Raw genomic sequence first — 50,482 nt, 5'->3', positions numbered from 1 at the left:
GGGGGGGGAGGGGAGGGGGGGGGGGGGGAGAGAAGGGGGGGGAGGGGTGGGCCAACCCCGGAGGGCTTGGCGTGTGGCTTGGGTGTGGGGGGGGGGGGGGGGGGGGGGGGGTCCTGCCCCCCCCCCCCCCCCCCCCCCCGAGGCGTTACTGGCAGGCTTCGCAGTCGGGGTCGTCGATCCGGCAGGCGGCGCCCTCGGTGGCGACGAAGTCGACGTCGGTCTTCGGCATCTCCTTCGGCTCCGCCGGGACGGCCGCGGCGGGCGACGGCGACGGCGCGGGGGAGGCGGCCGGAACCGTGGCGGACGGCGACGGCGACGGGGAAGGCGCGGCGGCCGGGGCGGCGGCCGGGGCGGCCGGGGCCGGGGTGGCGGAGACGGCGTTCAGCTTGCCGTCGGTGCCGCGCAGGGTGCTCTTCTCCACGTGCGTCGCGGACTGCGCCCGCAGGTAGTACGTGGTCTTGAGGCCCTTGTGCCAGGCGTAGCGGTACAGCTCGTCGAGCTTGCGCCCGCTCGGAGCCGCGATGTACAGGTTCAGCGACTGCGCCTGGTCGATCCACTTCTGCCGCACCGAACCGGCGTCCACGATCCACTTGGACTCGATCTCGAAGGCGGTCGCGTACAGCGCCTTGAGGTCGTCCGGCACGCGGTCGATCTGGCCGAGGCTGCCGTCGAAGTACTTGAGGTCGCTGACCATGACCTCGTCCCACAGGCCGCGCGCCTTGAGGCTCTTGACCAGGTGCGGGTTGACGACGGTGAAGTCGCCGGACATGTTCGACTTGACGTACAGGTTCTGGAACAGCGGCTCGATCGACTGGCCGACGCCGGAGATGTTGGAGATCGTCGCGGTCGGCGCGATCGCCATCACGTTCGAGTTGCGCATGCCGACGGTCTTGACGCGCTCGCGCAGCGGGGCCCAGTCCAGCGTCGTGGAGGTGTCGACGTCGAGGCCGTCGCCCTGGCGGGCGTCGATGAGCAGCTGCATCGAGTCGATCGGCAGGATTCCCTTGCTCCACAAGGAACCTTCGAACGTCTGGTACTGGCCGCGCTCCTCGGCGAGGTCGGTCGACGCCGAGATCGCGTAGTAGGAGAGGTGCTCCATCGAGACGTCGGCGAACTTCACCGCTTCTTCGGACGCGAACGGCACGCCGAGCTCGAACAGCGCGTCCTGGAAGCCCATGATGCCGAGGCCGACCGGGCGGTGGCGCAGGTTGGAACGGCGCGCTTCCGGGATCGTGTAGAAGTTGATGTCGATCACGTTGTCGAGCATCCGGACCGCGGTGCGCACGGTCTTCTCGAGCCGCTTGGTGTCCAAACCGGACGGGGTGACGTGCTTGAGCAGGTTCACCGAGCCGAGGTTGCAGACCGCGACCTCTTCGGTGTTGGTGTTCAGCGTGATCTCGGTGCACAGGTTGGACGAGTGCACGACGCCGACGTGCTGCTGCGGCGAACGCAGGTTGCACGGGTCCTTGAAGGTGATCCACGGGTGGCCGGTCTCGAACAGCATGGTCAGCATCCGCCGCCACAGCTCGACCGCGCGGACCTTGCGGAACACCTTGATCTCGCCGCGCGCGGCGGCCGCCTCGTACTCGCGGTAGCGCTGCGCGAACGCGTTGCCGTAGAGGTCGTGCAGGTCCGGCGTCTCGTTCGGGGAGAACAGCGTCCACTCGGCGTTCGCCTCGACGCGGCGCAGGAACTCGTCCGGGACCCAGTTGGCGGTGTTCATGTCGTGCGTGCGCCGCCGGTCGTCGCCGGTGTTCTTGCGCAGGTCGAGGAATTCCTCGATGTCGACGTGCCAGGTCTCCAGGTACGCGCACGCCGCGCCCTTGCGCTTGCCGCCCTGGTTGACCGCGACCGCGGTGTCGTTGGCGATCTTCAGGAACGGCACGACGCCCTGGGACTGGCCGTTGGTGCCCTTGATGTGCGCGCCGAGGCCGCGGACCGGGGTCCAGTCGTTGCCGAGGCCGCCGGAGTACTTGGCCAGCAGCGCGTTGTTCTTGTACGCCTGGAAGATCGAGTCCAGGTCGTCGTCCACCGTGGTCAGGAAGCAGGACGACAGCTGCGCGCGGTTGGTGCCGCTGTTGAACAGCGTCGGGGTGGACGCCATGAAGTGGAACGTCGACAGCAGCTCGTAGAACTCGATGGCGCGGGCTTCGCGGTTGTCCTCGCGGATCGCCAGGCCCATCGCGACGCGCATGAAGAACGCCTGCGGCAGCTCGAACCGCACGCCGTTGTGGTGCTGGAAGTACCGGTCGTACAGGGTCTGCAGGCCGAGGAAGCCGAAGTCGAGGTCGCGCTCGGGGCGGATCGCGGCGGTGATCTTGTCCAGGTCGAACGTGGTCAGCTCGGCGTCGACCAGTTCGAGTTCGACGGCGCGGCGCAGGTAGGCGCGGAAGTACGGCGCGTACTCGGTCGCCATCTCGTCCTGGCTGGCCTGGCGCGGGGCGCCGGCGAGGTAGCTCAGCGCTTCGCCGCGCAGTTTGTCCAGCAGCAGCCGGGCGGAGACGTAGGAGTAGTTCGGCTCCTGCTCGACGAGCACGCGCGCGGCCATGATCTGCGCGAGCGCCAGTTCGTCGGCGGTGATGCCGTCGTAGAGGTTGCGCTTGGCCTCGGCCAGCACCGGCTCGGCGGAGACGTCCTCGAGCCCGGCGACGGCCTCGCCGACGACGTGCGAAACGCGCGCCCAGTCGAGCGGGCGCAGCGTCCCGTCGGCGCCCTTGACGCTCAGCGCGACCTCGGCCGACGCCGGAGCGGCGGCCTCGCGGGCCTTCGCGCGCTCGTCGCGGTAAAGCACGTAGGCGCGGGCGACCTTGTGGTGCTCGCCGCGCATCAGGGCGAGTTCGACCTGGTCCTGGATCTGCTCGATGTGCAGCGGGGTCTCCGGGCCGGTGTGGCGCAGCAGCGCCGCCTCCACCTGCTCGGTCAGCTCCGCGACCACGTGGTGCACGCGGGAGGACGCGGCGGCGTCGCCGCCCTCGACCGCGAGGAAGGCCTTGGTCAGCGCCACCGAGATCTTGCCCGCGTCGAAGGGCGAGACGCTTCCGTCCCGCCGGATGACGCGGACCGCGCTCGGGGCCCCCTCCGCCGACGACGGCGGCCGCTGACCGGTTTCCACTGACATGCGTGTCTCCAACAGTTCCTCGAAATGGGCGCGTTGCAGCGGCACACGGCCGGTCAAGGCCATGCGCTGCGGTTTCGGCGAAACAGCCCGGCCGCCCTCTTCAAGCGGTCTCCCCGTCGCTGGGGGCTGCCGGTTCCCAGAGACTACATGTTGGGGTGAAGGCCCGCACGGGACCCAAGGTATGGCGTGTCGGTCTCACCCTGCCGGGTTATCCGATCACCCAGGGCAAGATCCGAAACGGAGTCTCGTCGCGGCCAGTGCCCCGCTGGCCACGGGCCGTTTCCCGGCCAGGAAGCCCAGCGGCCCGGCCGGGTTGACCGACCAGTCCGCGGCCGCCGCGCGGGGCTTCGCACGCCACTCGACCGGGGTACGCAGCGGGCTGCCGCCGCGGTCCTGGGCGATCTCGAAGCGTACCGGGAGGGTGATCGGGAGCCCGGCGCGCGGGGTGAAGGCGGCGGTGGCGATCCAGTCGTCGGAGGTCGCCGCGGTGAAGGTGCGCCCGCCGGTGAAGGTGAAGGAGGCGAGTTCCTTCGGGATGCCCCACAGCTCGCGCCCGCCCGCGCGCGAGACCTCGCTGTCGACCCAGATGTCGGTGATCGACGCGGCGAGCCCGCGGCCGCGCACGGCGACGCAGGAGAGAAGCTCGTGGTAGCTCAGCTGACCGGACGGCAGGTAGTCGATCCAGGCGGTGAAGACAGCGGCCTGGCGGTTGAGGACGAGGGGTTCCGCGGGCAACGCGGGCAGCTCGTCGACGGGGACTCGCCACATCGAGATACACGCGTCGGCGGCGAGGTGCCACGGTTCGGGCGGGTATTCGGTCATTCGCTGATCCACGGCAGGTACGGCGGGAGATCGCGGTCGATGCGCAAGGGGAACTCCGGCGGGCGTTTCTGGAAGAAGGAGGCGATGCCTTCGACGGCGTCGGGGTTCGAGCCCAGCTGGGAGATGAGCTTCGAGTCCACCTGATGGACGTCGAACGGCGAGGGGGCCGAGGCCATCCGGTAGAGCAGCTGCCGGGTGACCGCCACCGCGACGGGTGCGGTGGTCTCGGCGATTTCCCGGGCTTTCGTTTGGGCCTGGCTCAGGACGTTGCCGGGGTCGTGGATCTGGTGCACGAGCCCGGCCCGGAGCGCTTCGTCGGGCCCGAAGAGCCGCCCGCTGACCATCCAGTCGACGGCCGCGCCCATTCCGACGAGCCGGGGGAGGAACCACGCGGACGCGCCTTCGGGGTAGATCCCGCGGCGGGTGAAGACGAAGCCGAACTTGGAGTCGGTGGAGGCGAACCGGTAGTCGCAGGACAGCGTGATGGTGATGCCCGCACCGACCGACGCCCCGCGCAACGCGGCGAGCACCGGTTTGTTCATGGTGAAGATCCGCTTCGACACCCGGCCCGCCGGTTCCTGCCAGTCGTCCGGCGGACGGTCGCCGAAGTCGAAGCCACCGGAGGACAGGTCGGCCCCGACGGAGAAGTCCTTGCCGGTGGTTCCGAGCACGACGGCGCGGACGTCCTCGTCGCGGTCGGCCCGGTCGAGGGCGTGGGCGAGTTCGTCGGCCATCCGGATCGTGTAGCCGTTGCGGGCCTCGGGGCGGTCGAGCAGGACGGTCGCGACCTTGGCGGCGACCTCGTAGGCGATCTCCGCGTAGGAGTCCATGGGAGGACGGTAGGACCTTGTTTTCGTTGCGTCAATAACGCTTGGCCGGGCGCGGGCTGGGCATGCTCGGGTCATGCTGAAGCTGGGCACGGTGGTGCTGGGAGTCGAGGACATGGAACGCGCGGTCTCGTTCTGGAGCGACGCGCTGGGGTACGCGCGGCGGGACGACGCCAAGGATTTCGTGGTGCTGCTGCCTCCTGACGGCGCGGGGCCGGGGGTGGCGTTCCAGCGGAGTTCGGTGCCGGTGCAGGAGGTGCCCCGGGTGCACCTGGACTTGTACGCCGGGGACGCCGCGGACCAGGAGGCGGAGGTCGCGCGGCTGGTGGGGCTGGGGGCGCGGCGGGTGGACTGGCCGCACTATCCCGACGACCCGGATTTCGTGGTGCTGGCCGATCCGGAAGGCAACCGGTTCTGCGTGATCGACACCTCGCGAGGCTGATCCGCTGTCCGTGAGGGGAACCCTGATCCCCTCACGGACTGGGGGCCGAGGACAAAACAATCAGGCGCGCTTGATTTTTCTGCCGCCAGGGGCCACGCTGGGTCCGCACGAGGTGGTGCGGCGGACGCAGGGAGGCGCAGGAATGGCTGATCTCGCGGGGATCCTCCGGGATCTCGCGGCCGAATCGCAGGCGGTCGACGACCTGGTCGCCGGGTTGCCCGCGGACGGGTGGGCGACCCCGACGCCCGCGCCCGGCTGGAGCATCGCGCATCAGATCGCGCATCTGGCGTGGACCGACGGCAAAGCGCTGATCGCCGCGAGCCGGCCGGAGGACTGGCAGTCCGAGGTCGAAAACCTGTTGAGCATCGGCGAAAACTACGTCGACCAGGGTGCCGAAGACGGAGCCAAGCTGCCTCCGGACGAGGTGCTGGCGCAGTGGCGTGCCGGAAGGGCCGCACTCGCCGAGGCGCTCGCCGCGGTGCCGGACGGGCAGAAGCTGCCGTGGTACGGACCGCCGATGAGCGCGGCTTCCATGGCGACCGCGCGGATGATGGAGACGTGGGCGCACGGCCAGGACATCGCCGACGCGCTCGGCGTCACGCGCGAGCCCACCGAACGGCTCTGGCACATCAGCCGGTTCGGCACGCGCACGCGCGATTTCGCGTACAAACTTCATTCGCTCGCGCCGCCGACTGAGGAATTCCGGGTCGAGCTGACGGCTCCGGACGGCAGCACGTGGGCATTCGGGCCCGACGACGCGGAGCAGCGACTGACCGGCAGCGCGCTCGACTTCTGCCTGGTAGTAACGCAACGACGGCATCCGGCGGACACTGACCTCGTCGCGACCGGCGCGGATGTCGAGGAATGGCTGGGCATCGCGCAGGCGTTCGCCGGGCCGCCCGGGGCGGGGCGCGAACCGGGGCAGTTCGCGTGAGCGCGCCGTTGCGCGTCGGGAACGCGTCCGGGTTTTACGGCGACCGGTTCTCCGCGGTGCGGGAAATGCTGACCGGCGGCCCGCTCGACGTCCTCACCGGGGACTATCTTGCCGAGCTGACCATGCTCATCCTCGGCCGCGACCGGATGAAGGACCCGTCCCGCGGCTATGCCAAGACGTTCCTCCGGCAGTTGGAGGAAAATCTCGGGCTGGCGAAGGACAAGGGCGTCCGGATCGTCGCGAACGCGGGCGGGCTCAACCCGGCCGGGCTGGCCGACGCGGTGCGCGAACTAGCCGGGAAACTCGGTGTCGACGTGAAGGTCGCGCACGTCGAGGGCGACGACCTGATCGCGCGAGCGGATGAGTTCGGCTTCGAGAAACCGTTGACGGCCAACGCTTATCTCGGCGCGTGGGGAATCGCGGAGTGCCTCAAGGCCGGTGCCGACGTCGTGGTGACCGGACGGGTCACGGACGCGTCGGTGATCGTCGGACCGGCGGCGGCGCATTTCGGCTGGGCCCGCGACGACTACGACGCGCTCGCCGGGGCGGTCGCGGCGGGTCACGTCATTGAATGCGGTGCGCAGGCGACGGGCGGCAACTACTCGTTCTTCCGGGAGCAGCCGATCGGCGTGCCGGGCTTTCCGCTCGCGGAAATCCACGCGGACGGGTCCAGCGTGATCACGAAGCATCCGGGCACCGGCGGTGTGGTCAATGTCGGAACTGTCACCGCGCAACTGCTGTACGAGATCACCGGTGCGCGGTATGCAAATCCCGATGTGACGGCACGGTTTGACACGCTCTCGCTGTCGGACGACGGGCCGGACCGCGTGCGGATCAGCGGGGTTCGCGGGGAAGCGCCGCCGCCGACGTTGAAGGTGTGCCTCAACCGGCTCGGCGGGTTCCGGAACGAGACCACGTTCGTCCTCACCGGACTGGATATCGAGGAAAAAGCCGCGCTGGTACGGGAACAGCTGGAAGGCGCGTTGGCGAAACGCCCGCCGGCCGAGGTGCGGTGGACGCTCGCTCGCACCGACCACGCGGACGCCGACACCGAGGAACGCGCGAGCGCGCTGCTGCACGTCGCGGTGAAGGACAACGACCCGAAAATCGCCGGGCGCGCGTTCAGCGGGGCGGCGATCGAGCTTGCACTCGCGAGCTATCCGGGTTTCCACGTGACCGCACCGCCTTCGGACGCGGCTCCGTTCGGGGTCTACTCGGCGGCCTATGTGGACGCTGCCGCGGTTCCGCACGTCGCGGTGCTGCCCGACGGGTCCAAGGTGGACATCGCGCCTGCTTCCGAGACGCTCGAGTTGTCCGAAGTGGACGAACCCGCGCTACCGGAACCGTTGCAGGCGGACAAGGTGCGGCGGGTACCGCTCGGCTTGGTGGCCGGTGCGCGCAGCGGCGACAAGGGCGGCAACGCGAATCTCGGTGTCTGGGTGCGATCCGAGGAAGCTTGGCGCTGGCTCGTGCACCGGCTGACGGTCGGAGAATTCCGCCGGTTGTTGCCGGAAACCGAAAACCTGCCGGTCACCCGGCATCTGCTGCCGAACCTGTGGGCGATGAACTTCGTGGTCGAGGGCATTCTCGGCGACGGTGTCGCTTCGCAGGCCAGGTTCGATCCTCAGGCGAAGGCGCTCGGCGAATGGCTGCGGGCGCGCGAACTCGACGTCCCGGAGGCGCTGCTGTGACCGTGGATCCGTTCCGCACGCCGGAACGCACCGAACTGCGCGCGACGGTGCGCCGGTTCGTGGAGAAGGACGTGCTGCCGCACCTGGACGACTGGGAGCGGGCTGGGGAACTGCCGCGCGAGCTGCATCGCAAGGCGGGACAACTGGGTCTGCTCGGGGTCGCGTTCCCCGAATCCGCGGGCGGTGGCGACGGCAACTACCTCGACGCGCTCGTGGTCGCCGAGGAAATGCACTACGCGGGCGGGTCCGGCGGGCTGTTCGCGTCGCTGTTCACCTGCGGGATCTCGGTGCCGCACATCGTCGAGGCCGGCGACCCGGTGCAGATCGAACGCTGGGTGCGGCCAACCCTCGAAGGCGAGAAAATCGGCTCGCTGGCGGTCACCGAGCCAGACGGCGGTTCCGACGTCGCCGGGATTCGCACCACGGCGGTGCGCGAGGGCGACGAGTATGTGATCAACGGGGCCAAGACTTTCATCACCTCCGGCTGTCGCGCGGACTTCGTGACCACTGTGGTCCGAACCGGGGAGGCAGGCGCGCATGGGCTTTCGCTGATCGTGGTCGAGCGCGGGACGCCCGGATTCACGGTGTCGCGCAAGCTGGAGAAGATGGGCTGGGCGGCTTCGGACACCGCCGAGCTGTCTTATGTGGACGTACGGGTGCCCGCGGAGAACTTGGTCGGCGCGGAGAACAGCGGGTTCGCTCAGGTGGCCACGCAGTTCGTCACCGAGCGGCTTTCGCTGGCGGTGCAAGCGTATGCGCACGCGCAGCGGGCACTGGACCTGACACTGGACTGGTGCCGGATGCGCGAGACGTTCGGGCGTCCGCTGATCTCGCGGCAGCTGGTGCAGCACAAGCTCACCGAGATGGCCTGCAAGGTCGACGTCGCCCGGACGTACGCCCGGCAGGTCGCGATCCGGCACGTTTCCGGCGAGGAAGTGATCGCCGAGGCGTGTTTCGCGAAGAACACCGCGGTGCAGACCGCCGAATGGGTCGTGAACGAGGCGGTGCAGCTGCACGGCGGGCTCGGCTACATGCGCGAGTCCGAAGTGGAGCGGCACTACCGCGACGTCCGCATTCTCGGCATCGGCGGCGGCACCACCGAAATCCTGACCGGACTGGCCGCGAAGCGATTGGGATACACCGCATGACCACTATCAGGTCCACAGTGGACACCCGGGCCGGCGAGTTCGCCGCGAACCGGGAGGCGATGCTGGAGAAGCTCGCGGAAATCGACGCCGAACAGGCCAAAGCGGTGGCCGGCGGCGGCGAAAAGTACGTCGAACGCCACCGCAAGCGGGGCAAGCTGCTGGCGCGGGAGCGGATCGAACTCCTGCTGGACGAGGATTCGCCGTTCCTGGAGCTGTCGCCGCTGGCCGCGTGGGGCTCGGACTATAAGGTCGGCGCGAGCGTGATCACCGGGATCGGCGTCGTCGAAGGCGTCGAATGCCTGATCTCGGCCAGTGACCCGACGGTCAAGGGCGGCGCGAGCAACCCGTGGACGACGAAGAAGTCGTTTCGGGCGGCGGACATCGCGGCGCAGAACCGGCTGCCGGTGATCAACCTGGTCGAGTCCGGCGGGGCGGATCTGCCGACGCAGAAGGAAATCTTCATTCCCGGCGGCCGGGTCTTCCGCGATCTGACCCGGTCGTCGGCGGCGAAGGTGCCGACCGTCGCGCTGGTGTTCGGCAACTCCACGGCGGGTGGCGCGTATCTGCCCGGAATGTCCGATTACGTGGTGATGGTGAAGGAACGCGCGAAGGTGTTCCTCGGCGGACCGCCGCTGGTCAAGATGGCGACCGGCGAGGAATCCGACGACGAATCCCTCGGCGGCGCGGAAATGCACGCCCGCACGTCCGGGCTCGCCGACTACCTCGCGGTGGACGAACAGGACGCGATCCGGCTCGGCCGCAGCATCATCAAACGGCTCAATTGGACCAAACAGGGTCCGGCCCCCAAGCCGGACTACGCCGAGCCGCTGTTCGACGCCGAAGACCTGCTCGGCATCGTGCCGACCGACTTGAAGGTCCCGTTCGATCCGCGCGAGGTGATCGCGCGCGTCGTGGACGGTTCGGACTTCGACGAGTTCAAGCCGCTGTACGGGCCGAGCCTGGTCACCGGATGGGCGAGCATCCACGGCTATCCGGTGGGCATCCTGGCCAACGCGCAGGGCGTGCTGTTCGGCGAGGAATCGCAGAAGGCCGCGCAGTTCATCCAGCTGGCCAACCAGATCGACACGCCGCTGGTGTTCCTGCACAACACGACCGGCTACATGGTCGGCAAGGAATACGAGCAGAGCGGCATCATCAAGCACGGCGCGCTGATGATCAACGCGGTGTCGAACTCGAAGGTGCCGCATCTGTCCGTCCTCATGGGAGCGTCCTACGGGGCCGGGCATTACGGGATGTGCGGCCGCGCCTACGATCCGCGGTTCCTGTTCGCCTGGCCGAGCGCGAAGTCCGCGGTGATGGGGCCGGCGCAGCTGGCCGGGGTGCTGTCCATTGTGGCCCGTGCCGCGGCAGCGAGCCGGGGCCAGGAGTACAGCGAGGAAAACGACGCCGCGATGCGCGCCATGGTGGAGAACCAGATCGAGGCGGAATCGATGCCGATGTTCCTCTCCGGCATGCTTTACGACGACGGCATCATCGACCCGCGCGACACTCGCACGGTGCTCGGGCTGAGCCTGTCGGCGATCCACAACGGACCAGTGAAAGGCGTCGAAGGCGGCTTCGGCGTCTTCCGGATGTGAGGGCCATGATCCAGAATCTGCTGGTCGCCAACCGGGGCGAAATCGCCCGCCGGGTGTTCCGCAGCTGCCGGGACGCCGGAATCGGCACGGTCGCGGTGTTCTCCGACGCGGACGCCGGCGCTCCGCACACGCGGGAGGCCGACGTCGCTGTCCGGCTGCCGGGCAACGCGCCGGGCGAGACGTATCTGCGCGGCGAGCTGATCGTCAAAGCCGCGGCGGACGCCGGGGCCGACGCGATCCATCCCGGGTACGGCTTCCTTTCCGAGAACGCCGGTTTCGCCCGTGCGGTGCTCGACGCCGGGTTGACCTGGGTCGGCCCGCCTCCGGCGGCGATCGAGACCATGGGCTCCAAAGTGGAGTCGAAACGGCTGATGGCCGCCGCCGGAGTGCCGGTGCTGTCCGAATTGGACCCGTCGTCGGTGACTGAGGCGGATCTCCCCTTGCTGGTCAAGGCTTCCGCTGGCGGCGGCGGTCGCGGCATGCGCGTGGTCAGGTCGCTCGACGAGCTGTCGGAAGCCGTGGAAAGCGCCCGAGCCGAGGCGGGATCGGCATTCGGCGACCCGACGGTGTTCTGCGAGCGGTACCTCGAAACCGGACGGCACATCGAGGTCCAGGTGCTCGCCGACTCGCACGGCACGGTGTGGGCGGTGGGGGAGCGGGAGTGCTCAATCCAGCGTCGGCACCAGAAGGTGGTCGAAGAAGCGCCATCGCCCTTTGTGGACGATGCCATGCGGGCCGAGTTGTTCGACGCGGCGCGCAAGGCGGCACAGGCGATCGACTACGTCGGCGCGGGGACCGTCGAATTCCTGGCCGGTCCGGACGGCCGGTTCTACTTCCTGGAGATGAACACGCGGCTGCAGGTCGAGCATCCGGTGACGGAGAACGTCACCGGGCTGGATCTGGTCGCGCTGCAGCTCTCGGTGGCCGAGGGCGCTCGGTTGCCTGCCGAGCCGCCTGCTGCTCATGGCCATTCGATCGAAGTCCGGCTGTACGCGGAAGACCCGTCGGCCGGATGGCAACCGCAGAGCGGGACACTGCACGCCTTCGAAGTGTCCGGAGTGGACCGGGAATTCGAGCACGGGGCCGGGCTGCGCCTGGATTCCGGGGTGGAATCCGGCTCGGTGATCGGCGTCCATTACGACCCGATGCTGGCGAAGGTCATCACGTGGGCGCCCACTCGGGCGGAAGCCGCGCGTCGGCTCGCCAGTGCCTTGGCGGGCGCGAAAATCCACGGCGTGGTGACCAACCGCGACCTGCTGGTCCGAATCCTGCGCCACGAGGCTTTCCTTGCCGGGGAAACGGATACTGCGTTCTTCGACCGGCACGGTCTGGACACTCTGGCCGCTCCGTTGGCCACTGTGGACACCGAGCGCTGGTCCGCCCTGGCTGCCGCGCTGGCCGATGCCGCCGCGAACCGGGCTTCCGCCACCACGCTGGGACGGCTGCCCAGCGGTTGGCGCAACGTCCGCTCCGCCGGTCAGCGCAAGGTGTTTGCCAAGGGCGACAACCGCTACGAGGTCGTGTACTCGCTTACCCGAGACGGTTTGCGCGCCGAGGGTTACGACGATGTCACTCTGATCTCCGCGACACCTGGCCAGGTGGTCCTCGACATCGCCGGAGTTCGCCGGACCTTCGCGGTCGCCCGGCACGACGGCGTGTCCTATGTGGACTCGCCACTGGGTTCGGTGGCACTGACCGCCGAGCCGCGGTTCGCCGATCCCGATGCGGCACTGGCCGCGGGGTCGCTGCTCGCGCCGATGCCGGGCACGGTCGTGCGGCTCGCGGTGTCCGAAGGGGACAGTGTGCGGACGGGCGATCCGTTGCTGTGGCTGGAAGCGATGAAGATGGAACACCGGATCTCGGCCCCGGCGGACGGCGTGGTCGCCGAACTGCCGGTCGAGGTCGGGCAACAGGTCGAGGTAGGCGCGGTGCTGGCTGTGGTGGGAGAAGCGGAATGAACGCGATGAACTTCGTCGAGCCCGAGGAGCGGGTGGCGCTGCGCAAGGCCGCGGCCGACCTGGCGGGCAAATACGGGCACGAGTATTACGCGAAGAAAGCCCGGGCGGGCGAGAAGACCGACGAGCTGTGGAACGAAGCCGGGCGGCTCGGCTATCTGGGCGTGAACCTGCCCGAGGAATACGGCGGCGGGGGAGCGGGGATCGCGGATCTCGCCGCGGTGCTGGAGGAATTCGCCGCCGCGGGCTCGCCGCTGCTGCTGATGGTGGTGTCGCCGGCGATCGTCGGGACGGTGCTGTCGCGGTTCGGCACGCCGGACCAGAAAAAGCAATGGCTGCCCGGAATGGCGGACGGCAGCAAGAAAATCGTCTTCGCGATCACCGAACCGGACGCCGGGTCCAACTCGCACAAAATCACGACGACCGCCCGCCGCGACGGCGGCGACTGGGTGCTCTCCGGCCGCAAGGTGTACATCTCGGGCGTCGACGAGGCGGACGCGGTGCTCGTCGTGGGCCGCACCGAGGACGCGAAGACCGGCCGCTTGAAGCCCGCGCTGTTCGTCGTGCCGACGGACTCGCCCGGGTTCGAGTTCACGAAGATCGACATGGACATCGTCGCGCCGGAGAACCAGTTCTCGCTGTTCCTGGACGACGTGCGGCTGCCCGCCGAAGCGCTGGTGGGCGAGGAGGACGCGGCGATCGCGCAGCTGTTCGCGGGCCTGAACCCGGAACGGATCATGGGTGCCGCGTTCTCGCTGGGCACCGCGAGGTACGCACTGGACAAGGCGGTCGGGTACGCGAACGAACGGCAGGTGTGGGGCGCGCCGATCGGGTCGCACCAAGGGCTGGCGCATCCGCTCGCGCAGGTGAAGATTGAGCTTGAGCTGGCGAAACTGATGACGCAGAAGGCGGCTTCGCTGTACGACGCGGGCGACGATTTCGCCTCCGGCGAGTCCGCGAACATGGCGAAGTACGCGGCGGCGGAGGTGGCGATCCGCGCGGTCGACCAGGCGGTGCAGACCCACGGCGGCAACGGCCTGGCGACCGAGTACGGCCTGGGAAGCCTCGTGACGGCCGTGCGCCTGGGCCGGATCGCGCCGGTGAGCCGGGAGATGGTGCTGAATTTCGTGGGGCAGCACAGCCTTGGGCTGCCGAAGTCGTACTGAGCAGTGGTGAAGTCATGAGGTGCGTCGGCGATCGGGCGCTTGGCCGCGGGACGCGGCCGGGTGCGCGGGGCGCGTGTGGCCGGGTTTGTGCGGGAGTGGATGGACTGGGCAGGCGCGTCGGGTCTGGCGGCGAGATGCGGCCGGGCGTCCGGCGCGCGCCCGGCCGGGCTTGTGCGGCAGCGAACCGTCTCGGCAGGCACGTCGGTCAGGCGGGTGAAGCCTGATGCTCCGCGAACCGCAGCAGGAACGCAGCCGCACCACGCGGCGGCGGTTGATCGAAGCCGCGATGGACTGCATTGGCGAGCGCGGGTGGCACGGGGTCACCGTCGCGGTCATCGCGGAACGCGCCGGAGTCTCCCGGGGCGCGGCACAGCACCACTTCCCGACGCGGGAATCGCTGGTCGCGGCGGCCGTCGAGTTGCTCGGCGAGGCTCAGCTGGACGAACTGCGCACCCGCGCGGCCGGGTCGCCGGGCGGGTCCTCGCGCATCGAATGGGTCGTCGAAATGCTGCTGACCCTTTACACCGGGCCGATGTTCCGCGCCGCGCTGCAGCTGTGGGCCGTCGCGTCGACGGACGACCAGTTGCGCGACGTGCTCGTGCCACTGGAGGCGCGGGTCGGCCGGGAGGCGCACCGGGTCGCGGTCGAGCTGCTCGGGGTCGACGAGACACGGCCGGGGGTGCGCGAACTGGTCCAGGCCACTCTCGACCTCGGGCGCGGGCTCGGCCTCGCCAACCTGCTCACCGACGACACGCGCCGCCGCGAGCAGATCGTGCGCGAGTGGGCCCGGACGCTCGAGTCTCGCCTGGCGGGAACCGAACAGGTCTAGTCCTCGTCCCATTCCCGAATTGCTACAGTGTGGCTGTTAACACATTCAGCCCAACGGGCGATAACGTTGAGTAAGTAGCTCACGAGGAAGAAGGCGATCCCGGTGTCCGGTGCAGAAGGGGTGACCGTCGAGCTGACCCATCGCGCGATGGCCATGCTCAAAGCGGTCGCGCAGCAGCGCGCGGAGATGTCGACCAGCTGCGAGCCCGACCTGTTCGTCGACGGTTTCGCTTGCTGCGACCAGATGACCGCGCACGCGCTCGCCAAGGGCGGCTACGTCCGTCCGGGCAAGGGCGTCGCCGCCGCGGGCCGCGTTCCCGCCGAGCTGACCGAGGCCGGCGCGGCCGCGCTGTCGGTTACCGCCGCCGCTTGATCTTCACTCGTTTGGCCGTACCCGCGCACAGTGCGTGACGGGCAGCGAAACGGGGACCTCCCGGGCGGGAAGGCCCCCGTCGCCAGTCCGGGTGGGTGCGAGGCGGTGGTCCAGTCCGCGAAACCGCGACGGCCGGAACCGCCGCCGGCCCGCCCCGCCAGCCCCGAGGTCAGCCGTTGTATCCGGCCACGACCTTCGTGAACGCGTAGTTCTCCTGGTCGATCCCGCTGCAGCCGCCGCAGTCCCGGTTCGTCGCCCAGAACGTGACCCGGCCCAGGTGATGTTCGGCCGCCCAGTCGCGGATCGCGGTGAAGTCCGCGACGGACACGACCTCCCCGGCGCGGTCGGTCTTGCCGTTCATCGACGACAGCCCGGCTCGGTGATATGCGGTGGCGTCGTCCCAGCCGAACGTCGACTTCAGCTCGCCGACCAGGCCGTCCACCGCGGATTTCGTCATCGCGACCATGTCGCCGCCGTCGGAGAAGTCGAACGGCATCAGCGACCAGACGTCGACGTCCGCGCCCAGCGCCTTCGCCTGCGAGATCAGCCGCTTGCCCCAGTCGTTCGGGCCCTGCGGCGTGGTGCCCATGGTGATCACGACCCGCAGGCTCGGGTTCTTCTCCTTGACGATCTTGACCGCGCCGAGGATCCGGTCCTGCACGGCGGCGTTCTCGAACTCGTCGGTGTTCTCGATGTCGAGGTCGATCGCCTTGAGGTCGTAGGCGTCGATCACCTGCTGGTACGCACCGGCCAATTCGTCCGGCGACCCGCAGTTCGGACCGAGTTTGTTCCCCTGCCAGCCGCCGAAGGACGGGATCACGTCGCCCCCCGCGGCGCGGATCTTCTGGATCATCGCGGCGTCGGTGCCGTCGAGCGGCCGGTTGCCGTCCCAGGCCGGCGTGCAGCCGCCGCCGGAAAGCATGAACGCCAGGGTGAACGCGCTGACGCCGGTCGCGTCCATCGCGGCGGACGGGTCGCTCTGCCCGCCCCATTGGTACAGGTACGGGGCCGCGAGAACGGGATCGCCCGCGGCTGAGGCGGTGCCGGTCGCGGTGGACAGGGCGGCGCCGGCGGCGAGCGCCAGTACGCCGATCCGGCCGGCGAGTTTCCGGCGGGAACTGGTGCGGCGCAAGGATTTCATCGGGTCCTCCAACGGGGGAACGCGCGCCGGGCGGCACGCGGCATCGGAGCACCTGGCGAAGCCGGACGTGGCGGCGGCGCCCCGCAGGCACTCGGGGGAGTGTGTGCGCAGTCACAATGGACTAGACCATTGAGAAGTGTCAAGACATCGGCCGGGGTGGGAAAAAACCTCACCGAAGGCACCGAGGTCGCCGCGAGATTTCCGGGGCGCCGGTGAGCGGGACTATCGGGAAGCCGAACGTGGCCGGGCGGGCACACCAGGCGCGGGCGGAACTGCCCGGCCTGCGTCGCCGCGGCGGTGTGTCACGCTGGAGGCAGCGCGAGTTTCGGACGAACTGGAGCGTCATGACCGAACCGGTCCGGATCAGCGGGGCCGACGTCGCCCCGGAGCAGCAGGCTGTCCGGTACGAGCTGGCGATTCTGTCTTTCCATCTGCTCGACGGCCCGAAAGCCGTCGAAGGCGTGCTGCCGTGGGTCGAGGGGCACGGCGAGCTGCTCGGCTGCTGGCAGACGGAAAACGGCCCGCTCGGCAGGCTGGTTGTGCTGCGCGGCTTCGAGAATCAGCAAGCGCTGGACGAGGAACGGCTGCGCGCCCGGCACAGCCGCAAGCCGTTCGGCGGCGATTTTCTGACCGATTTGTCGCTGCGGAGTTTCGCACCGTTCCCGTTCGTGCCGCCGGTGCGGCCGGGGAAGTACGGCTCGGTGTACGAGATCCGCGACTATCACCTCCGGCCGGGCGGGCTGACCGCGACGATCGACGGCTGGCGCGAAGCGTTGCCCGCGCGGCATCTGGTCGATCCGCTGACCGTGGTGATGTACGCGCTCGACGGCCCGGACCGGATCATTCAGATCTGGCCGTTCGCCAGCCTGGACGAACGGCTCGCGATCCGCCGCGATCTCTACGCGAAGGGGATGTGGCCGCCGCCGGGCGCGCCGGAGGAGATCCTCGACGCGGACTCGATCATCGCGCTGCCGACGGAGTTTTCGCCGCTGGCTTGAGTCAGATCGGTTCGCCGATGTCCTCGAACCACAGCGCCGGTTCCCGCTCGATGAAGTCCGTCATCAGCGCGACGCACGCCGGATCGTCGAGCAGATCGACGCGGACACCGTGCTCGGCCAGCCAGCCGTGGCCGCCGGTGAAGGTGCGCGATTCGCCGATCACCACGTGCGGGATGCCGAATTGCCGGACCAGCCCGCTGCAATACCAGCACGGCGACAGCGTGGTGACCATGATCGTGTCGCGGTAGTGCGGACGGCGGCCGGCGGCGCGGAACGCGGCGGTTTCGGCGTGCAGCGACGGGTCGCCGTCCTGGACCCGGCGGTTGTGGCCGCGGCCGAGCAGCTTTCCGTCGCGGTCGAACAGGGCGGCGCCGATCGGCACGCCACCCTCGGCTTTTCCGGCTTCCGCCTCTTCGCGGGCGACAGCGAGCAGGTCGTCGAGCATGCGTCACTTTCGCACGGCCCGGCAAGTCCCTGCCGATCGAGGACCGAAGCTGTCCGCGAAGCGTGGCAGAGTGCTCGGCATGTACGGAACCTCCGAACGCCTGTTGCGCCTGCTCTCGCTGCTGCAGGCACGCCGGGACTGGCCTGGCCCGGACCTCGCGGGCCGGCTGGGCGTCGACGTCCGGACCATTCGCCGCGACGTCGAACGGCTGCGGCAGCTGGGTTACCCGGTGCACGCGACGCCTGGGGTCGCGGGCGGGTACCGGCTGGGGTCCGGTGCGGCGCTGCCGCCATTGCTGCTGGACGACGACGAGGCGGTCGCGGTGGCGGTGGGCCTGCGGACCGCGGCGAACGGCACCGTGTCGGGGATCGAGGAGACGTCCGTGCGGGCGCTGGCGAAGCTCGAGCAGGTGCTGCCCGCGCGGCTGCGGCACCGGGTGCGGGCGATGGATTCGGCGCTGGTCCGGATGCCGGGCGGCGCGCCGACGATCGACGCGGAACTGCTGACCGTGGTCGCGGCGGCCTGCCGGGACAACGAACGGCTGCGGTTCACCTACGGGACCCAGGCGGGCGACGTGGCCGAACGCGACGTGGAACCGTTGCGGCTCGTGCACACTGGCTGGCGCTGGTACCTCGTCGCGTGGGATCTCGGCCGCGCCGGCTGGCGCACCTTCCGGCTGGATCGCATCGACGGCCTCCCGGTGCCCAGTTTCCGTTTCACGCCAAGGGAACCACCGGCCGAGGACCTCGCCGCGTACGTGTCGAGCCGGATCGCGACCGCGCCGTATCCGCACATCGTGACGCTGCGAGTGGCGGCTCCGGCGGAGGTGCTGGCGGCCCGGGTTTCGCCGACCACCGCGGTGGTCGAGCCGATCGACGACGAAACGTGCCGCTTGCGCACCGGCGCGAAAACCTTCGACTACATTCCGTTTTACCTCGCACAGTGGGAATTCGACTTCGTGGTGGAGGACGCGCCGCCGGAATTGCTGGACCGCCTCGCTCAGATCGCGGAGCGATTCGCGCGGGCCGCGTCAGCCCGGAATTCCGTCGGCGGCGACGGCGAGCAGATCCGCGGCGGCGGCTGACAACGCCTCGGGAAAACCGTTGCCGTCACGGTGGTCCTCGGCCATCCAGCGCTCGGTGGCCAGCCGCAGGACGGACAGGCCGAGATCGGTGGCCAGCCGCGCGGTTTCCGGGTCGATGCCCCGGTCTGACAACGCTTGTGTGAGCGCTTCCGAAATGGTGACCAGTTTGATCAATTCCCGTTCGCGCAGCGGGGGATTGGCTGCGATCACTGCCGCCCGGCGCAGCAGGAATTCGCGCGGCCGGAACACTCGCGGCGCGGTGGCGAATCCGGCCAGCAGTGTCGGCAGCGCGGGGGTGCCCGGCGGAACGGCGGCGATCGCGGCGAGGAATTCGGCTTCCAGCTCTTGGCTGCCGCCGAACAGCACTTCCCGTTTGTCGGTGAACCAGCGGTAGAACGACCGCTCGGTGAGGTTCGCGCGCTGCGCGATCTGCGCGACCGTCGTGCGGTCGTAGCCCTGCTCCTCGAACAACGCCAGCGCGGCCTGTTCGAGCCGGTTCCGGGTGTTGCCCTCCCATCGCGCCATGCGGCCAGTGTAGCGACAGCAGATGCTGTCATCACTCTGGTAGCGTGAGTGACGACAGCCTCTGTCATCACTCACGAGGAGACAGCCTGATGCGCACCCTTCGTTTTCGTGAACACGGTCCCGCCGCCGAGGTCTTGCGGGTCGAGGACGCGCCGGCCCCGGAACCCGGCCCTGGCCAGATCCGAGTCGCGGTCCAGGCGTGCGGCCTCAACCCGGCGGACTGGGCGTTGTGCGAAGGCCTGTTCGCCGGTGACCTGCCGCGCGGGATAGGGCTGGAAGTGTCCGGAACGGTCGACGCGCTCGGCGAAGGCGTGACTGGCGTCGAAATCGGCGACCCGGTCTTCGTCCAGCGCCGTTCAGCGGCCCGGCCGCCGGCGCGTCCGAGCAGGCGTTGCTCGACGTGTGGTTCCCCCGGCCGGACGAGCTCGACGCGGTCCGCGCCGCGGCCTTGCCGATGGCCGTCGGAATGGCTTACGCAGCGCTCGACGCGCTCGGCTCCGGCAGCACCCTGCTCGTGCACGGCGCGGGCACCACCACCGGGTTCGCCGCGGCCCAGATCGCGCGCCTGCGCGGGACGCGCGTGATCGTCACCGCGGGCGAAACGCACGCACCGGCGCTTCGCGCGGCGGGCGCGGAAGTGACCGGCTACCAAGACGGAATCGCCGACCGCGTGACGACGCTGGCCGGAGGACCGGTCGACCTCGTGCTGGACGCGGCCCCGTTCAGCGGCGCGGTGCCCGAACTCGTGCGCACGGTCAAGGACCCCGGACACGTGCTGACTCTCGATCTCGCTTCGCCGGTGCCAGGGGTCCAGACCATTGTCAGCTCGGCCGCCCAGCCGCGCTACGACGTGCTCGGCGAGTTCGCGTCGCTCGCGGCGGAAGGACGGTTTTCGATTCCGGTGTCCCGGATTTTCCGGCTGGACGACTGGCGAACCGCGCTCGAACTGAGCCAGTCACGGCAGGCGCGGGGCAAACTGGTGCTGGCGCTCTAACCCGCGCCGAGCATGCGGAGGACCAGCTCGCCGTACTCCTTGCCGAGTTCGGTGGGCGTCTGCCGGGTCCGTTCGCTGTACCAGCGCGCGACGTCGACGCCCAGCGACAGCACGGCCCGCGCCGCGACCCCGACGTCGCCGACGGTGAACGCACCGGACTCGACCCCTTCGGCGATCACCTCCCGCACGCGCTGCTCGATCTGCCGCCGAAGCTGCGCGACGACCTGATATTCCTTCTCCGGCAACGCATTCAGCTCGTACTGCACGACCCGCGCGACCGTGTGCCGGCGCGCGTGCCAGGCGACGAAATCCTCGACGAGCAGCCGCATCCGCTCCACCGGCCCGGTGACGCGCCCGAGCACGTCCTCGACGAGGGCGAGCGTCTGCTCGTGCCCGTTGCGGCTGATCGCGAAAAGCAGCGCGGCTTTCGAAGGGAAGTGCACGTACAACGCGGCCGGGCTCATCCCCGCCGCACCGGCGATGTCCCGCGTGGTGGTCGCGTGGTAGCCGCGCTCGGCGAACGACTCCACCCCGGCGAGCATCAGCCGCCGCGCGGTCTCGGGCTGCACGTCGGGCCACAGGTCGGCCGAGAGCGTGGTCATCCGGCGATCCTCCTCTAGTCCCGCGCCGGCCGGTGAGTCCGCCCGTCGTCCATAGAGTGTAAGCGGTCGCTCAGTGCGGGGCCCGGTGCCGCGTCCGCGATCGGGGATGGCATACCGGCGAATGTAACCAGCTGGACGCACCCTGAGCACCGAGAATGACTTGACTGGTGGAGGCGGCGCTCTGGTGCCCGCACTGCGATCTGCTGGCGTCAGAGCCCGCGTCACTGGCATTGATCTGATGTATCCGCCCAGGTCGGCTCGCCTCAGCGGGCTCGAGAAGTTCGCTCAAGCCGTTTGAGCGCGATTCAGGCGGCTTGAACGGAAGCGGCTCGCCGGTGAGCGCAGCCAGTGCTGTGGCGATCTCCTTGATCGTCGCGGCGACATCGGTGAGCGTGGTGTAGCGGAGCCAGTGCGCGGTGATCCCGGCCGAAGTGATCGAGGGTAGGTGTTCGCTCAGGCGGGGATTTCACCGGGTGCGCGCCAATCCAGGGACGCTCTGGCGTCGAAGTACCGATATGACCACAGCGAAAGTTCCCGAGACCGGCGCGGCGAGACTGCGGCTGCCGTCCGCGGCGCTGTGCGGTGTGCTCGCGCTGCTCGCGGCGCTGGCCGCGGGGCACCTGGTGGCGTCGTTCATCAGCGTCAACGCTTCGCCCTACCTCGCGGTCGGCAACGGGGCGATCGATCTCACCCCGGTGCAGCTCAAGGATTTCGCGGTGCGGACGTTCGGCACGCTCGACAAGCTGGTGCTGCTGAGCGGGATGGCGGTGGTCATGGTGGCCGTCGCGGCACTCGCCGGAATGCTGTCGGCCCGCTCGCCGGTCGTCGGGGCGGTGATCATCGCGTTGTTCGGCTTGGTCGGCGGTTTCGCGGTCTACGAACGGCCAGACCTTTCCGCGGCCGCGTTGCTGGCCCCGTTGGCCAGTCTGGTGGCCGGGGTGGCGGTTTTCCTGCTGCTGCACCGGATCTGCCCGCGGAAGGTGGAGGCCGCGCAGGACGGTTCCGGCGGCGCTTCCCGCCGCTCATTCCTGCTCGGCGGGGCCGGGGTCGTTGTCGGGGCCGGTGCGCTCGGCGGCGGCGGTCAGCTGATCAGCGGGGCCCGTGACGCGACCGCGTCCCGCGCGGCGGTGGGAAAGCTCGTACCCGCCACGACCGCGCCCGCGATCCCGGCCGACGCCGACTTCGCCAAACTGGGCACTCCAGCGTTTCTCACGCCGAACCCGGAGTTCTACCGCGTGGACACCGCGTTGTCCGTGCCGCAGGTCCGCACCGAGGACTGGAGCCTGCGCATCCACGGCATGGTCGAGCGGGAGCGGACCTACACTTTCGGCGACATCCGCAACCGGCCGCTCGTCGAGCGCACGATCACCATGACCTGCGTGTCCAACGAGGTCGGCGGCGATTATGTGTCCACCTCCAACTTCATCGGGGTCGACCTGGCGGACCTGCTCGGCGAAGCCAGGGTGCGGCCGGGCGCTGAGCAGCTGTTCTGCACCAGCGTGGACGGATGGACGTCGGGCACGCCGGTGGAGGCCGCGCTCGACCGCGGCCGGGGCGCGATGCTGGCGATCGGGATGAACCGCGAGCCGCTGCCGCTGGAGCACGGCTTCCCCGCGCGGCTCGTCACGCCCGGGCTCTACGGCTACGTGTCGGCCACGAAATGGGTCGTGGACATCGAAGTGACCACGTGGCGGGCGCGGCAGGCGTACTGGCTCAAACGCGGATGGAGCGAGCAGGCTCCGATCAAGACCGAGTCGCGTATCGACACCCCGAAGGGTTTCGCCACGGTTCCGGCCGGCGCGGTGCGGCTGGCGGGGATCGCGTGGTCACAGCACAACGGCATCGCGAAGGTCGAGATCCGGGTCGACAACGGGGACTGGCAGCCGGTCACGCTCTCGGCCGAGGTCAATCTGAACACCTGGCGGATGTGGTGGACCCAGATCACCGTGAAACCCGGTACTCACCAGGTGTTCGTCCGCGCCACCGACAAAACCGGGTACACCCAGACCGACCAGCGCGCCGGCACCGTCCCGAACGGCGCGACCGGCTGGCACTCCACCACGTTCATCGCGAACTGAGGTTTTTCTCCCCGCGAGCAGCTTTCCCGTGCGGGCGGTGCGGTGCGGATGACGGTCATGCGATGTCCTTCGCCGGACGAATGGTCGCCAGTGTCCGGTGGCGTGGGTATTGGCGACGACCCGCGGACCTGCGGTCGTTCACCCGGTCGGGGGTTCCTGAAACAAGGACCCATCCGGGATCGAAGGGGTTCCGAATGCCCGGCGTACTACCGATCCGGCGTCCGCGCCGGACCAGGCCTCCTGGCAGTTCCGCCGCGAACTGCGACCGCCGCTCTAGAGGAAGTGAACACACGTGAACAAAATCCGTGTCGCCGGAATCGGTCTCACCGCCGCCGCCGCACTCGCACTGACCGCGTGCAGCGGCAACGACCAGGCCTCCTCCGGCAATGGCAGTTCGAGCAGCGCGCCCGCGCCGATGTCGAGTTCGATGTCGGCGCCGATGTCCAGCAGCGGGTCCTCGGGCGACGGGATCACCACGAATGCCGACGTGTTCGGGCCGGCTTGTTCCCAGCTGCCCCAAGGCAACGCCCCCGGCTCGCTGGACTCGATGGGCCCGCAGCCGGTCGCCAGCGCGGCTTCGACCAACCCGCTGCTGACCAAGCTGGTCGCCGCGGTCAAGGCGACCAACCTGGTCGACACCCTCAACTCCCAGTCCGCGATCACCGTGTTCGCGCCCGCCGACTCCGCGTTCGCCGCGCTCGGAGACGCGAAATTCAACGAGCTGGCCAAAAATCCCAACCAGCTGGCTCCGATTCTGCAGTACCACGTGCTCGGCAAGCGCTACGACGCCAAGGGCCTCGCCGCCGCGGCCAATGTCACCTCGCTGAACACTGCGGGCGGACCGATCAAAATCGAGGGCTCCGGCGACAACATGACGGTCAACGGCGCGAAGATCCTGTGCGGCAACATTCCCACCAAGAACGCCACCGTCTTCGTGATCGACAAGGTCCTCACCCCCGGCACCAACAAGTAAATCGCGACCGGGCCGCCGACAGGCGGCCTGGTTCCGCGCTTCGCCGCCCGGCCGGAACACCGGGTTCGGGTGGCGATCCCGTTCCGGCGGCAGGAAGCACGGGATCCCCCGCCGGGGACGCCGAAGCGCGGCGGCGTCCAGCTGGCCGTCGCCGCCGATACACCCTGCGATGGCGGCGACGGCCAGCACCCGTGCCGGTCCGGTGTCCCGATTCTTCGCGGAGACCGGGTGCTCGTGCTCGTGACTGCCGCGCGAAACCAGAAGAATCCTCACCGCGAAGTGCTGTGTCCACTCCGGACAGTTCTACAGCCCGAAGAGCCGGGACTGCGTGATCTCGGCCCTGGCTCTCGAAACGGTAGGTCAGCGGCCGGTGCTGGTGTTGACGCCCCTTCGGGAAGAATCCTCCGGAAGTGGCGGCTTGCTGGGCAGGTAGACGATGCTGAGCACTCGGCCTGGAGAGCTTGACCGTGGCGGGCCGCCTGACCGGGGAAGTGAAGCATGTCTGTGATGATTCGTCGCTGTCGCACCGCCTGCGTCGCGCGGGCGCAGAAGAAATTGTGCGTCACAGGTGTGAAACGAAGTTGTGGGGGTAGCCGCTGCTAGACAAATCGGCGCAGAACCATTGCGAAACAAGACGCCGACGCACGACTGGCTTGACCCGGGCGGCCCGGTGCCGCGAACCGGCTGACGGAGGTAGTGATGGCTTCGGTGACTGAATCGGTGGATGTCGGTGTTTTGCAGCTCGTGAACGGTGTCGAGCGCGCGTGCGAGGTCGGGGGCAGGCGCGCGCTCCACGGACGCCGACCGTGCGAGTCCGGCACTGGTGAACTGCCGATGCCGAATCCGTTCTCCGGTTCGGAGTCCGCGTGGTGAGCGGCGGGGACCATGAGGTCAGCGGTTCGGATAGCGGCAAGATGAGTTTGCTTCGCCGTCATGGCTCAGCGAAGAAACCGCGCACGGCACCGGAGCGCACCCGGCCGCCAGGGACCACAGACGCTTCGGTGGCCGCGCTGGGCAAACTGTCCGAGGCCCTGGAAATCGTCGAACGCGCCCGAGGACTGCTCTATAGCTTCCATCAGTTGTGCGGATCGGCGGATCTCGCCTTGCAGGATGCGGTGCGGCAGATCCGCGAGGCCGGTTTCCCGGAGCTGGCGGAGGATCTGGAGCAGACGCTGGTCGGGCGCGATGTGATCGCTGGCAGGTGGAGTTACCAGCTCGTCGAATCCTATGACGACGGTTACTGGTCGGTGTTTCGCGACGCCGAGGTCCACGCCCGCCGGATGGTGCTCGGCCCGCCTGGGGTCGCGGCTGGTCGGCATTTGCTGGAGGCCGAGATGCAACGCCGCGAGCAAGACCGCTCCGCGGGCACTGATCAAGACTGACCCTGCACATGCGTCCGGCGCGCCGTGATAGATGCCTGCGGCGCTGCTAACACTTGGTTTTCGACCCATCTGTACGCGGAGTTTGCTGTCATGTGGACAGTTTCGTGGACGAGTCATCACGCTGCCTGCCGCCACGAGCAAAAGGTGGCGAACGCTTAGTTTCGCTGCAAGCCGACAGCTACACGAGCGCTGCGAGAGACATTGCCATCCAGGCGATGCACGCGAGCGTGCCGCCGACTCCGAATGCGAGCAATACGCGTCGCAGGCCCGCAACAGTTCCCGCCTGCCCCGAGATTTCGGTAATTCCTGGATCGGCCATGGTGATGGCTTGCCTGCGACAGCACAGCGTGAAACGCTTTGGGGGCGAGAATTTCGACTCAGGCTGCGCGCACCGGTGCCCGGACCAACCGCGGCCGCACACGCAAAGCACTCCGTCTACGGGTAATCCGGGACGTGTGGGGTATCCCGGTGCCCGAGGAGGCGTGAACATGACTGACTACCAGCACACCGCCACGATCGAGTTGCCCGCCGACGAGCTTTTCGCTTATTTGCGCGAGCCGCGGAATCTGCCGCGGTATTTTCCGCAGATGCGCCAAGCCGTGCCGGAAGGCGGAGACGCGGTACATGTCGAGGCAGACGTCCACGGCGAGCACGTCGAGGGCGAAGCGTGGCTCAACGTCGACGAAGGTGCCCGGCGGCTTTCGTGGGGTGCGCAGGGCCCGCACGACTACCACGGAGAGCTGGCCGTCGAAGGTCAGGCGGGCGGCAGCTCGCGGCTGACGGTCACTCTCCACAGCGTTCGCGAGGGGACCGACGAGGAGGTCCAGCGGGGGTTGGAAGAGACCGTCGCCGCGATCGCGCACACGGCGGTGGCGGACTCCGACGTGGAGAACGCCGAGCAGGAGGGCGGCTGGACCGGGCGCTGACCGCCTCTTGATCCTCGCGACGAGCCGCAGCTGTCGTTCCTCGGCGACGACGGCACCGGGCCGACCGAAGACGTCCACCGGCAGCTGTGCGAATCCCTCGAGACGCTGCCGGTTACCCGCGACCGTGCCGGGTAATTCCGCTCGCATGGAAACGTTGCTCGGGATCTATCTCAACGACCAGCTGGCCATGGGGCTGGTCTGGCGCGAACTGGCGCGCCGGGCCGCCCGCAACAACCGCGGTACCGAATTCGAGACGCCGCTGCGGGAGGTGGCGGCGGCGATCGCGGAGGACGTGGACACTTTCCGCGGCGTCATGGCGGCGGTGCCGGTGCGGGCGAACCCGGTCAAGGCCGGGTTCGCCGTGGTGGCCGAACGGCTGGGACGGTTCAAGCCGAACGGCCGGATCGCGTCGTACTCGCCGCTGAGCCGGTTCTGGGAACTCGAGGCGCTGGCCATGGGAATCGAGGGCAAGAAAATTCTCTGGACCACGCTGCGCGACCCGGCGAACCTCGGAAAACGTCTGGCCGACGTGGATTTCGACGCTCTCCTCCTCCGCGCCGAGCGGCAGCGTTCGCTGCTGGAACCCGCCCGGGTGCGGGCTGGCGAAGAGGCCTTCGCCCGGAGCTGACCAGGACAGACGCGAGCGCCTCCGCGGGCGGCTCGGCCGCTGGCGATCCGCGTGGCGCAGCGGAATCGTCGCTTCCCCGCGATTTCGGAGAGATCTTCGCGGCCGACCCGACCTCTGCCGTCCGATGGCCGTTTGCTGCTCTCGTCCTCGGGTAGCCCGGCCACCGTCTCCGAGGAAAGGACAGACCCATGAACCAGCACGAGGCCACCGCCTCCCGGCGGCCGGTTCAGGTAGCGGCCCTGCTCGCGGCGGCGGCCTTCCTCGTCGTCGGCGTGCTCGGCTTCATCCCGGGCGTGACCGTCCACTACAGCGAACTCCGGTTCGCCGGCCCGCATTCCGGTGCCGCGCTGTTCGGCGTCTTCGGCGTTTCCGTGCTGCACAATCTGGTGCACCTGCTCTTCGGCGTCGTCGGGTTCGCCTCCGCCCGCACGCCCACCGCGGCCCGCATGTTCCTGATGATCGGCGGCCTCGTCTACCTGGTGCTCTGGATCTACGGCGCCGCGATCGACAAGCACAGCGCCGCGAACTTCGTCCCCCTCAACCACGCCGACGACTGGCTGCACCTCGGCCTAGGGGCCGGACTGATCGTCCTCGGCGTCGCGGGCACCGCCGTCGAACGCGCCCGCGGCCAGTACCCGCAGGGCAGCCCCGCCGGACAGCTCCCGGAAGACACCTCATCCGGTCCGCAAAGCTTTCCTGACGACTGACCCTGTCCGCCGATTCCCCGACGTGAAACCGGAAAGCGCCGGTTTGACCCGTCGGTCGGCCGGTTAGCTGCCGGACGTCGGCAGTTCCGAACGCCCGCACATGAGGGGAACTCGCGGTGCCTGCCCCGGCCACGCGGCCTGAGTCTTGCCGAGGCAGCCCAGCCACCCGATGGGCATTCGAGTGAATCCGACAATCACGATGCGGTGGTGAAACACCGAGCCGCGTCCATCGATACACCCGGCGTCCTCCTTATCGGTCCTCTCAGGTGAAGGGCAGCAACGCCATGACTGAGGATCTCCCGAGCGCCGCCATCTGTCCCTCAGTCGACACCTCGCTCGACGCAGCTCTTCCCAGTCTGGTCAGCGCCCATCTGTCGGAGTTGGCCGACACGGCGCTTGACGTGCTCGTCCGAATCTGTACCACGTCTGAACCTCGGCCTTAAGAGCACGTCATGTTCCACCACAGCCTCCCAACTCGCGCTCTGGCCGATCGGCGGACAGAGGCTCCTTGTCGCCGGTTCTGAGGGAGGACGCGGGATAGGCGTCAGGCGTGCTGTGCGCTGGCGGCGGCATCCGGGGACAGCGGCGGCTTACGGCGGCGTCGCGCTGATCGTGGACGAGCTCGATCTCGCGCGAGTCTGCTGGGCGAAGGGCGGCCGCCGCAGCGTGGACGTGTCCGCGTGCCTTATCGGTCTCGTCGGCATGTACCTGGCAGGCCGGGAATTCTGGCACGTGGCCGGACGAGAGCTGCAGCAAGAGTGCCGTTGCGCCTCGCCGGTGGGACCGGAGGCAGTCGCCGCCGTGATTCTCGGCGATGGCACGAGGCTGGGGAGAGGCCGCTCTTTCTTTGCGTGGGCACAGGAGCCGACGGTCGATCTGTCATTCCCGGGCGTCGACCGGCCTACAGCCAGTCCCGCTTCTTGAAGGACGCGTACAGGCCGACGGAAAGCACGACGATCACCAGCGTGGACGTCCAGAATCCCGCGCTGGTCTGGAAACCTGGGTAGGGCACGTTTTGGCCGTAGAAGCCGGTGACGGCGGTCGGGATGGCGATGATGGCCGCCCAGCTGGTGACCTTTTTCATGATCGTGTTGAGGCGGTTGCCTTGGATGTTGAGTTGCGTCTCCCGGATCGTCGTCACCAGGTCGCGCAGCGACTCGGTCCACTCCGAGGCGCGCAGCACGTGGTCGTAGATGTCCTGGAAGTAGGGCTGTAGTTCGCTGTCGACGATATGCAGGTCGCGGCGCATGACGGTGTTGACGACTTCGCGCATCGGGAGCACGACGCGTCGGATGCGCACGAGGCTCTTGCGCAGAGCGAATGAGCGCCGCTGCATGTCGGCATCGCGCGGGCGTTCGTCGAACACCAGGTCTTCGAGCGCTTCGATCTGCTCGTCGAGCGATTGCACGACCTCGAAATGACCGTCGACGATGTGGTCGAGCAGCCCGTGCACCAGGAATCCGACCCCGTTCTTGGCCAGATCCGCCGCCGCGTCCCAGCGGGCGACGACCGCGTCGATCGGGAAATTCTCGTCCTTGCGCACGGTGACCAGCGCCTGGCGGGTAATGAAAGCCGCGAGCTCCGACACGACCACGACCCCGTCCGCGTCGTCGAGCACGGCCGAGTACGCGGTCAGGAAAGCGTGGGAGTCATACCGGTCCAGTTTCGCGCGTTGATGTTCGTGCACGGCGTCCTCGACCGCGAGAGGATGCAGGCCGAGCTCTTCGCTGATGGCTGCCAGGTCCTCCTCGGTCGGACCGCAGAAGTCCAGCCACACTGTCGTTTCGGGATCGGCGAGGTAGTCGGACACCTCCGCGACCGGGATCCCTTCTGCCGCGAGGACTCCGTCGCGATACACCCGCGTGCGTGCCATGACCAACCCTCCGCTCAGAACGAGAATGCCAGGTAACCCGGGACGGCACGGGGGAATCTCGCGGCAACCAGCACGTCAGCAGCTCCCAACCTATCGCAGGACCGACCCGTTCACGACGAAGGGGGCCAATGGCGCACCCTCCATGAGATTCGCTGTGAGAACCCTGAGAACGTTCGCGAAATCAAGGTTTCGGAACCGCGGCGGCGGGGGATTCCCCGGATGCCCGAGCCGGCGAGGTTCAGCGAGGAAAGGACTTTTGCGATGAGCGCTGCCGACAAGATGGAGAACAAGGCCGAAGAGATGAAGGGCCGTGCCAAGGAATCGGTCGGCAAGGCGACCGGCAACGAGCAGTGGGAAGCCGAAGGCAAAGCCGAGCAGGGCAAAGGAAATCTGAAACAAGCGGGCGAGAAGGTCAAGGACGCGATCAAGGGCGTTGGCGACAAGTGACGCTGCCACAGCTGTAAACGCGCGCAGGGGTTTGCCGGGGCCGCTCCGCAGGGTGCGGCCCCGCCGCTGTCCGCCGTGCCGTCGCTGTGTCGTGAAGCCGAACCGATGAGGAGAAAGTCATGCTAGCGTTGCTGGGTTTGCTGTTGGTGATCTGGGTGGCGTGCATCGTCGTCGGGATCGCCGTGAAGGGATTGTTCTGGCTGCTGATCATCGGCGCGATCCTGTTCGTCGTCACCGCGGTGATCGGTTTTGTGAAACGCGAAGCGTTGGGGCGAGGCAAGGCCTGAGCGTCGATACCGTCCTCGCCGCGTGGGAGGGCAAGCCTTTTCCTTCATTGCGAGCGGTGGGCTCTGTCTGGATTGCTTGCCGTATCGCCTTTGGTATCTGCCAGGCATCAGGGTCTTGACCCTGGTCCGACTCCCGCGAAGAAGCTGGGTAGTGCCACCCTGGTTTTGTCTGTCGCACAAGTGATCCAGCGAGGCAGATGAGGACGCTGACCCGGGAGTGCTCGACATGCTTCCGATGTTTCTGGGCCCTGTCTGCATTGTATGAAAAGCAATATCCAGGTTCTCTCCAGCGGTCGGATCTACCGGGTTGAACCGCTTGAGCATGCGATGCGGACCAAGTGGTCAGCCTCGTGAACGGCCGGTCGCGTATTCGGGCGGCCGGGACGAGTAGTGTGCCCGAGCCGACTTCGGCCACGATGTCGGTGTCCGGTTTGAGGCTCAACATCGACGCCAGCGCGCCGCGGACGAGTGTCTGGTCGTCGGCCAGCAGGATACGGATCATGCCGGGGCTACCTCAACGCGAGAGCCCCGCGTGCCGCGGTGCGCAAGGCCAGCCGGGTGCTGGAAAGCTCGGCGGCCAGCGATATCTCCGGGTATCCCGAGACGGTGGCGCGGATATCGGCGAGCGACTAGTGGCACAGCGTTTCGAGATCGCGGACCTTGTCCAGCGCGAGCGCGCTGTGGACGCTCGATTCCCGGGCTCGTCGGGCGAGCCTCAGCTTGACGGCCATCGTCGAGAGATTGTGGCCGAGAATGTCGTGTGGCTCGCGGGCGAGGCGCACGCGTTCGAAGTCCATGGCCATTCGCCGGATCCGCGCCTGAGCGACCCGCAGGTGGCCGACGGTGAAGGTCAGCGCGAAGACAATCCCCAGCGCCACGGCGACATCGCCGAGCGCGGCGACCTGGTTCCAATTTACGTGTCCCGATCCGGCGCGTATCCACAACGAGGATCGCAACATCCGGAAAGTCGAGAGCCGCTTGACGAGGGCGGCCCGCCAAAACGGCAGGTTGCGTGTCCCTTCGCTGAACGAATGCGCTCCGCGACCTGGACCTTAGTCGGTGGCTGGTTCGCGAACCGACGCCAACGCAGGCCATGGAGGTCGTGGAACTCGAACTCGACGAGGAAGAACTTGAAATGGGCCGCAAGGCCTCCTCTGTAGCGCTGATGTCATCTTCGGACGCGGTCCAGCGCGCAGCTTCAGGTGAGCCGGCGGTGGCACCGCTTCCCTGTCGCGTGCGTCGGAAGGAGGTGCCACCGCCGGCTCACTCATCCGATCTTGCCGGCGCCTGGAGTTCGTAATCCAGGCGCGGAGTTCGGAGAAGGCCGAGCGGACAGGCTGTGGCCTGCCGGGTCAGCTGATCTCGACTCTGATGACGTGCGACGTGGCCGCCGGACAGTTCGAGGACCGGTGCTCGCCAGGTCAAGTGCGGGTTCAGGTTCTCGAACAGGAGGCCGGGATCGTCGAGGCGACGCGTGCGGATTTTCCGCTCCACGGAAAGACGTTCTTCGATCTCCGGCCAGTACGGCGCGATCGCGTGGTCGTGGTAGCCGCGCAGGGCGGCGCCGAGTTCGCTCATGGTCCGGCGATCGCCTTCGGCGAGCAGGCGTGTCGAAGGTGGCTGCCGGACCGCGGCGGACAGCACCGCGAGTTCGCGGCGGAGCCGGGAGCGCGGCGCGCCCAGCACGCCGTCGATGTGGAGATCTGGCCCTTCTCGATCGTGGTCCCGGCCGGGTATGTGCTCGGGGTGTCCGTACGCGGCCAGGATTATGAGCACCATCTGCCCGGTCCACACGAGCTGACCTACGGCCGCGAAGTGCGGGGCAGCGGGGCGTGCTGGCACGAACTCCCCGGAGACCGCGACCGGGCAGTGTACGACGGGCGGACTGCTTTGCATAGCAACGAAAACCAGCGTCCTCAGCTGCTGCTGCCTCGAATTCCGGAGGCCTGACCGCGCACTTCGCGAACCGGTGTCGTCCATCGAACCCGCGGAATCGCCGGTGTCGCGAAGCACCAGACGCCGCCCCGCCCTGGGCGGCGTCTGGTCGCGGAGACGCCTCAGACTCGGCTGACCTGACGGCGGCACCGCCCCGGCGCAGGCACGAGAGACATGCGCACGGAGCAGCCGACGACGCCATCCGATGGAGAACGGACGTCGCGCCAGGATCCAGGCCCGACCCGGCGCTGGACAAACCGGCCAGTCGGGCACGGCATGCTCGACCAGCACGGAGACCCGCGACCACGTGGAAAAACCGCCACCATGGGGCGACCGGTCATGCCCCAGAGCGATGAGAACAGCAGGCTTGGACCGAGCAAACACCGGCATAGGATCGGCTGAGGTGCGGCGGGTCGGCGACGGCGAGAAAAGGTGCCCTGGCGCGGCTACTCCGAATTCGGCGACAGCCCCGTCCGCCGAGGCGATGTCCGTTGCTGTGCGGCAGCTGGGTGTGCAGCCGAAAGGATGATCACGACTGGTTTGCCCGCAATCGCCGTTAAGGTGTGCCTGATCAACGAACGGCAGTGCACTGGGGGTGCAGATGACGGTGAACAGGCGCGGTTTCCTGGCCGGAGTAGCGGGAGCGGCCGGTACGGTGGGGCTCGGCGCGACCGGTGCGGCATCCGGCGCGCAGGCGGAAACCTCTGCCAGGCAACCTCTTTCGATCAGGCAGGGTACGAACGTGGCGGCCCAGCTGTCGCCGGATGGCCGGACCGTCGCGATCGACCTCCTCGGCGTGCTGTGGCTGCTGCCGGCGCGGGGCGGAACGGCGAAACGGCTCACCGAGGACCTTTTCGACGTTGGATTGCCGTCCTGGTCTCCGGACAGCACGACGCTGGTGTTCCAGTCCTACCGCGAAGGCGCCTTCGACCTGTGGACGATCCGGGCGGACGGCAGCGGCCTGCGGCGGCTGACGAGCGGGCCGTTCGATCACCGCGAACCGGTCTTTTCCCCGGACGGCCGCGCCATCGCCTACTCCTCCGACGAAGGCGGCAGTTACGGCATCCGGGTGCTGGACGTCGCCTCCGGGACCAGCCGGGCGATCACCGACCGCCCGGAGGAGGAGTACGAACCGGCCTGGTCGCCGGACGGGTCGAAGCTCGCGTTCGTCGCGGGCGCGAAACGCGTCGACGTCGTCTCCGTCGCCGACGGCGCCCGTTCCACGCTGGTCAGCGAACCCGACGCGGTGCTGCACAGTCCGATGTGGACTCCGGACGGGAAGGACGTCGTCTACACCCGGCTCGTCGGCGGCCCGATGCCGGCGCCGCCCGCGGCGGCGGAGCTGGCGCGCGCCGGGAAACCGTTGTTCACCGGGGAGGACGTGTTCCCGTTCCGGGTTTCCTGGTTCAGCGACGACGAATACCTCTACACCGCCGACGGTGCGCTGCGGCGGCGGAAACTCAGCGGAGGTACGGCGACGGACATCCCGTTCTGCGCGCCGGTCACCGTCGCCGAGGGGCCGCTGCACGCGCGTCCGCGGGATTTCACCTCCACCACCCCGAAACCGGTGGTCGGGATCGGCAGCCCGGTGCTGTCGCCGGACGGCGGCCGGGTCGTGTTCCGCGCGCTGAACGACCTGTACGTGATGGAGCTGGGCCGGTTGCCGCGCCCGCTGACCCGTGACGCGTGGTGGAAAAGCGACCCGGCGTTCTCCCCCGACGGAGGCAGGCTGGTCTATTCCACCGATCGCGGCGGCACGCTCGACCTGTGGATCCGCGATCTGAAGACCGGACAGGACCGGCAGCTGACGAACCTGCCCGACCTGGCCGCGACGTCGAGCGCCTGGTCTCCGGACGGCTCCCGGATCGCGTTCCTCGACCAGAACGGCGCGCTGCACACCGTCGAGGTCGCGACCGGTGCCGTGCGGCAGGTATTCACGGCGATCTTCGAGCCAGGCCGTCCGGCCTGGTCGCCGGACGGCAAGGTCATCGCACTCGCCGCGGTGAAACCGTACTCGGCCCGCTTCCGCGAGGGGCTGAACAAGATCCTGCTGGTGGACACCGAAACCGGTGCCGGCCGGTACGTGGACCCGATGCCGGGGCGGTCCATCCAGACCCGCGGCGACGACGGCCCGGTGTGGTCGCCGGACGGGCGGCGGATGGCGTTCGTGGCGGCCAGCGTGCTGTGGGTGGTCGACGTGCACCCGGACGGCGCGCCCGCCGGCCCGCCGCGGCAGGTCACCGACGAGGTCACCGACGCGCCGAGCTGGAGCGGCGACTCGAAGACCCTGCTGTACCTGAACAACGGCCGGTTGCGGCTGATCGCGGCGGCCGGTGGCGCGCCGCGCACCGTGCCGACACACCTGACCTGGACCAACGCCCGCAACCGCGGCCGGGTGATCGTGCGTGCCGGGCGGATGTGGGACGGCACTTCGCACACTTCGCGCGCGGACGTGGACATCGTGGTGGACGGCGGCCGGATCTCCGCGGTGGAGCCGGTGGGCAGCGGGCTGGACGGCGAGATCGTCGACGCGCGCGACGGCGTGGTGATCCCCGGGCTCGTCGACATGCACAACCACCGCCAGATGCAGGGGTACGGCTACGGCGACCGGCAGGGCAGGCTGTGGCTGTCGCTCGGGTTCACCACGACCCGATCGCCGGGCAGCCCGGCGTATCACATGGTGGAGGAGCGGGAGTCGATCCAGTCCGGCGCCCGGCTCGGGCCGCGGTACTTCGCCACCGGCGAGGCCATCGACGGCTCGCGCGTCTTCTACAACTTCATGCGGCCCACCTTCGACGAGCGGCAGCTCGACCTCGAGCTGGAACGGGCCGAGAAACTGGATTACGACCTGCTCAAGGCCTACGTGCGGATCAGCCCGGAAATGCAGCGCCGGGTGATCGAATGGGGCCACCAGCGGCGGCTGCCGACGACCTCGCACTACCACTACCCGGCGCTCGCCTTCGGCGGCGACGGCATGGAGCACATGGGCGCCACCAGCCGGTTCGGCTACTCCCGCACATACTCCGCGCTCGGCGCCGGATACGACGACGCAGTGGCCCTGTTCCTGCGCCGCGGCGCAGCGCGCACGCCCACGCTGTTCGCCGCCTCCGCGCTGTTCCGCGACGACGAAAGCCTGGTCACCGACCGGCGGGTGCGGACGCTGTATCCGGCGTGGGAGTACAAGTCCTTGCGGAAGACCGCCGAGACCTCGAAGACCACCGATCAGACCGCGGCGCTGAACAGCCTGGCCCGCCAAGTGAAAGAGGCGGCGGCGATCCTGCGCGGCGGCGGCCGGATCGTCACCGGCACCGATTCGCCGATCGACCACACCGCGGTCAGCACGCACATGAACCTGCGCGCGATGGTCGCCTACGGCTTCACCCCGTACGAAGCGCTGATCACCGCGACGAGCATCCCGGGTGACGTCTTGGGCGAACCGCTGGGCCGCGTCGCCCGGGGTTGTCATGCGGACCTGGTGGTTCTCGGCAGCGACCCGCTCACCGATATCAAGGCCGCCGCCGACGTCCGCCAGGTCCTCGCGAGCGGACGCGTGCACACAGTGGACGAGCTGCTCGCCCCGTTCGCGTCGGCCAGTTCAGCCGCGCCGGCCAGCGCGCGGCTGATGCCGGTTCCGGAACATCCGGACAACGCGGCGTTCTGGTGGCACGACCCGCACTACGTGGAGAGTGCCCGCACGTCCTGCTGCACCGGCGATTAGCGGGCTACGGCGGCGTCCGCAATGCGAACTCCGCGCATCCGTTCGAGAATCCCACCGCGCAGCCGGACCTTCTTCGCTGCCGTCCTGGTCGCTACGAAGGTTTCCGCCCGCCGCTCATCGAGGCACGTTCGCCTCTACGACCTTCGACGGGGTCAGCCGCACCACGACCCGGGCCTGCTGACCGGGGTCGGGCTCCCACGGCTTCCCCGTATAGGCTCGGCAGAGCTCGTCCATGAGTTCGGCTCCGCCCTCTTCCGTCATCGTGACGGTGCCGCGGATTTCGACGTAGTGATAAGGGTTTTGCGGGTCATGCGCGAGCAGCGTCACCCGGGGGTCGTGGGTCATGTCGCGCCATTTCTGCCTGCCGCGCACGGTCACCATGAGCAGGTCGCCACCGTCGCGGCGGACCCAGATCATGCTCGAATGCGGGGCCCCGTCCCTGCCCACGGTGGTGAGTGCCGAGAAGTAGGGGGCCTGAAAGAACCGGGCGGCCTCGCCGTCCAACCGCGTCGACGCGGAAATCTGCACTGCCATGCATCCAGATTTACCAGTCCCGCGCCCGCCCGCGCCGGGCTCGGGCAGCTTCGGGGACTCACGAGTTCGTCGAGGGAGCGGCTCGGTTGGGCCGCGAGGGAGGGCACATGCTGTCGGCGGCGGTCGTTTGCGATGCGGCTGCTGAACGAACTGGGTTTCGGTACCGGTCTCGGCTATTCGGACGTGGACGTGCAGTTCGGAGCGGCTGTCCGGGACGGGCCAGCCACACGGCGAGGGTGCCGGTCAGCCGGTCCCGCATCGGTTCGGGCGCGATTCCGGAGGGCCTGGAACACGGGTGCTGCGCGCCAGTCCGGACTCGGCGAGCAGGACGGCGTTCGCACGGTCGGCCTTCGAAGTCCGGGCGAGTTCGTCCGGATCGAATGGGCTGCCGACGGACTGACATGCCGGAAAGCGTCCGAGGGTCCGAACGCGATAGCGCGGTCAGAAAGCCCGGCGGTCGTCTTCCTGCTTTACGACCTCGGCGAGGTCGTCGAGATTGCGCAGGGAATGCAGCGGTCGTGCCATCCGGTGGTTGGCGCGCATCGGTTCTTCGTTTCTGCTCAGCCAAGCCCAGTAGCCAGCGGTGAACGGGCAGGCCCGCTCGCCCCGGCGCCGCCGGGGGTCGAACCAGCAATCGCGGCAGTGGTCGGTCATCTTGTTGAGGTAGGCGCCGCCGCTGAGATACGGCTTCGTCGCGACGACGCCGCCGTCGGCGTGCTGGCTCATCCCGATCACGTTCACCGGCATCACCCACGGCGTCCCGTCCACGAACGCGGTGGCGAACCAGTCGTTGAGGGCGCGCGGGTCGTAGCCGCGTTGCAGCGCGTGGTTGCCCAGCACCATCAGGCGCTGGATGTGGTGCACCCAGCCGCGATCGCGCACCGACTCCAGGGCGGTGCGCACGCAAGCCGCGCGGATCTGCCCCGGCCGCAGCGCCGTCCACCAGCCGGGCAGCGGTTCGGTGGCGCCGAACGCGTTGCGGTCCAGGTAGTCCGGTCCCAGATGCCAGTAGAGCTGCCAGACGTACTCCCGCCAGCCCAGCACCTGCCGCACGAACCCTTCGACACTGGCGAGCGGCAGCCTGCCGTCCCGGTGTGCGGACTCGGCCGCCCGCACCACTTCCAGCGGGTGCAGCAGCCCGTGGTTGAGCGGCACCGACAGCAGCGAATGCGCCATCGCCCAATCCTTGGCCAGCACCGCGTCTTCGTACGGACCGAATGACGCGAGCCGTTCGTCGACGAAATGCCGCACCGCAGTCAGGGCCTCGGCCCCGGTGATCGCGAACCGGCGCGGGCCGTCCGAACCGACCGTGGGAAACGCCCAGTCGTCGAGATCTCGCCGCACCTGCGCGTCGATGCCGTCCTCGTCCGGCAGCCACGGTCGTGCGATGCCGAGCCTCGCGGCACCGGAAGGGGGAGGTTCGCGGTTGTCGGCGTCGAAGTTCCACCGGCCGCCGACCGGCTCGTCGCCGTCCATCAGCACGTCGAAGCGCCGTCGCTGGTCGCGGTAGAAGTCCTCCATGAGGAAGCGCTTTCGTGCCCCGGCCCACTCGGCGAACTCGGCGCGGGACAGGGCGAACGCCGGAGTGGGCAGGACGTCGGCGACCAGACCGTCCGCGCGCAGTTGCTCGACCAGGCGCGCCGCCCCGTGCGAACTCGGCTCGTGCACGAGCACCGGCCGCCCGAATTCCTGGAGGGCCTCCCGATAGGTCTCGCTGCGCAGGACCACCGCCTGATCGCCCAGTTCGGCGCCCAGGTGGCGCAGGCCGGACAGCACCAGGTGCAGTTTCTGCCGGTGGAAGGGCCGTCGCCGCAGCGCGGCGAGCGATTCGACCAGCACCACCTGCCGGTCCGCGTGCCCGGCCCGGAAGTGCGGCCCGAGCTGGTCGCCGAACAGCAGCAGCGGCGTCTCCCGGCTCATCGGCCGGCCGCTTCGAGGTCGCGGTGGCCCGTGAGGTGCCGCAACGCGACCTCCAGCCCGGGATGGCGGAACCGGTGCTCGAGCGCGGTGAGCCGGGCGGGCAGCACCTGCTGGCTGGCCAGCGCGAGCTCGTCCGCGCCCTGGCCGCCGAGCAGCAGCCGGGGTCCCAGCGCCGGGACCGGCAGCAGCGCCGGCCGGCGCAGCACCGAGGCGAGGACCTCGGCGTACTCGCCGTTGCGCACCGGATTGGGCGCGACCGCGTTCACCGGGCCGGACAGCGTCTCGTCGAGCACAGCGCGCAGATAGATGTCGGCGAGATCGTCGATGCCGATCCAGGACAGCCACTGCCGGCCGGATCCGATGCGCCCGCCCAGACCGGCGGCGAACAGCGGGAGCAGCATCCGCAGCGTGCCGCCGCGCGGCGACTGCACGATGCCGGTCCGCACCGAAACCGTGCGGACCCCGGCTCCGGCGGCGGCCCGGGCGGCGTCTTCCCAGTCGGCGACCAGGTCGGCGATGAACCCGTCGCCGCGCTCGCTGTCCTCGGTCAGAACCTGCTCTCCCCGGTCGTTGCCGTAATAGCCGATCGCGGACGCGCACACGACCGTCTCCGCTCCGGACCGCGCCGCGAGTTCGGCCAGCAGACGGGTGGGACCGATTCGCGAGGCGCGCAGATTTTCCTTGTGGCGCTCGGTGAAACGGCCCGCGATCGACGCGCCGGCCAGATGCACCAGCGCGTCGACGCCTTGCAGGAGGTCGCCCGCCGGCGCGGACGGATTCCACTGGCGCTCGTCGCGGGTGCGCGGCGGTCGGCGCACCAGTCGGACGACCCGATGCCCGGTGGTGCTCAGCAGCGCGCACACCGCCGTGCCGACTAGTCCGCTCGACCCGGTGACGGCGACCGTGACCGGGCCGCGGTGCCATGCCTTGGCGCGCGCGGCCGAGGCCAGGTCCTCGGCCAGCTGGTTGTGCCGGTAGCGGAACATCGACTGCAGCAGGAAACCCGGCACCGGCGTGTCGACGGTGTCGGTGACGCGGGTCGAGCCGTCGGCTTCGCCGTCGAAGCGGTGCGTGTGCCGCCACGGCACGGCGGTCGCGAACGGCTGGCTCACCACCTGGTCCACGAACTGATGCGGTGCGTCGTAGCCGTCGGCCTGGTGCGCGGCTGCCCAGCGCAATCCGCCGGGCAGTCCGAGCACCGCGGTGCCGTCCCGGACGTCGGTCGCCTCGGCCACCGGCCGCAGCGGCTGCCACGGCGGAATCAGCCGGGACAGCGCGCCGGGCCGGGTGTGCCAAGCGAAGACCTCCGCCAGGTCGGCGGGCACGACGCTGGTGAACCTCAATCCCATCGAGACTCCGTAAGTCATCCAGTGGCTTGGCCGGAGCGACGCTGCCGCACCGATTCCCCGCCGCGCGTCTGCCGGACCGGTATTCCGCCGGACGTCCGCGCGGACGCGATTAGGTTTTCCGTTGTGTACGAAGGAAAAACCGTCGTTCGGCGTAGGCGAGGTCGTCCCGCCACAGCCGTGCGGCCGCTCGGCGCATCAACGGGCGCAATACCGGAGAGACCCGGCTGGCCCGCGCGAAACCCGGCCGTGCGGACGTGGCTATGGTCGCCTCGATCACCGCGGTGCGCGGGAGTCCGTCCGGCCCGGGGCCGAGCGGGGTGGCGTGGGTTTCGACCACACTGCCTTCGCCTTCGCCCTCCACGATGGTCATCAAGACGGTCCGCGGTTCCGGACAGGTGAATTCGGCGATCACCGGAACGCCCCAGGAACCGGCCAGCCGGAAGGTGACTTCGACGACGAACCGGTTCTGCGGCTGCGGCACGTCGCGCTCGCGCGGTGCGGACAGCACCCGCAGCCGGGTGAAGGAGTACGGGTGGAACCAGGCTCCGTGCCACGGGTCGAGCCGGTTGGCCACGATGTCGCCCGGCTCGCAGGTTCCGACCAGCGTCGCCACCGCGTCGACGGTGACGCCGGAAGGCCGTGCCGGAACCACCGGGCGCTCGGTCGGCGGCTCCCCGCCCAGTTCGTCGAGCCGCGCCCACACCAGGACCCCGTCGTCGTGGCAGGGCACCGGGGACCACCCGGCGCGACCAGGGCCGATCCGCAGGCCGTGCCATCGGCACACCAGTTCGCCGCAGTCCACCCGCGCCTGCTCGAGCGGTGCGCCCAGATGCGGGCACGCGCCCGGGCCGACGGAAACCGCGCCGTCCTCGCCGCGCCAGGCCACGAGTTCGCGTCCGCCGACGGCGACTCCGAACGGGCGGCTCGCCCCGACGTCGCGGGCGGCCGCGATCACGAACCAGTTGCCGGACGGACGGGCTTCGGCGCGTTCGAGGGCGGCATCGATGACGGCGGGGCTGCAGTCGCCGAAAGTGGGTTCCTGTCGCGCCCATCGCGGTTCGCGAAAGGGCTGGACTGGCCAGCGAGCCGGCCATCGCCCGATCCACCGCCGGCCGAGATCCACTGCGCACCGCTCCCGTCTTCCGCTGCCGGCCGGGTTGGCCGATCACCGGAATCCTCACGCATGTGGAGCGATGTTGCAACGGTTGGCGCTCTGCGGCGAGTCCAGGTGCGCGGCGACCAGGTCGAGGGCATCGGAAAGGCTGTCGACCCCGGCCAGGCCCCGCTCGGCGAGGTGCGTCCATCCCGGACCGGCCAGGACGACCGCGGCCCCTTGCTGTTCCAGGCGCAGCCGCACCGGCTCGTCCGCGGTGGACGGCGCGGCCGCCCAGAGCATCACCAGCGCCGGGTCGAGAGCCGAGGTCATGGCCGCGATGGTTTCGGACGAGGCCGTCGGACCGAGGAAGACCGCCGGGACGCCTCGCTCGGCCAACTCGGCGCGCAGGACCTCCATCGGCAGCGTGTGTGCTTCGCCGGGGCAGCAGGACAGCAGAACCGGACGTCCGGGCGCGGGGTCGGCGAACCGGGCGCTCTGGCGTTCCAGTGCCAGCGAGGTTTCGCTGGTGAGCGCCCATTCGGAAGCGAAGCACGTTTCGCCGCGCTGCCAGCGCCGCCCGAGTTCCCGCAGGGCGGGGGCGAGCAAGTCGGTCCAGGTCGCGGCCGACCCGATGCTGCGGAGCGAGTGGTCCAGCAGCGCGGCTATCGAGGCGAACTCGAGAGCTTCGGCGGCACGGGTCAGCTCGGCCGTGCGCCCGGGCTTCGCTTCGAGAGGGGCTTCTGCTTCGCCGAAAACGGCCGCGGCGGCTTCGCGGGCGCGCATGCCGCTCGCGATGAGCCGTTGCATGTGCTGCAGGCGGCGGACATCGGCGTCGGAGTAGCGCCGGTGCCGCCCGTCTCCCGGCAGGGACGGGCCGACCCTGTAGCGCGCGTTCCACGTCCGCAGCGTCACGGGGGAAACCCCCAGGACGTCGGCGACCTTCCCCGCCGCCCACGACCTTCCGGCGCGAGAGGCCGCACCTGTTTCCGCGTTCATCGACACCACGTTCCCGTCGCAGCTACCGCCGACCGGCGCGCGGCCCGCCAGGTCGGCTCCACCCAGCGGATGAAGGACGCCCCGGCGTCCGGTGCGGCATCTGATGACAGCCCTGGCCGCCTGTCCGCGCAGACCGGTGAACTGCCCCGACAGCTTAGCCAAGCCGGTGCTGTGCACCCTCGGCCGCCAGCGGGACGGGCCGCGGCCCCTCCGGCGGCTGCGGTGGACAACCTCCGGCAATTATGAAACGGTTGTGAATCGATTGGGTCGGCAGTGGGGAGAGCGTGTGGCGGAGTCCGCGGCGGGAGAAGCGACCACGGTCGCGCAGACGTCTTCCGCATGGCTCGACGTCGTCGGCCGGAGGTGTCTCGACGAGGCCCGGAAGTTCGCCGAAGCGCGGGTCGCCGAGCATTTCGCCGGCCGGGCCGAAGGCCGCCTCGCCGAGACCGCGCTGCCCGAGTTCGTGGCGGGCGGGAAATGCCTGCGCCCCCTGTTCGCCTATGTCGGCTGGTGCTGCGGGAAAGCGGAATCCGACGCCGCGCTGCGTGCCGCGGCGAGCCTGGAACTGCTGCACTGCTTCGCGCTGGCCCAGGACGACGTCATGGACCAGTCGCCGGTGCGGCGGGGACGGCCCGCGCTGCACGCGCGTTTCGCACGCTGGCACGCGGACCAGGGGTGGCGCGGATCCGCCCGGCGGTTCGGCGACGCGGCGGCGATCCTGGCCGGCGACCTCTTCCTGGTCTGGTCCGAGCAGATGCTGCGCGGCAGCGGCCTCGATTCCGCCGCGCTCGCCCGGGGATGGCCGCACTACGACCGCATGCGCTCCGAGCTGGCGGTCGGCCAGCTCGCGGACTTGGCGGCCGACGCCCGCGCGCTGCCCAGCTGGGAAACGGCGCTGGACGTCCTGCGCCGCAAATCCGGGAACTACACCGTGCGGCGCCCGCTGGAATTCGGCGCGGCGCTGGCCGGGTGCTCCGCGGCCGGTCTCGACCGGCTCGGCGAGTTCGGCGGACTGGTGGGGGAGGCGTTCCAGCTGCGCGACGATCTGCTCGGCGTGTTCGGCGAAGCCGCGGCCACCGGCAAGCCGGACGGCCAGGATCTGCGCGAGCGCAAGGCTTCCAGCGTGGTGGTCCTGGCCGCTCGGATGGCCGACCGGGGCCAGCGGGCGGCCCTCGCGGAGGTAGCCGTGGTCGAGGACGTTGACGACGGCCTCGTCGAGCGATGGCGCGGGCTGATCGTCGCCACTGGCGCGCGCGAGCGGATGGAGGAACTCATCCGCGAACGCACGGAGAAGGCGATCGCCGCGGCGGAAGCGGCGGTGATCCCGCGCCACGCGCTCGGCCTGCTCTCCGAACTCGCCCTGCGCTGCACGGAGCGAACCCGGTGAAAACGGTTCCCGGGCGCACGGATCGAGTCGTCGTGGTGGGAGCGGGCCTGTCCGGTCTGGCCGCGGCGCTGCACCTGGCGGGCAGGGGACGGTCGGTGACCGTCGTGGAGCGCGATGCCGGACCTGGCGGCCGCGCTGGATTCGCCGAGCGGGACGGGTATCTGCTCGACACCGGGCCGACTGTCCTGACGATGCCTTCGATTCTGCGCGACACCTTCGCCGCGGTCGGCGCCGACCTGGACCGGGAATTGCCGTTGACGCGCCTGGATCCCGCGTATTCCGCGCGGTTCGCCGACGGCAGCGTGCTGCCGGTGCACTCCTCCGGCGAGCAGATGGCCGCCGCGATCCGCGAATTCGCGGGTCCGGCCGACGCGGAGGGCTACCTGAAGCTGCGGGACTGGCTGACCCGGCTCTACCGTGCGGAGTTCAGCCGTTTCGTCGACGCGAACATCGACTCGCCGCTGGGCATGCTGAGGCCCGAACTCGCGAGGCTGGCGGCACTGGGCGGTTTCCGGCGCTGGGACGCCAAGGTCGGCACGTTCCTCCGCGACGAGCGGTTGCGGCGGGTGTTCACGTTTCAGGCGCTCTACGCGGGCGAATCGCCGATGCGCGCCCTCGCGCTGTACGCGGTTATCGCGTACATGGACACGGTGGCGGGAGTGTTCTTCCCGGAGGGCGGCATGGCCGCGCTCCCGAAAGCTCTGGCACGTGCCGCCGCGGCGGCAGGCGTCGACTTCCGCTACGGCGACGAGGCGACCGAGCTGGAACGGCACGGAGCCAGAGTCACTGCGGTCCGGACGGCGGCGGGGGAACGTTTTCCTTGCGACGCGGTGGTCCTCACCACGGAGCCTCCGGAAAGCTACCGGTTGCTCGGACGGACGCCGCGCCGCTTGGCACCGCTGCGCGCGGCGCCCTCGGCCCTGATCGTGCACACCGGCGGTACCGGAAACTGGCCGCAGGTCGGGCATCACACGATTTCCTTCGGCCACGGCTGGAAAACGACCTTCGACGACCTGATCGCCGCGGGCCGGCCGATGAGCGACCCGTCGCTGCTGATCACCCGGCCGACCGTGTCCGCGCCGCGGCTCGCGCCCGCCGGCCGGCACCTGTTCTCCGTCCTCGCCCCGGTCCCCAACCTCGAGCGAGGCCCGATCGACTGGGCCCGGAAAGCCGGTTCCTACGCCGAAGAAATCCTCGAGGTCGTGCGCGAGCGGCACCTGCCCGGGTTCGAACCCGAGTTCTCCCACGTCGTCAGCCCGGCCGACTGGGCACGCCGGGGCCTCGTGGCCGGGACCCCGTTCAGCTACGCGCATTCGTTCCCGCAGACCGGCCCGTTCCGGCCGCGGAACCTGCCCGCCGGCACGGTCAACGCCGTGCTGGCCGGAGGCGGCACCGTGCCGGGCGTGGGCGTGCCGACCGTGCTGATCTCCGGCAGGCTGGCCGCGGACCGGATCACCGGAGGCCCGCGATGACCCGCCGCGAACTCGACGCCGCCGGCATCCGAGCGCCCCGGCTGCGGGCGGCGTATGCCTGGTGCCGCGCGGTCAACGCCCGGCACGGCCGCACCTACTTCCTGGCCACCCGGCTGCTTTCTCCCGCCCAGCGGCCCGCCGTCCACGCGCTGTACGGATTCGCCCGCGCCCTCGACGACGTGGTGGACTCGCCCGGTCCCGCCGACACACCGGCATCGCTGGATCGGCGCCTGGCCGAAGCGCACGCCCGGCTGCTCGCCGATCTCGACAAGGGGACCAGCGACGATCCGCTGCTCGCGGCGCTGGTCGACACCGCGACCCGGTACGCGCTGCCGGCCGCGTACTTCACCGCGTTCGTCACCTCGATGCGCATGGACCTCACCGTCGCCGACTACCCGTCACGGGCGGAGCTGGCCCGGTACGTGCACGGATCGGCCGAGGTGATCGGCTTGCAGATGCTGCCCGTGCTGGGCACTGTCGCGACCCGCGAGGAGGCCGAACCCCGCGCGGCCGCGCTCGGCACCGCCTTCCAGCTCACCAACTTCCTGCGCGACGTCGCCGAGGACCTCGAGCGCGGCCGGGTCTACCTGCCCGCCGACGAACTGGCCGTCCACGGCGTGGATCGCGCCCGTCTCGCCTGGTGCGCCGAGCGGCGGCGGGCCGACGCCGCGGTCCGCACCGCGATCCGGGAGCAGATCGCGATCACCCGCCGGGTCTACCGGGAAGCCGCGCCCGGCGTCGCCATGCTGCATCCCGCCTCGCGGCCCTGCGTCGCCACCGCGGCGGAGCTGTACGGCCGGATCCTCGACCGCATCGAGGACGCCGGGTGCGACGTGTTCGGCGGCCGCGCGGCCGTGTCCCGCGGCCGGCGGCTCACGGTGGCCGGTCGCGCGTGGTCTCGCGCGCTGTGGGCGCGGTGGCGCCACGAGCCAGTCCTCGCTCCGGCGGCGGAGGCCTGACATGGGCAAGACCGAATACCTGCTGGTGCTGGCGGCCTGTGTGCTGGTGACGCTGCCGCTGGAGTTAGCCGGCGCGCGCGTCTACCGCCAGCCCCGCCGGCTCGCCCGCGCGATCCTGCCCGTGAGCGCGGTGTTCCTGCTGTGGGACGCGATCGCGATCGCCGCCGGGATCTGGGACTTCACGCCCGAGTTCGTCACCGGCGTCCGGCTGCCGTTCTCGGTTCCCCTGGAAGAAGTGCTGTTCTTCGCGGTCGTTCCGATCTGCGGAGTGCTCACCTACGAGAGCGTCCAGCTGACCATGGCCTGGCTGCGACGGCGAGCGCCGCGATGATGCCTTGGGGCTACACGGTTCCCGCGGTGCTCGCGGTCGCCGCCGTGGTCGCGGCCGAACTCCTGGTGCTGCGGACCGGGCTGTTCCGGAGCGCCGCCTACTGGGTCACCGTCGTGATCGTCACCGGGTTCCAGATTCCCGTGGACGGCTGGCTCACGAAACTGTCCGCGCCGATCGTGCGCTACGCGCCGGAGGCCGTCACCGGCTGGCGATTCCCCTGGGACATCCCGGTCGAGGACTTCCTTTTCGGCTTCGCGCTGGTGACCGCTGTCTTGCTGCTGTGGGAACGCCGGAGACCGCACCGCGACGAACAGGAGACCTCATGAGCGCCATGCCCGGCGACGGGCTGCCGCGGGCCGAGGTGCCCGCGGCCTTCGACGCCCACGCCCCCTGGTACGACCGGCTCACCGGAGCCAGTCCCGGGTATCACCGCCATCTGCGGCTCTCGGCGCAACGGCTCGGCCTGCCCGGGGACGGCCGCGGTTTGCGGCTGCTCGACGCCGGATGCGGCACTGGCGCGTCCACCGCGGCGCTGCTGTCGGTCGCCCCCGCCGCCCGGATCATCGCCTTCGACGCTTCGTCCGCGATGCTGGCCCAGGCCCGCGCCAAATCGTGGCCGGGCAACGTCGAGTTCGTGCACACCTCCGCCGAGGACCTGGCCGGCGTGGCCGGACCGTTCGACGCGGTTTTCGCCGCCTACCTGGTCCGCAATCTGGCCGATCCGGACACCCAGCTGCGCAGGCTGGGCAGCCTTCTGCGGCCCGGCGGCCGGATCGCCCTGCACGAGTACTCGGTCCGCGACTCCCGCCGCGCGCTGCTGATGTGGAACGCGGTCTGCACGGCCGTGATCATCCCGCTGGGCGCGGCGACCACCGGGGACGCCGCCCTCTACCGCCATCTGCACCGGAGCGTGCTGCGCTTCGACGGCGCGTCCGCGCTGGCCGCGCGCCTCGCCCGCGCGGGCTTCCGCGACGTCCGCAGCGCCTCGGTCCCCGGCTGGCAACAAGGCATAGTGCACACGATCACCGGCACCGTCGCACCGGAAAAGCCGTGACGGCGCACCGCAAACCGGATCCCCGGCGCGTCACCCGGCCCGCGCGCCCCGGGCTGGCGGACGCGGGTCTGCTGGGCCGCCGCCCCGCGGTCGCCGTGGTAGGCGCCGGAGTCGCCGGGCTGACCGCCGCGACCGGGCTGGTCGAACGCGGCGTCACCGTGACCGTGTTCGAGCGGGAGACGTATCTGGGCGGAAGGGTCGGCGGCTGGCCCGAACACCTCCCCGACGGAACACCGGTCACCATGAGCCGGGGTTTCCACGCGTTCTTCCGCCAGTACTACAACCTCCGCGCCCTGCTGACCCGCACTGATCCCGGCCTGGAACGTCTCGTCCCGCTCGCCGACTACCCGCTCGTCGACGCGCACGGCCGCACCGACACGTTCGCCGGCCTGCCGCGTACGCCACCGTGGAACGCACTCGCCTTCGCCTTGCGCAGCCCCACGTTCCGGCTTCGCGACCTGCTGCGGCTCAACGCCCGCGAGGCATTGCCCCTGGCGACAGTAAGCGTGCCGGAGACCTATACCCGGCTCGATCACGTAGACGCGGAGGCGTTCCTCCAGTCAATGCGCTTCCCGCCCGCCGCCCGGCACCTGGCGCTCGAAGTGTTCTCCCGCAGCTTCTTCGCCGCCCCCTCCGAGCTGTCCGCCGCCGAACTGGCGACCATGTTCCATCTCTATTTCCTCGGTTCCAGCGAAGGACTCGTCTTCGACGTGCCCGCCGAACCTTTCCCGCAGGCACTCTGGGACCCTCTCGCCGAGTACCTCTCCGCCCGCGGGGTCGCCGTCCGCACCGCCACCGAGGTGCTCGCGCTGGAACGTTCCGCCGACGGCTTCATCGTGACGCACAGCGACGGCGAGCAGGCTGTCGACGCCGTCGTCCTGGCCTGCGATCTGCCCGGCCTGCGCAATGTCCTAGCCAATTCGCTGGAGATCGGCACGCCCGCATGGCACGCCTCGATCGGCACGCTGCACACCGCGCCGCCGTTCGTCGTACGGCGGCTGTGGCTCGACCGCCCCGCTGCCGCGCACCGGCCGCCGTTCCTCGGCACCGGAGGTCTTCCGCCGCTGGACAACATCAGTCTGCTCGACCGTTTCGAAGGCCAAGCCCGAAGCTGGGCCGCCCGGACCGGCGGGGCAGTCGTGGAACTGCACGCCTACGCGGCGACCGGAGACACCGCGGACCTGACGCGCACGATGGATGCCAGGCTGCACCAGCTCTACCCCGAAACCGCGGACGCACGCGTCGTCGCCGAGAAGACCATTCGCCGACAGGACTGTCCCCTGTTCGCCCCCGGGGCCTTCGCAAACCGGCCGTCCGTGGTTACTCCTGATCCGGCGCTGGTGCTCGCCGGCGACAGCGTCCGGATCGATCTCCCCGTCGCGCTGATGGAACGAGCGGCGACGACCGGCTGGGCGGCAGCCAACAGGCTGCTCGAACATTGGGGCATCACTGGCCACCCCCTGACTTCCGTGCCCAACCGCGGCCGCATCCCTCTGCTGCACCGGCTGGCGGCCACCACCGGTTCCGGGCTTTCGCGGTCGGCTTCTTGAGCCGCTCGCGGGCATGAAACGAGCCCGGGACCGTTCCCGGGTCCTCGGTGTAGCTTGGAATTCGTGACCAGGAGCGGGCCCGCCGACGGCCACTATGCGATTGTCGTCGTCGACAGCAAGGAATTCAGCCGTTTCCTGACCCGGCCGGCGCAGATCGAGGCAAGGGCAGGCGTTTACCGCGCGCTGGAGACGGCGTTCGGCCGGTCCGGGATCCCCTGGGACGAGTGCCCGCACGAGGATCGCGGCGACGGCGTGCTGATTCTGGTTCCGGGCCGGTTCTCCAAGAATCCGCTCGCGGCGGTCCTGCCGGACGAGCTGGCGCGCGCCCTCGGCGAGCGCAACGACCGGCTGCCCGAGCGCGAGCGGATCCAGCTGAGGGTGGCGTTTCACGCCGGCGAGGTCGCCGCGGACAGCCACGGCTACACCGGCACCGCCATCAACCTCGCCTTCCGGCTGGTCAACTCGGCGCCGTTGCGCGGGGCGCTGGACAAGTCGTCCGGAGCGGTGGCGCTCGCGGTGTCGGCGTGGTTCTACGACGAGGTGGTCCAGCACATCGCGGCCGCCCGGCCGAAGTCCTACCGCCGCGTTCGCGTGGAGAACAAGGAAACCCGAAGCGACGCGTGGATCAGCCGCCCGGACGATTCCTATCCGGACCGGACATCCGACACCGATCCCATTCCGGATCGGAACTTCGAAAAACGCTACGTCGATTTCGTCCGGGAGGACAACGCGGGTTTCGAGCTGTTCAAAGTCGCCCGGCGGCGCGGCCCGGCCGATTGCTCGTTCGACAAGTACTACGTCGTCCCGCCCGTCACGCGGCGGCGGCCGGCGGCGCCTGACCCGGAGCTGACCGGTGCGGGCACGGACTCCGCCAGCGCCATCGCCGACGCGCGCCGGGTTCTGCTGCTCGGAGGCGCGGGCGCCGGCAAGACGACGTTCCTGGCCTGGCTGGCCAACGATGTCGCGCGCCGGCACGACGAAGAGGGTCCGTGGTGCGGGGTCGTGCCCTTCCCGATCTCGTTGCGCCTGTTCTCGGAAACCGACCTGCCGAAGGACCCGGAGTTGCTGCTGGCCGCCGTCGCGCCCCCGCTCGCCGAGGAGAAACCGCGGGGCTGGGCCACCGAATTGTTCGCGTCCGGCCGGGCGATGCTGCTGGTCGACGGGCTCGACGAACTGGTGGCGGATCGGCGCGCGAGCGCTCGTCAGTGGATCGAGACGCTGGTGCTCGCCTACCCGGACGCTCGGTGCGTGGTGAGCACCCGGCCGTCCGCGGTGGACGATCAATGGTTCGTCGAGACCGAAACCGGGATCGGCCTGGAGCGGTTCGAGCTGCCGGAACTGAGCCGGCTCGGCCTCGGCCGGGTCATCGACCGCTGGTTCGCCGCCGCTGCCGACCAGGAGCCGGGCGCCGAACAGCGGGAACTGCTGAAGACGTATCCGGAGCGGCTTCGAACGGAGCTGGAGACCCGCCCGAACCTGCGCGGCCTGGTGTCCAGCCCCTTGATGGCCGGGCTGCTGTGCGCCCTGTACCGCGAGGACCAGTACCTGCCCCGGACCCGCCGGGAACTGCTCGACCAGGCGATCGACCTGTTGCTCACGCGCTGGGACGACACGGCGCACCGCGGGATGACGGCCGTCGACGGAGTCGACCTGGGCAAGGCGGAGAAGCAGATTCTGCTGGAGCGGTTCGCCTCGTCGATGGTGCGGCGCAACGAACTGCTGGTGCCCCGGCCGGAGGCGCTCGACCGGCTGGATGAGGCGAAGAAGGGGTTGCGTGCGCAGGATCTCCCCGCCGGACCGCTGCTGCAGCACTTGCTGGAGCGGTCCGTGCTGCGGGAGAGCGCTGCCGACCATCAGATCCAGTTCATCCACCGCACGTTCCGCGACTATCTGGCCGCCGCCGACCTCGTGAAGCGGGGGCAGCTCGACGAACTGGCCAGCCACGCGCACGAGGACTATTGGTACGAGGTCGTCTTCATGGCCGCGGCGCGAGCGCGGGAAGGCGAGGTCGCCGAGCTGCTCGGCAGTCTCTTGCGGCGGGCCGGGCGCAGCACCGACAAGGCCGTCGCGGACCGGCTGAAACTGGTCGCCGCGGCGTGCTTGGAGTACGCCGACGTGGTGGATCCGCACAGCCGGCGCGTCGAGGTCGAGGAGGCAGCGCGCCAGCTGGTGCCGCCGGTCGACGTCCA

At 69.7% G+C, this 50,482-nt stretch carries 44 protein-coding genes and 1 pseudogene (1 of these 45 cut by a window edge); 31 read left to right on the top strand and 14 right to left on the bottom strand.

What is annotated here, in order from left to right:
* Positions 1-145 precede the first annotated feature (145 nt).
* The 3 genes from ACZ63D_RS05705 to ACZ63D_RS05695 all read right to left on the bottom strand — a co-directional run bounded on the left by ACZ63D_RS05705 (position 146) and on the right by ACZ63D_RS05695 (position 4,770).
* Positions 146-3,118, bottom strand: a complete 2,973-nt coding sequence (locus tag ACZ63D_RS05705; protein WP_465353129.1) for a ribonucleoside-diphosphate reductase subunit alpha — start codon at positions 3,116-3,118, stop codon at positions 146-148.
* A gap of 216 nt (positions 3,119-3,334) precedes the next feature.
* Complete coding sequence (locus tag ACZ63D_RS05700; RefSeq protein WP_465353128.1) at positions 3,335-3,940, bottom strand: acetoacetate decarboxylase family protein; 606 nt, start codon at positions 3,938-3,940, stop codon at positions 3,335-3,337.
* Positions 3,937-4,770, bottom strand: coding sequence for an enoyl-CoA hydratase-related protein (locus ACZ63D_RS05695; RefSeq protein ID WP_465353127.1), 834 nt, complete (start codon positions 4,768-4,770; stop codon positions 3,937-3,939). The genes ACZ63D_RS05700 and ACZ63D_RS05695 overlap by 4 nt, the downstream gene beginning before the upstream one ends.
* A gap of 73 nt (positions 4,771-4,843) precedes the next feature.
* On the opposite strand from ACZ63D_RS05695, the gene ACZ63D_RS05690 reads away from it, so the two are divergent.
* The 9 genes from ACZ63D_RS05690 to ACZ63D_RS05650 all read left to right on the top strand — a co-directional run bounded on the left by ACZ63D_RS05690 (position 4,844) and on the right by ACZ63D_RS05650 (position 14,902).
* Positions 4,844-5,209, top strand: a complete 366-nt coding sequence (locus ACZ63D_RS05690) for a VOC family protein (RefSeq protein ID WP_465353126.1) — start codon at positions 4,844-4,846, stop codon at positions 5,207-5,209.
* Between the two features lie 142 nt (positions 5,210-5,351).
* Complete coding sequence (locus ACZ63D_RS05685; protein WP_465353125.1) at positions 5,352-6,143, top strand: TIGR03084 family metal-binding protein; 792 nt, start codon at positions 5,352-5,354, stop codon at positions 6,141-6,143.
* The gene (locus ACZ63D_RS05680) at positions 6,140-7,834 is read left to right on the top strand and encodes an acyclic terpene utilization AtuA family protein (RefSeq protein ID WP_465353124.1); all 1,695 of its coding nucleotides are present in this window, start codon (positions 6,140-6,142) and stop codon (positions 7,832-7,834) included. The genes ACZ63D_RS05685 and ACZ63D_RS05680 overlap by 4 nt, the downstream gene beginning before the upstream one ends.
* A complete protein-coding gene (locus tag ACZ63D_RS05675) occupies positions 7,789-8,982 on the top strand; it encodes an acyl-CoA dehydrogenase family protein (protein WP_465353123.1) in 1,194 nt (397 codons plus the stop codon). The genes ACZ63D_RS05680 and ACZ63D_RS05675 overlap by 46 nt, the downstream gene beginning before the upstream one ends.
* Positions 8,979-10,580, top strand: a complete 1,602-nt coding sequence (locus ACZ63D_RS05670; protein WP_465353122.1) for an acyl-CoA carboxylase subunit beta — start codon at positions 8,979-8,981, stop codon at positions 10,578-10,580. The genes ACZ63D_RS05675 and ACZ63D_RS05670 overlap by 4 nt, the downstream gene beginning before the upstream one ends.
* A 5-nt stretch (positions 10,581-10,585) precedes the next feature.
* The gene (locus ACZ63D_RS05665; protein WP_465353121.1) at positions 10,586-12,538 is read left to right on the top strand and encodes an acetyl/propionyl/methylcrotonyl-CoA carboxylase subunit alpha; all 1,953 of its coding nucleotides are present in this window, start codon (positions 10,586-10,588) and stop codon (positions 12,536-12,538) included.
* A complete protein-coding gene (locus ACZ63D_RS05660; RefSeq protein WP_465353120.1) occupies positions 12,535-13,701 on the top strand; it encodes an acyl-CoA dehydrogenase family protein in 1,167 nt (388 codons plus the stop codon). Before ACZ63D_RS05665 ends, ACZ63D_RS05660 begins: the two co-directional genes overlap by 4 nt.
* A 223-nt stretch (positions 13,702-13,924) precedes the next feature.
* Positions 13,925-14,530, top strand: coding sequence for a TetR/AcrR family transcriptional regulator (locus tag ACZ63D_RS05655; protein WP_465353119.1), 606 nt, complete (start codon positions 13,925-13,927; stop codon positions 14,528-14,530).
* A 102-nt stretch (positions 14,531-14,632) separates the two neighbouring features.
* Positions 14,633-14,902 carry a hypothetical protein gene (locus ACZ63D_RS05650; protein ID WP_465353118.1) on the top strand — a complete coding sequence of 90 codons (270 nt, stop codon included), beginning with the start codon at positions 14,633-14,635 and terminating at the stop codon, positions 14,900-14,902.
* Positions 14,903-15,071: 169 nt separating this feature from the next.
* On the opposite strand, the gene ACZ63D_RS05645 is transcribed toward ACZ63D_RS05650, so the two are convergent.
* The gene (locus tag ACZ63D_RS05645) at positions 15,072-16,043 is read right to left on the bottom strand and encodes a chitinase (protein ID WP_465353117.1); all 972 of its coding nucleotides are present in this window, start codon (positions 16,041-16,043) and stop codon (positions 15,072-15,074) included.
* A 344-nt stretch (positions 16,044-16,387) separates the two neighbouring features.
* Here ACZ63D_RS05645 and ACZ63D_RS05640 point away from each other — a divergent pair, with 344 nt between their 5' ends.
* The gene (locus ACZ63D_RS05640; RefSeq protein ID WP_465353116.1) at positions 16,388-17,041 is read left to right on the top strand and encodes an NIPSNAP family protein; all 654 of its coding nucleotides are present in this window, start codon (positions 16,388-16,390) and stop codon (positions 17,039-17,041) included.
* A gap of 1 nt (position 17,042) precedes the next feature.
* Here ACZ63D_RS05640 and ACZ63D_RS05635 read toward each other — a convergent pair whose 3' ends face one another.
* Complete coding sequence (locus ACZ63D_RS05635; protein WP_465353115.1) at positions 17,043-17,486, bottom strand: nucleoside deaminase; 444 nt, start codon at positions 17,484-17,486, stop codon at positions 17,043-17,045.
* Between the two features lie 79 nt (positions 17,487-17,565).
* Here ACZ63D_RS05635 and ACZ63D_RS05630 point away from each other — a divergent pair, with 79 nt between their 5' ends.
* Positions 17,566-18,570 (top strand): helix-turn-helix transcriptional regulator, encoded by a 1,005-nt coding sequence (locus ACZ63D_RS05630; protein WP_465353114.1) that lies wholly within the window; start codon positions 17,566-17,568, stop codon positions 18,568-18,570.
* Here ACZ63D_RS05630 and ACZ63D_RS05625 read toward each other — a convergent pair.
* A complete protein-coding gene (locus tag ACZ63D_RS05625) occupies positions 18,517-19,095 on the bottom strand; it encodes a TetR/AcrR family transcriptional regulator (protein ID WP_465353113.1) in 579 nt (192 codons plus the stop codon). The genes ACZ63D_RS05630 and ACZ63D_RS05625 overlap by 54 nt on opposite strands.
* A gap of 89 nt (positions 19,096-19,184) precedes the next feature.
* Here ACZ63D_RS05625 and ACZ63D_RS05620 point away from each other — a divergent pair.
* Positions 19,185-19,439: pseudogene (locus tag ACZ63D_RS05620) on the top strand (alcohol dehydrogenase catalytic domain-containing protein); the annotation flags it as partial.
* 56 nt (positions 19,440-19,495) lie between these two features.
* Positions 19,496-20,089, top strand: a complete 594-nt coding sequence (locus tag ACZ63D_RS05615; RefSeq protein WP_465353112.1) for a zinc-binding dehydrogenase — start codon at positions 19,496-19,498, stop codon at positions 20,087-20,089.
* Here the strand turns inward: ACZ63D_RS05615 and ACZ63D_RS05610 are convergent.
* The gene (locus tag ACZ63D_RS05610) at positions 20,086-20,691 is read right to left on the bottom strand and encodes a TetR/AcrR family transcriptional regulator (RefSeq protein WP_465353111.1); all 606 of its coding nucleotides are present in this window, start codon (positions 20,689-20,691) and stop codon (positions 20,086-20,088) included. The two genes, ACZ63D_RS05615 and ACZ63D_RS05610, sit on opposite strands and share 4 nt — an antisense overlap.
* Before the next feature lie 515 nt (positions 20,692-21,206).
* Between ACZ63D_RS05610 and ACZ63D_RS05605 the strand changes: the two genes are divergently transcribed.
* From ACZ63D_RS05605 to ACZ63D_RS05580, 6 genes are all read left to right on the top strand, one after another.
* Complete coding sequence (locus ACZ63D_RS05605) at positions 21,207-22,769, top strand: molybdopterin-dependent oxidoreductase (protein ID WP_465353110.1); 1,563 nt, start codon at positions 21,207-21,209, stop codon at positions 22,767-22,769.
* A gap of 292 nt (positions 22,770-23,061) precedes the next feature.
* Positions 23,062-23,742 carry a fasciclin domain-containing protein gene (locus ACZ63D_RS05600; RefSeq protein WP_465353109.1) on the top strand — a complete coding sequence of 227 codons (681 nt, stop codon included), beginning with the start codon at positions 23,062-23,064 and terminating at the stop codon, positions 23,740-23,742.
* Positions 23,743-24,743: 1,001 nt separating this feature from the next.
* Complete coding sequence (locus tag ACZ63D_RS05595; protein ID WP_465353108.1) at positions 24,744-25,124, top strand: hypothetical protein; 381 nt, start codon at positions 24,744-24,746, stop codon at positions 25,122-25,124.
* Positions 25,125-25,612: 488 nt separating this feature from the next.
* Positions 25,613-26,050, top strand: a complete 438-nt coding sequence (locus ACZ63D_RS05590) for an SRPBCC family protein (protein WP_465353107.1) — start codon at positions 25,613-25,615, stop codon at positions 26,048-26,050.
* A 145-nt stretch (positions 26,051-26,195) separates the two neighbouring features.
* Positions 26,196-26,678: a hypothetical protein gene (locus ACZ63D_RS05585; RefSeq protein WP_465353106.1), complete on the top strand. Its 483-nt coding sequence runs from the start codon at positions 26,196-26,198 to the stop codon at positions 26,676-26,678.
* Positions 26,679-26,866: 188 nt separating this feature from the next.
* Positions 26,867-27,385, top strand: a complete 519-nt coding sequence (locus tag ACZ63D_RS05580) for a DUF4383 domain-containing protein (protein ID WP_465353105.1) — start codon at positions 26,867-26,869, stop codon at positions 27,383-27,385.
* A 901-nt stretch (positions 27,386-28,286) separates the two neighbouring features.
* Here ACZ63D_RS05580 and ACZ63D_RS05575 read toward each other — a convergent pair.
* On the bottom strand, positions 28,287-29,258 hold the full coding sequence (locus ACZ63D_RS05575; RefSeq protein ID WP_465353104.1) for a magnesium transporter CorA family protein: 972 nt from the start codon (positions 29,256-29,258) through the stop codon (positions 28,287-28,289).
* 261 nt (positions 29,259-29,519) lie between these two features.
* Here ACZ63D_RS05575 and ACZ63D_RS05570 point away from each other — a divergent pair, with 261 nt between their 5' ends.
* The gene (locus ACZ63D_RS05570; protein ID WP_465353103.1) at positions 29,520-29,705 is read left to right on the top strand and encodes a CsbD family protein; all 186 of its coding nucleotides are present in this window, start codon (positions 29,520-29,522) and stop codon (positions 29,703-29,705) included.
* A 119-nt stretch (positions 29,706-29,824) separates the two neighbouring features.
* On the top strand, positions 29,825-29,992 hold the full coding sequence (locus ACZ63D_RS05565; protein WP_465353102.1) for a hypothetical protein: 168 nt from the start codon (positions 29,825-29,827) through the stop codon (positions 29,990-29,992).
* A gap of 629 nt (positions 29,993-30,621) precedes the next feature.
* On the opposite strand, the gene ACZ63D_RS05560 is transcribed toward ACZ63D_RS05565, so the two are convergent.
* Positions 30,622-30,951: a histidine kinase gene (locus ACZ63D_RS05560; RefSeq protein WP_465353101.1), complete on the bottom strand. Its 330-nt coding sequence runs from the start codon at positions 30,949-30,951 to the stop codon at positions 30,622-30,624.
* A gap of 412 nt (positions 30,952-31,363) precedes the next feature.
* Between ACZ63D_RS05560 and ACZ63D_RS05555 the strand changes: the two genes are divergently transcribed.
* A complete protein-coding gene (locus tag ACZ63D_RS05555; RefSeq protein ID WP_465353100.1) occupies positions 31,364-31,942 on the top strand; it encodes a CocE/NonD family hydrolase C-terminal non-catalytic domain-containing protein in 579 nt (192 codons plus the stop codon).
* Positions 31,943-32,669: 727 nt separating this feature from the next.
* Positions 32,670-35,645, top strand: coding sequence for an amidohydrolase family protein (locus ACZ63D_RS05550; RefSeq protein ID WP_465353099.1), 2,976 nt, complete (start codon positions 32,670-32,672; stop codon positions 35,643-35,645).
* Between the two features lie 114 nt (positions 35,646-35,759).
* Here the strand turns inward: ACZ63D_RS05550 and ACZ63D_RS05545 are convergent, their stop codons facing one another.
* The 5 genes from ACZ63D_RS05545 to ACZ63D_RS05525 all read right to left on the bottom strand — a co-directional run bounded on the left by ACZ63D_RS05545 (position 35,760) and on the right by ACZ63D_RS05525 (position 41,540).
* Entirely contained in the window at positions 35,760-36,179 is a 420-nt protein-coding gene (locus ACZ63D_RS05545) for a PPOX class F420-dependent oxidoreductase (protein WP_465353098.1), read from the bottom strand.
* Positions 36,180-36,620: 441 nt separating this feature from the next.
* The gene (locus ACZ63D_RS05540) at positions 36,621-38,099 is read right to left on the bottom strand and encodes a cryptochrome/photolyase family protein (RefSeq protein ID WP_465353097.1); all 1,479 of its coding nucleotides are present in this window, start codon (positions 38,097-38,099) and stop codon (positions 36,621-36,623) included.
* The gene (locus ACZ63D_RS05535; protein ID WP_465353096.1) at positions 38,096-39,448 is read right to left on the bottom strand and encodes a TIGR01777 family oxidoreductase; all 1,353 of its coding nucleotides are present in this window, start codon (positions 39,446-39,448) and stop codon (positions 38,096-38,098) included. The genes ACZ63D_RS05540 and ACZ63D_RS05535 overlap by 4 nt, the downstream gene beginning before the upstream one ends.
* Positions 39,449-39,557: 109 nt before the next feature.
* Complete coding sequence (locus ACZ63D_RS05530; protein ID WP_465353095.1) at positions 39,558-40,571, bottom strand: DUF5914 domain-containing protein; 1,014 nt, start codon at positions 40,569-40,571, stop codon at positions 39,558-39,560.
* A gap of 54 nt (positions 40,572-40,625) precedes the next feature.
* Complete coding sequence (locus ACZ63D_RS05525) at positions 40,626-41,540, bottom strand: MerR family transcriptional regulator (protein ID WP_465353094.1); 915 nt, start codon at positions 41,538-41,540, stop codon at positions 40,626-40,628.
* Between the two features lie 286 nt (positions 41,541-41,826).
* Here ACZ63D_RS05525 and ACZ63D_RS05520 point away from each other — a divergent pair, with 286 nt between their 5' ends.
* The 8 genes from ACZ63D_RS05520 to ACZ63D_RS05485 all read left to right on the top strand — a co-directional run.
* Positions 41,827-42,927, top strand: coding sequence for a polyprenyl synthetase family protein (locus ACZ63D_RS05520; protein ID WP_465353093.1), 1,101 nt, complete (start codon positions 41,827-41,829; stop codon positions 42,925-42,927).
* Positions 42,924-44,399: a phytoene desaturase family protein gene (crtI, locus tag ACZ63D_RS05515; protein WP_465353092.1), complete on the top strand. Its 1,476-nt coding sequence runs from the start codon at positions 42,924-42,926 to the stop codon at positions 44,397-44,399. Before ACZ63D_RS05520 ends, crtI begins: the two co-directional genes overlap by 4 nt.
* Positions 44,396-45,358, top strand: a complete 963-nt coding sequence (locus ACZ63D_RS05510) for a phytoene/squalene synthase family protein (protein WP_465353091.1) — start codon at positions 44,396-44,398, stop codon at positions 45,356-45,358. The genes crtI and ACZ63D_RS05510 overlap by 4 nt, the downstream gene beginning before the upstream one ends.
* A 1-nt stretch (position 45,359) precedes the next feature.
* A complete protein-coding gene (locus ACZ63D_RS05505; protein WP_465353090.1) occupies positions 45,360-45,689 on the top strand; it encodes a lycopene cyclase domain-containing protein in 330 nt (109 codons plus the stop codon).
* Positions 45,686-46,015 carry a lycopene cyclase domain-containing protein gene (locus tag ACZ63D_RS05500; protein ID WP_465353089.1) on the top strand — a complete coding sequence of 110 codons (330 nt, stop codon included), beginning with the start codon at positions 45,686-45,688 and terminating at the stop codon, positions 46,013-46,015. The genes ACZ63D_RS05505 and ACZ63D_RS05500 overlap by 4 nt, the downstream gene beginning before the upstream one ends.
* Positions 46,012-46,743, top strand: a complete 732-nt coding sequence (locus ACZ63D_RS05495; protein WP_465353088.1) for a class I SAM-dependent methyltransferase — start codon at positions 46,012-46,014, stop codon at positions 46,741-46,743. Before ACZ63D_RS05500 ends, ACZ63D_RS05495 begins: the two co-directional genes overlap by 4 nt.
* The gene (locus ACZ63D_RS05490; RefSeq protein WP_465353087.1) at positions 46,740-48,293 is read left to right on the top strand and encodes an FAD-dependent oxidoreductase; all 1,554 of its coding nucleotides are present in this window, start codon (positions 46,740-46,742) and stop codon (positions 48,291-48,293) included. Before ACZ63D_RS05495 ends, ACZ63D_RS05490 begins: the two co-directional genes overlap by 4 nt.
* 63 nt (positions 48,294-48,356) lie before the next feature.
* A protein-coding gene (locus tag ACZ63D_RS05485) for an NACHT domain-containing protein (RefSeq protein WP_465353086.1) crosses the window boundary here: on the top strand, positions 48,357-50,482 show its 5' portion. The gene runs 997 nt beyond the window's last position; 2,126 of the gene's 3,123 nt are visible here — the first part of the coding sequence; its start codon is at positions 48,357-48,359; its stop codon lies off the right edge, out of view.

The organism is Amycolatopsis sp. NPDC104775 (assembly GCF_055583325.1).
The sequence above is the reverse complement of the archived record's forward strand: the minus strand, read 5'-3'. Positions and strand labels throughout refer to the sequence as shown.

Coding starts and splice junctions, on each gene's coding strand:
- ACZ63D_RS05705 (WP_465353129.1), bottom strand. CDS start 3,118: ATGTCAGTGGAAACCGGTCAGCGGCCGCCGTCGTCGGCGGAGGGGGCC.
- ACZ63D_RS05700 (WP_465353128.1), bottom strand. CDS start 3,940: ATGACCGAATACCCGCCCGAACCGTGGCACCTCGCCGCCGACGCGTGT.
- ACZ63D_RS05695 (WP_465353127.1), bottom strand. CDS start 4,770: ATGGACTCCTACGCGGAGATCGCCTACGAGGTCGCCGCCAAGGTCGCG.
- ACZ63D_RS05690 (WP_465353126.1), top strand. CDS start 4,844: ATGCTGAAGCTGGGCACGGTGGTGCTGGGAGTCGAGGACATGGAACGC.
- ACZ63D_RS05685 (WP_465353125.1), top strand. CDS start 5,352: ATGGCTGATCTCGCGGGGATCCTCCGGGATCTCGCGGCCGAATCGCAG.
- ACZ63D_RS05675 (WP_465353123.1), top strand. CDS start 7,789: ATGGCTGCGGGCGCGCGAACTCGACGTCCCGGAGGCGCTGCTGTGACC.
- ACZ63D_RS05670 (WP_465353122.1), top strand. CDS start 8,979: ATGACCACTATCAGGTCCACAGTGGACACCCGGGCCGGCGAGTTCGCC.
- ACZ63D_RS05665 (WP_465353121.1), top strand. CDS start 10,586: ATGATCCAGAATCTGCTGGTCGCCAACCGGGGCGAAATCGCCCGCCGG.
- ACZ63D_RS05660 (WP_465353120.1), top strand. CDS start 12,535: ATGAACGCGATGAACTTCGTCGAGCCCGAGGAGCGGGTGGCGCTGCGC.
- ACZ63D_RS05655 (WP_465353119.1), top strand. CDS start 13,925: ATGCTCCGCGAACCGCAGCAGGAACGCAGCCGCACCACGCGGCGGCGG.
- ACZ63D_RS05645 (WP_465353117.1), bottom strand. CDS start 16,043: ATGAAATCCTTGCGCCGCACCAGTTCCCGCCGGAAACTCGCCGGCCGG.
- ACZ63D_RS05640 (WP_465353116.1), top strand. CDS start 16,388: ATGACCGAACCGGTCCGGATCAGCGGGGCCGACGTCGCCCCGGAGCAG.
- ACZ63D_RS05635 (WP_465353115.1), bottom strand. CDS start 17,486: ATGCTCGACGACCTGCTCGCTGTCGCCCGCGAAGAGGCGGAAGCCGGA.
- ACZ63D_RS05630 (WP_465353114.1), top strand. CDS start 17,566: ATGTACGGAACCTCCGAACGCCTGTTGCGCCTGCTCTCGCTGCTGCAG.
- ACZ63D_RS05625 (WP_465353113.1), bottom strand. CDS start 19,095: ATGGCGCGATGGGAGGGCAACACCCGGAACCGGCTCGAACAGGCCGCG.
- ACZ63D_RS05610 (WP_465353111.1), bottom strand. CDS start 20,691: ATGACCACGCTCTCGGCCGACCTGTGGCCCGACGTGCAGCCCGAGACC.
- ACZ63D_RS05605 (WP_465353110.1), top strand. CDS start 21,207: ATGACCACAGCGAAAGTTCCCGAGACCGGCGCGGCGAGACTGCGGCTG.
- ACZ63D_RS05590 (WP_465353107.1), top strand. CDS start 25,613: ATGACTGACTACCAGCACACCGCCACGATCGAGTTGCCCGCCGACGAG.
- ACZ63D_RS05585 (WP_465353106.1), top strand. CDS start 26,196: ATGGAAACGTTGCTCGGGATCTATCTCAACGACCAGCTGGCCATGGGG.
- ACZ63D_RS05580 (WP_465353105.1), top strand. CDS start 26,867: ATGAACCAGCACGAGGCCACCGCCTCCCGGCGGCCGGTTCAGGTAGCG.
- ACZ63D_RS05575 (WP_465353104.1), bottom strand. CDS start 29,258: ATGGCACGCACGCGGGTGTATCGCGACGGAGTCCTCGCGGCAGAAGGG.
- ACZ63D_RS05570 (WP_465353103.1), top strand. CDS start 29,520: ATGAGCGCTGCCGACAAGATGGAGAACAAGGCCGAAGAGATGAAGGGC.
- ACZ63D_RS05565 (WP_465353102.1), top strand. CDS start 29,825: ATGCTAGCGTTGCTGGGTTTGCTGTTGGTGATCTGGGTGGCGTGCATC.
- ACZ63D_RS05560 (WP_465353101.1), bottom strand. CDS start 30,951: ATGTTGCGATCCTCGTTGTGGATACGCGCCGGATCGGGACACGTAAAT.
- ACZ63D_RS05555 (WP_465353100.1), top strand. CDS start 31,364: ATGACGTGCGACGTGGCCGCCGGACAGTTCGAGGACCGGTGCTCGCCA.
- ACZ63D_RS05545 (WP_465353098.1), bottom strand. CDS start 36,179: ATGGCAGTGCAGATTTCCGCGTCGACGCGGTTGGACGGCGAGGCCGCC.
- ACZ63D_RS05540 (WP_465353097.1), bottom strand. CDS start 38,099: ATGAGCCGGGAGACGCCGCTGCTGCTGTTCGGCGACCAGCTCGGGCCG.
- ACZ63D_RS05535 (WP_465353096.1), bottom strand. CDS start 39,448: ATGGGATTGAGGTTCACCAGCGTCGTGCCCGCCGACCTGGCGGAGGTC.
- ACZ63D_RS05525 (WP_465353094.1), bottom strand. CDS start 41,540: ATGAACGCGGAAACAGGTGCGGCCTCTCGCGCCGGAAGGTCGTGGGCG.
- ACZ63D_RS05510 (WP_465353091.1), top strand. CDS start 44,396: ATGACCCGCCGCGAACTCGACGCCGCCGGCATCCGAGCGCCCCGGCTG.
- ACZ63D_RS05505 (WP_465353090.1), top strand. CDS start 45,360: ATGGGCAAGACCGAATACCTGCTGGTGCTGGCGGCCTGTGTGCTGGTG.
- ACZ63D_RS05500 (WP_465353089.1), top strand. CDS start 45,686: ATGATGCCTTGGGGCTACACGGTTCCCGCGGTGCTCGCGGTCGCCGCC.
- ACZ63D_RS05495 (WP_465353088.1), top strand. CDS start 46,012: ATGAGCGCCATGCCCGGCGACGGGCTGCCGCGGGCCGAGGTGCCCGCG.